48 protein-coding genes are annotated in these 48,603 nt (G+C 42.0%); 32 read left to right on the plus strand and 16 right to left on the minus strand.

The features are described 5' to 3' along the window. Positions 1-764 precede the first annotated feature (764 nt). From HQR03_RS11975 to HQR03_RS11990, 4 genes are all read right to left on the minus strand, one after another. Positions 765-1,448 carry a hypothetical protein gene (locus HQR03_RS11975; protein ID WP_244952027.1) on the minus strand — a complete coding sequence of 228 codons (684 nt, stop codon included), beginning with the start codon at positions 1,446-1,448 and terminating at the stop codon, positions 765-767. A 201-nt stretch (positions 1,449-1,649) separates the two neighbouring features. After that, positions 1,650-2,561 carry a mechanosensitive ion channel family protein gene (locus HQR03_RS11980; RefSeq protein WP_004733146.1) on the minus strand — a complete coding sequence of 304 codons (912 nt, stop codon included), beginning with the start codon at positions 2,559-2,561 and terminating at the stop codon, positions 1,650-1,652. Next, entirely contained in the window at positions 2,558-3,232 is a 675-nt protein-coding gene (locus HQR03_RS11985; protein WP_228723215.1) for an HdeD family acid-resistance protein, read from the minus strand. Before HQR03_RS11985 ends, HQR03_RS11980 begins: the two co-directional genes overlap by 4 nt. A 67-nt stretch (positions 3,233-3,299) precedes the next feature. Further along, positions 3,300-3,566 (minus strand): hypothetical protein, encoded by a 267-nt coding sequence (locus HQR03_RS11990; protein WP_173240329.1) that lies wholly within the window; start codon positions 3,564-3,566, stop codon positions 3,300-3,302. A gap of 955 nt (positions 3,567-4,521) precedes the next feature. Between HQR03_RS11990 and HQR03_RS11995 the strand changes: the two genes are divergently transcribed. Both HQR03_RS11995 and HQR03_RS12000 read left to right on the plus strand, forming a co-directional pair. Continuing rightward, positions 4,522-4,812 carry a type II toxin-antitoxin system Phd/YefM family antitoxin gene (locus tag HQR03_RS11995; RefSeq protein WP_087813576.1) on the plus strand — a complete coding sequence of 97 codons (291 nt, stop codon included), beginning with the start codon at positions 4,522-4,524 and terminating at the stop codon, positions 4,810-4,812. Then, the gene (locus HQR03_RS12000; protein WP_087813577.1) at positions 4,809-5,063 is read left to right on the plus strand and encodes a Txe/YoeB family addiction module toxin; all 255 of its coding nucleotides are present in this window, start codon (positions 4,809-4,811) and stop codon (positions 5,061-5,063) included. Before HQR03_RS11995 ends, HQR03_RS12000 begins: the two co-directional genes overlap by 4 nt. Positions 5,064-6,157: 1,094 nt before the next feature. On the opposite strand, the gene HQR03_RS12005 is transcribed toward HQR03_RS12000, so the two are convergent. The 7 genes from HQR03_RS12005 to HQR03_RS12035 form a co-directional block, all read right to left on the minus strand. Beyond that, entirely contained in the window at positions 6,158-7,159 is a 1,002-nt protein-coding gene (locus HQR03_RS12005; RefSeq protein ID WP_173240331.1) for a DNA-binding protein, read from the minus strand. Between the two features lie 259 nt (positions 7,160-7,418). Further along, on the minus strand, positions 7,419-7,583 hold the full coding sequence (locus HQR03_RS12010) for a hypothetical protein (protein ID WP_156410068.1): 165 nt from the start codon (positions 7,581-7,583) through the stop codon (positions 7,419-7,421). Between the two features lie 29 nt (positions 7,584-7,612). Next, positions 7,613-7,858 carry a BrnT family toxin gene (locus HQR03_RS14345; RefSeq protein WP_082637987.1) on the minus strand — a complete coding sequence of 82 codons (246 nt, stop codon included), beginning with the start codon at positions 7,856-7,858 and terminating at the stop codon, positions 7,613-7,615. Further along, positions 7,855-8,082 (minus strand): type II toxin-antitoxin system RelB/DinJ family antitoxin, encoded by a 228-nt coding sequence (locus tag HQR03_RS12020; protein ID WP_058368521.1) that lies wholly within the window; start codon positions 8,080-8,082, stop codon positions 7,855-7,857. The genes HQR03_RS14345 and HQR03_RS12020 overlap by 4 nt, the downstream gene beginning before the upstream one ends. Before the next feature lie 83 nt (positions 8,083-8,165). Then, the gene (locus tag HQR03_RS12025) at positions 8,166-9,122 is read right to left on the minus strand and encodes a replication initiation protein (RefSeq protein WP_058368520.1); all 957 of its coding nucleotides are present in this window, start codon (positions 9,120-9,122) and stop codon (positions 8,166-8,168) included. A gap of 326 nt (positions 9,123-9,448) precedes the next feature. Next, the gene (locus HQR03_RS12030) at positions 9,449-9,619 is read right to left on the minus strand and encodes a hypothetical protein (protein ID WP_156410067.1); all 171 of its coding nucleotides are present in this window, start codon (positions 9,617-9,619) and stop codon (positions 9,449-9,451) included. A 198-nt stretch (positions 9,620-9,817) separates the two neighbouring features. Further along, positions 9,818-10,159 carry a hypothetical protein gene (locus tag HQR03_RS12035; RefSeq protein ID WP_025652650.1) on the minus strand — a complete coding sequence of 114 codons (342 nt, stop codon included), beginning with the start codon at positions 10,157-10,159 and terminating at the stop codon, positions 9,818-9,820. A gap of 262 nt (positions 10,160-10,421) precedes the next feature. Here HQR03_RS12035 and HQR03_RS12040 point away from each other — a divergent pair, with 262 nt between their 5' ends. After that, entirely contained in the window at positions 10,422-13,070 is a 2,649-nt protein-coding gene (locus tag HQR03_RS12040) for a MobA/MobL family protein (RefSeq protein WP_102091619.1), read from the plus strand. 25 nt (positions 13,071-13,095) lie between these two features. Further along, positions 13,096-14,052 carry a hypothetical protein gene (locus HQR03_RS12045; protein ID WP_058368518.1) on the plus strand — a complete coding sequence of 319 codons (957 nt, stop codon included), beginning with the start codon at positions 13,096-13,098 and terminating at the stop codon, positions 14,050-14,052. Between the two features lie 188 nt (positions 14,053-14,240). Here the strand turns inward: HQR03_RS12045 and HQR03_RS12050 are convergent, their stop codons facing one another. Continuing rightward, positions 14,241-14,516 (minus strand): hypothetical protein, encoded by a 276-nt coding sequence (locus HQR03_RS12050; protein WP_058368517.1) that lies wholly within the window; start codon positions 14,514-14,516, stop codon positions 14,241-14,243. Between the two features lie 156 nt (positions 14,517-14,672). Beyond that, complete coding sequence (locus HQR03_RS12055) at positions 14,673-14,897, minus strand: helix-turn-helix domain-containing protein (protein WP_058368516.1); 225 nt, start codon at positions 14,895-14,897, stop codon at positions 14,673-14,675. Between the two features lie 365 nt (positions 14,898-15,262). On the opposite strand from HQR03_RS12055, the gene parA reads away from it, so the two are divergent. The 4 genes from parA to HQR03_RS12075 all read left to right on the plus strand — a co-directional run bounded on the left by parA (position 15,263) and on the right by HQR03_RS12075 (position 17,837). After that, entirely contained in the window at positions 15,263-15,901 is a 639-nt protein-coding gene (gene parA / locus HQR03_RS12060) for a ParA family partition ATPase (protein WP_173240332.1), read from the plus strand. 3 nt (positions 15,902-15,904) lie between these two features. Beyond that, positions 15,905-16,114, plus strand: a complete 210-nt coding sequence (locus tag HQR03_RS12065) for a plasmid partition protein ParG (protein WP_025652656.1) — start codon at positions 15,905-15,907, stop codon at positions 16,112-16,114. 356 nt (positions 16,115-16,470) lie between these two features. Further along, on the plus strand, positions 16,471-16,665 hold the full coding sequence (locus HQR03_RS12070) for a hypothetical protein (RefSeq protein WP_140412949.1): 195 nt from the start codon (positions 16,471-16,473) through the stop codon (positions 16,663-16,665). A gap of 245 nt (positions 16,666-16,910) precedes the next feature. Further along, positions 16,911-17,837 carry a cation diffusion facilitator family transporter gene (locus HQR03_RS12075; RefSeq protein ID WP_087813585.1) on the plus strand — a complete coding sequence of 309 codons (927 nt, stop codon included), beginning with the start codon at positions 16,911-16,913 and terminating at the stop codon, positions 17,835-17,837. A 186-nt stretch (positions 17,838-18,023) separates the two neighbouring features. Here HQR03_RS12075 and lnt read toward each other — a convergent pair whose 3' ends face one another. Then, complete coding sequence (gene lnt / locus HQR03_RS12080) at positions 18,024-19,592, minus strand: apolipoprotein N-acyltransferase (protein ID WP_173240333.1); 1,569 nt, start codon at positions 19,590-19,592, stop codon at positions 18,024-18,026. A gap of 239 nt (positions 19,593-19,831) precedes the next feature. Between lnt and HQR03_RS12085 the strand changes: the two genes are divergently transcribed. Together HQR03_RS12085 and HQR03_RS12090 are read left to right on the plus strand one after the other, a co-directional pair. After that, positions 19,832-20,482: a DUF411 domain-containing protein gene (locus tag HQR03_RS12085; protein WP_011513677.1), complete on the plus strand. Its 651-nt coding sequence runs from the start codon at positions 19,832-19,834 to the stop codon at positions 20,480-20,482. Positions 20,483-21,287: 805 nt separating this feature from the next. After that, complete coding sequence (locus HQR03_RS12090) at positions 21,288-22,010, plus strand: CHAP domain-containing protein (RefSeq protein ID WP_011513678.1); 723 nt, start codon at positions 21,288-21,290, stop codon at positions 22,008-22,010. A gap of 148 nt (positions 22,011-22,158) precedes the next feature. Here the strand turns inward: HQR03_RS12090 and cadR are convergent, their stop codons facing one another. Further along, positions 22,159-22,569, minus strand: a complete 411-nt coding sequence (gene cadR, locus HQR03_RS12095) for a Cd(II)/Pb(II)-responsive transcriptional regulator (RefSeq protein ID WP_011513679.1) — start codon at positions 22,567-22,569, stop codon at positions 22,159-22,161. A gap of 142 nt (positions 22,570-22,711) precedes the next feature. On the opposite strand from cadR, the gene HQR03_RS12100 reads away from it, so the two are divergent. The 12 genes from HQR03_RS12100 to HQR03_RS12155 all read left to right on the plus strand — a co-directional run bounded on the left by HQR03_RS12100 (position 22,712) and on the right by HQR03_RS12155 (position 37,491). Next, complete coding sequence (locus HQR03_RS12100) at positions 22,712-24,928, plus strand: heavy metal translocating P-type ATPase (protein ID WP_058368778.1); 2,217 nt, start codon at positions 22,712-22,714, stop codon at positions 24,926-24,928. Between the two features lie 121 nt (positions 24,929-25,049). Beyond that, positions 25,050-27,098, plus strand: a complete 2,049-nt coding sequence (locus tag HQR03_RS12105; protein ID WP_058368779.1) for a heme lyase CcmF/NrfE family subunit — start codon at positions 25,050-25,052, stop codon at positions 27,096-27,098. After that, positions 27,099-27,761, plus strand: coding sequence for a DsbE family thiol:disulfide interchange protein (locus tag HQR03_RS12110; RefSeq protein WP_082638013.1), 663 nt, complete (start codon positions 27,099-27,101; stop codon positions 27,759-27,761). 83 nt (positions 27,762-27,844) lie between these two features. Continuing rightward, positions 27,845-28,327, plus strand: a complete 483-nt coding sequence (locus HQR03_RS12115) for a cytochrome c-type biogenesis protein (RefSeq protein ID WP_020443538.1) — start codon at positions 27,845-27,847, stop codon at positions 28,325-28,327. Further along, positions 28,324-29,604 carry a c-type cytochrome biogenesis protein CcmI gene (gene ccmI / locus HQR03_RS12120; protein ID WP_101211261.1) on the plus strand — a complete coding sequence of 427 codons (1,281 nt, stop codon included), beginning with the start codon at positions 28,324-28,326 and terminating at the stop codon, positions 29,602-29,604. The genes HQR03_RS12115 and ccmI overlap by 4 nt, the downstream gene beginning before the upstream one ends. 141 nt (positions 29,605-29,745) lie before the next feature. After that, positions 29,746-30,453 (plus strand): signal peptidase II, encoded by a 708-nt coding sequence (gene lspA, locus HQR03_RS12125; RefSeq protein ID WP_045455808.1) that lies wholly within the window; start codon positions 29,746-29,748, stop codon positions 30,451-30,453. Positions 30,454-30,698: 245 nt separating this feature from the next. Then, complete coding sequence (locus HQR03_RS12130) at positions 30,699-31,061, plus strand: DUF3817 domain-containing protein (protein WP_087813587.1); 363 nt, start codon at positions 30,699-30,701, stop codon at positions 31,059-31,061. Between the two features lie 926 nt (positions 31,062-31,987). Beyond that, complete coding sequence (locus HQR03_RS12135; RefSeq protein ID WP_102090548.1) at positions 31,988-33,658, plus strand: phosphoethanolamine transferase; 1,671 nt, start codon at positions 31,988-31,990, stop codon at positions 33,656-33,658. A 45-nt stretch (positions 33,659-33,703) separates the two neighbouring features. Further along, the gene (locus HQR03_RS12140) at positions 33,704-34,390 is read left to right on the plus strand and encodes a response regulator transcription factor (protein WP_025645038.1); all 687 of its coding nucleotides are present in this window, start codon (positions 33,704-33,706) and stop codon (positions 34,388-34,390) included. A gap of 100 nt (positions 34,391-34,490) precedes the next feature. Beyond that, positions 34,491-35,849, plus strand: coding sequence for a sensor histidine kinase (locus HQR03_RS12145; protein WP_102090549.1), 1,359 nt, complete (start codon positions 34,491-34,493; stop codon positions 35,847-35,849). 364 nt (positions 35,850-36,213) lie between these two features. Continuing rightward, a complete protein-coding gene (locus HQR03_RS12150; protein WP_025645042.1) occupies positions 36,214-36,684 on the plus strand; it encodes a diacylglycerol kinase in 471 nt (156 codons plus the stop codon). A gap of 18 nt (positions 36,685-36,702) precedes the next feature. Continuing rightward, the gene (locus HQR03_RS12155) at positions 36,703-37,491 is read left to right on the plus strand and encodes a PAP2 family lipid A phosphatase (RefSeq protein ID WP_227674895.1); all 789 of its coding nucleotides are present in this window, start codon (positions 36,703-36,705) and stop codon (positions 37,489-37,491) included. A gap of 445 nt (positions 37,492-37,936) precedes the next feature. Here the strand turns inward: HQR03_RS12155 and HQR03_RS12160 are convergent, their stop codons facing one another. Continuing rightward, positions 37,937-39,196: a ferredoxin reductase family protein gene (locus HQR03_RS12160; protein ID WP_020444588.1), complete on the minus strand. Its 1,260-nt coding sequence runs from the start codon at positions 39,194-39,196 to the stop codon at positions 37,937-37,939. 320 nt (positions 39,197-39,516) lie between these two features. On the opposite strand from HQR03_RS12160, the gene HQR03_RS12165 reads away from it, so the two are divergent. From HQR03_RS12165 to HQR03_RS12210, 10 genes are all read left to right on the plus strand, one after another. Beyond that, positions 39,517-40,122 carry a cytochrome b/b6 domain-containing protein gene (locus HQR03_RS12165; protein ID WP_020444589.1) on the plus strand — a complete coding sequence of 202 codons (606 nt, stop codon included), beginning with the start codon at positions 39,517-39,519 and terminating at the stop codon, positions 40,120-40,122. 19 nt (positions 40,123-40,141) lie between these two features. After that, on the plus strand, positions 40,142-40,816 hold the full coding sequence (locus tag HQR03_RS12170; RefSeq protein WP_020444568.1) for a response regulator: 675 nt from the start codon (positions 40,142-40,144) through the stop codon (positions 40,814-40,816). A 64-nt stretch (positions 40,817-40,880) separates the two neighbouring features. Further along, on the plus strand, positions 40,881-42,344 hold the full coding sequence (locus HQR03_RS12175; RefSeq protein WP_011959972.1) for an ATP-binding protein: 1,464 nt from the start codon (positions 40,881-40,883) through the stop codon (positions 42,342-42,344). 99 nt (positions 42,345-42,443) lie between these two features. Then, complete coding sequence (locus HQR03_RS14455; protein WP_173240334.1) at positions 42,444-43,034, plus strand: PepSY domain-containing protein; 591 nt, start codon at positions 42,444-42,446, stop codon at positions 43,032-43,034. Then, entirely contained in the window at positions 43,027-43,341 is a 315-nt protein-coding gene (locus tag HQR03_RS12185) for a hypothetical protein (protein ID WP_109592595.1), read from the plus strand. Before HQR03_RS14455 ends, HQR03_RS12185 begins: the two co-directional genes overlap by 8 nt. Positions 43,342-43,408: 67 nt before the next feature. Continuing rightward, positions 43,409-44,479, plus strand: coding sequence for an FAD:protein FMN transferase (locus HQR03_RS12190; RefSeq protein WP_227501911.1), 1,071 nt, complete (start codon positions 43,409-43,411; stop codon positions 44,477-44,479). A gap of 63 nt (positions 44,480-44,542) precedes the next feature. Beyond that, positions 44,543-45,226 (plus strand): ferric reductase-like transmembrane domain-containing protein, encoded by a 684-nt coding sequence (locus tag HQR03_RS12195; RefSeq protein WP_011959976.1) that lies wholly within the window; start codon positions 44,543-44,545, stop codon positions 45,224-45,226. Positions 45,227-45,307: 81 nt separating this feature from the next. Further along, positions 45,308-46,009 (plus strand): VIT1/CCC1 transporter family protein, encoded by a 702-nt coding sequence (locus tag HQR03_RS12200; protein ID WP_011959977.1) that lies wholly within the window; start codon positions 45,308-45,310, stop codon positions 46,007-46,009. Positions 46,010-46,310: 301 nt separating this feature from the next. Then, positions 46,311-46,901, plus strand: a complete 591-nt coding sequence (locus HQR03_RS12205; protein WP_173240335.1) for a recombinase family protein — start codon at positions 46,311-46,313, stop codon at positions 46,899-46,901. A gap of 353 nt (positions 46,902-47,254) precedes the next feature. Further along, positions 47,255-48,265, plus strand: coding sequence for a hypothetical protein (locus HQR03_RS12210; protein ID WP_011513687.1), 1,011 nt, complete (start codon positions 47,255-47,257; stop codon positions 48,263-48,265). Positions 48,266-48,603: the final 338 nt, after the last annotated feature.

A 48,603-nucleotide genomic window follows, 5' to 3' on the forward strand; every position in this document is an offset into this window, starting at 1 on the left:
TGAGTATTTGAGTATTTGAGTATTTGAGTATTTGAGTATTTGAGTATTTGAGTATTTGAGTATTTGAGTATTTGAGTATTTGAGTATTTGAGTATTTGAGTATTTGAGTATCACATCGCTTCTTTGGCTATGATAGTTATCAGCTATATTAGTTTTGTAAGTACTAGTGTCGCCCCTGATCCATTTTCTATATAGAACACAGCAGCTTTAAGGCCATGATCAGTAGCAAACTGTATGAGCTTGTTCTTGGCACATTTGGCATTTTGCTCTTTGGTTGACGCTCTAAGTAAGATACGCTCTGATAAACATAAACACCTAAAATAGTCTGTTATAAGTAGTTCCACTACACCAGTCTATTTTAGGTGGTCTATTAATCGGTTTTTGATGCCTTTTAAATGGTTCCGCTGGGATATACCCCAAGAGAACCCACCAAGCAGACCTCTTAAGCACTGTTCAATTCAATTGTACTGCTACAATTATGGAAGTTTGTAATGTTAAATCCAGACTTAATAGAGGGTTGGCAGACAAACGTGAAAAATCCGCCAAAAACAGCGTAACCCACTGCTTTATATAGCAAAATTAGACTTTCTTTGAGCTGCGGCCACCATGATGCAAGGCAAGCAATATTATTCGCAACTGATGCGTTGTCGGCTGCTTGCCGGGGCACCTAACTTGGAGATTCAGCGGGTCGGTAAATGATGGCGGTTGGCACATCATGAGAACGAAGGTTGGTTCCGGGAATTGTTGGTGCGAATGGCGGGCGGTTATGTCCTTGCATCATCTTTCGAATCTCCTTTCTTCTGTTTATTGTTGGCTGCATTTGCGTCTGGCTTGGACTTTGAGTGCTCGATGTCGTCCAGCCGCTCGATCTTGCGTGAGTTCGCCATGATCCTTTCTGCAGCCGACCGAAGCGCTTCAGGGTCGTTGTCGCTGCTGATGTCCGAACGCATCGCAATCGTGACTTCAGCTACGGCATGCATCACCTGTTCTGCGTCATTGCCGTTCAACTGGCCATCCTCAAGTCCATCAACAAGCAGATCAAGAACGCGTCGGAACGCTTCGACAACTGGCGCGCTGCCGACAACGGCAAGCTTGTGGCTGATGACCCTGAGTTCATCAATGAGCGCAAAATCATGACGTTCACGCTCCACGATTTCAGCAACCTTTTCGATGACGCGCATATATGTGTCATGCTTTTGTTGAAAAAGAAGAACTTGCCCTTCTTTTCTTAACTCAAGCTCAGTCTGGCGATTGAGGAGCACAGCTGTCAGATAGATAGTGGCAGCTGCACCCAGGAACACTAGGATCATCTCTTGGGCAAAAGGAACGTTTTCACCAACAAAGTATAAGCCGCGGTAGGCTGCGTAACCTACGCCCACTAAAACAATGGAAATTACCAGGTAGGCGACGTCCCTGCCGCGAAAGCTCGTCTTTACCGGTGGCTTCATGGGTTGGCCTTTCTTAATCATGGCTGTCGTTGCCTAGCGAACGGGTGTCAGGGGCAGGTTCGGTCTCCTTTTCGGGCCGCAAGAGAATAGGGGTTGGTCCAGAGCCAAATACATTGAACCCATCCCGCAGACAGCGCTCGAAAATCGTTTCATCCCAGTTCGAGAAATCTCTTTCCACTTCATATGTATATTTTGGCCGTGTCATTGGGCACCAGCCGGAGCTTCGATCCGAAAGGCAGGGGCTTTTCCATCCTTGTCCTGGCCGGCATAAAGCGTCAGATGCGGATAAGGGATTTCGATGCCAAGTTCGTCGAAGCGCTGTTTTATCCTGTGCAGATATTCGCGCCGGATTGACCATTGCTCACCTGGCAAGACCTTGAGGCGAAGACGCAGGATAACCGAAGAGTCACCCAACGTTTCGACCCCAAAGACCTCTGGCTCGGCTAATATTCTCGTTGACCAGGTTGTTTCCGAAGCTAGCTCACGGGCGACACTCTCCATAACGTTCAATGCCTCCTGAAGGTTTTCGCGATAGGCGACACCGACATCGATTACGGCCATCGAATAGTCCGTTGTCTTATTTGTCAGATTGGTGATGGCTCCGTTGGGCACATAGACCACGTCACCATTGAGTTGACGCAGGCGCACATAGCGCAACGTCATCTCTTCGACTTGGCCTGCCACACCGCCAATATCCACGATATCCCCGATGCGGAGTTGCCCTTCCAGCAACAAGACCAAACCCGAAAAATAGTCTTTTATCAGGCTCTGCGCAGCAAACCCCACTGCGATGCCGCTTACCCCCGCAGTCGTCAGGATCGGTGCCACAGAAATGCCAAGGATTGAGAGGGAAATGGTCACGGCCAAGGCCCACACGACCAGCCGACTGACGAAACGGATCAGACGAAAAGATGTTTCAATGCGTTTGACCTCATCTGCAGATCTCTTGGAAGTGCGGGTTCTTTTGCTGATGCGTGTGATGGCCCGCGAAAGCACTGCGGACACGAGCCACGCCACGGTCATGACGAGCACAATCTGTGCAACTGTTTGGGAAACGGAAATAAGGCCGGATAGGAGCTCTGCCTGTGTGACCTGCAAATTCAAAAAATTCATTTATATGCACTCCCTATTATTCTGCAACGAAAGGTCGGCTGGCGCAGCGCTGCTTCTCTTTTTTTAAAGGCAGCCAGGTCCTGTGACGTGCCTGGCCGCCGTTCTCGCGTTTTAAGTGGCTGTAGTTTCGGCCCCAGCGTGTCGTCCGAAGCGCTGACTTTCCGAAGCTTCAATGCCAACAGGATCATGGTTACACCGAAGATTGCGGCATAGACGCCCAACAACCAACCGAGGGCCAGAATACTGCCTGCGGGTGTCGTGAACAAGACCCATGTGACGGCAGCGCCAAGCAAGATGGAAATGACACCGCTGAGGACGAGCAACCATTCCCCCTCGATTTCCTTACGGAGCCGAAAGGCCGCGACGATCTCCATCACGCCGGATGTGATCGACCAGAATGCAACCATCGTCCAGAGAAACACGGTTAACACGAGTGTCGCGACGAACGGGCTGACCAGGACGATAAGCCCGGTTGCGATGCCAAGGAGGCCGCTGAAGATCAACCAGCCCCAGCTTTCACCCTGACGCATGTTTTTATAGCCCGACCAAAGCCCCAGTACGCCATCCGCAAAGGAGTAGGCACCAAACACAATGGTCAGTGTTAGGACCGCTTCAGCGGGCATCAGCCATGCCAGGGCGGCAAGAATGACGGCAACGATGCCGCGCCACAGGGAAGCCTTCCAGTCGGCTTGGGAAACAAGTCTTGGAAAACCACACTCTGCGTTATGATATGGTAGCTCATGAGAAGACCTGTTTGATGTTCAACTGTTTATTTTGCAACAACATTTTAGCACGCAATAGGCCTTTGTGTGGTGAATAATTCAGGTTAGGAGTATGAGGGAGCAGAATCACCCGTTTTTCGGACCAAGTTTCCATGCCAAAATGGCAAACACTCCCTCCGGCCAATTTGACGGTGCTAAAAAGATTCGATTTGTCCCCAGGCGCATGGCTGCGGGAGACGCGCCGTGGCTTCTTGGCCGATGCTTTATCTTTCGAAATAGGCATGCTGGGGGTTCCACGTATCACTCGATGGTGCCTCAAGGGAATCATCCAACTGAGTTGTCGCTCTCCAGGAAACTGTCACCCCATGTCTTGGGAGACATCACCGCGATCGGGGGCAGGAGAAGCGGAATTTGGTTCACGCCGGATGGCATTCACCGTCAGCTCGACGAGCTACGGATCGACTTCGGCTTCTGCCAAACCATGGAGTTTAACGAGCTTTGGCCTCATGAGTACAGAGCGGTACTCGCCCAGAAGCGCTGGCGACAGCAGGTAAAGCAATGCCCTCGACAACATCGCATCCAGGACCGACGCTACCGGACTGTCGCCGGAATCCGCATCAGACCGGCGACCACGACATTCGTATCGACGACGAATACGGGTGGGTTCATTGCGAGCCCTCCTCCCTGTACCGCTGTCAGCAAAACACACTGGATCCCCGCGTTCGCGAAGATGACGACGCGTAAGTCAGCGCTATACCGGTCTGCCCCTGGTCTTGCGGCGCCGCAGTGAACCGCCCTGAGATTGTCGGAGACTCAACATCCTGAGAGAATACGACAATAAAAAAATAAAACTACGCCCTTTGATCTTTATTTAAAGGCATCACAACGCCATATAAAAATCGATTTAATGCAGTAAGGCTTGATAATAACCATTATATTGCATTCATAATTGCTTTTCTGCAAAATGGTATGAGTATATGAGTATATGAGTATATGAGTAAAATTTGTTTCTTTCGACAATATAAGGCGGCAAACGTGCCAAGAAATTTAAACTAAGATCAATATGTCAGCTTTCATATGTACGTTTTAAAAAGATACATGAAGACATATCAAATTATCCCTTTGCTTCTTACTAATATATGTACAGATATAAGTACAAATATAGTATATACTAGTATAACATTCAACCTATAATGATAGGTCATATAACCAACATAATTAAACGTGGAGTAATTATTATGGACGTTGTGAACTACACTGATTTTAGAAAGAGCTTAGCAAAGTATATCGATAAGGTAGACACTGATAAAGGCCCGATATTAATTACAAGACAAAATGCTAAACCGACGGTATTAATGAGTTTAGAAGAGTTTAACTCGTATGAGGAAACACTGCATCTTTTAAGCAGCCCTACCAATGCCAAGCGTCTCAGACGCTCTATTGCTGATGCTAAAGCTGGTCGCTTGATTGAACGTGAGATTGATGCCAAAGATATGCCACTCACTTTTGATGATGAGGTAGACGCTTGATACTATCTTGGACGGAAGACGCGTGGGAGGACTATGAGTACTGGCAAAGAACCAGTAAAGAGAAAGTCAAACAGATCGGTAAGCTGATTAAAGCCATCAAACGTGACCCATTTAAGGGTATTGGCAAACCTGAACCACTCAAACATGACCTTGCAGGCTACTGGTCTCGTCGAATTGATCAAGAGCATCGGCTGGTTTATGAAATTCAAGATGATGCGATCATTATCGTCCAGTGCCGTTATCATTACTAAGCAAAGGTATAACAGCTCAAAAAGTGCCTGATTTATAATTAGGCACTTTTTCATAGTGATAGGTAGTTAGTTAATGTCCAGAAACGTTCTTTAATTCTTGAGACATCTCAGCAATCAACTGACGCGAGTACTTAGCCACGATTTGTATTTCAGAATAGCTATGGTCAACCTTTAAGAGACTTGCGATGATTTGACGCTTCTTAGTAACGGGTCTACGGCTTCTATGTTTATTTTCTGCTTTAGCCTAAGTAATTTAAAAATGCCCTAGATATTAAAAACCTAATCTATATGACAAACAAAAAAATGCCTCTGGGAGTTGACTCCTAGAGGCATTTAGTTTTTAATGTAATTAACGGTTACAGTGTGCGTCAACACCCTGTAACGAACAAATAAGCATACGCAGTGCGTTATTTGAACAGCATTAAATGCCCGTGTAGGTGCATTTTATCCAAAATATGCTTTCATATCAACCTTATTCACTATACATTTTAAAAACTGCTTGTTCGCTCGTTACCTCCTTGTGCTGCTCTCTCTGTAATTGTTACCCGTCAAATGGGTGGCAGGCCTCGGCGACGACTGCGTTTGACAGAAGGGTAAAGCTCTCGACAGGGGGTTCTAGACATATTGAGCAACGCAATGAGTGGTTACTCGTGCATATCGTAGCGGTATATTGGGTTTAGGCCCTTGCTAGCGTATGACAGCACAGTAGCGGTTAAGAGCGTGTCTAGGCGGTGCTATCAGCCGTAATCTTAACAACCGTAGCTTGATACAGTGATACGGTCTTGATGACGCGATGGGCGATGAAGTCGGCATGACTAATCACATCAAATCCAAGGAATGCACTAAAGCGTTTGTGAGTGTTTTTATTATACTCATAACTGCTTTAGGGTGAGTGTTCCTTGAAATCTGCTCAAGGCTCCAAAATCAGCATAAATTCACTTAGGCTAACTTAAGTAGTATATAGCCCACTAGGCTATATACTATAAGAGTCCAGAGAAAAATTTAGAATAGTTAATATACAACAATCACTTATTCAGTGAGTCGATATTGTCATGGTTGATTCATAAGCTTAGTGTGAATAGAACGGGATTGACTTATTTATTGTTAATTGTCTCTCGCATCTTTTCAATCTCTGCAGTCAATGAGCTACTCTTTTCCTGTTCTGATTGATAGTTAATTGAAAGCTCATCATACTGCTCACTCAATGCAGTGTGCTCAGTACTAAGCAAAGTTCTCTCATGATTTAACGTGTCGTGTTGCTTAATCAGTAGCTGATGATCTGCTTCAATCTTAGCTTGATTTTGAGTAAGCTGCTCATTAATCCCTGATAACTTATCACGTTCAGCGATTATGGCCTTTAACTCTCCTTTCACTTCTGCTGTAAGATTCGTTATCTCGTTGCGCTCAATAACGACTGTCTTTAGCTCATCCTTAGTTGCTGTCAGTTCTGTTTGCAGACGCGCGATCTCTGCTTTATCGCTATTAGCAGTGGCTTCAAGCGTGGCCACCTTCGATATGTTGGCACTCAGCTCTTTTGATTGCTGATCAAAACTGCTACGCAGGTCACCAAGTTGGGCCTGAGCTGCCACTGTTTTAGCTCGTTCAAGTTCTAGCTGGTGCTGAGTATCGCTGAGTGTCTGTGTCAGCACATCCCGTTCAGCAGTCACTTGAGCCGCGGTGATAGCCGTTGCCTCTGCAGTTGCTGTGACCTCATCGAGCTGTTCTAACAAATCAGCCTGCTCACTCTCTAGGGTCTTAACCGCTTCTTGAGCCTCATCTGTCTCAGCTTGTGCCTTGGCCTTAATACCATCTAGAGCCTCCCGTTCTTTAACCAGACGATCATTGGCAATATCAATGGCCGTCTGCCACATATCTGCACCAAGCGTTTGTAAGCGTTCAGCAATGCTACTTGGTAGCTCAACCTGTCTTAGCTGCTCTTCTTGTTGGTTATCCTGACGCCAAAACTTCATGGCTTCACTGATGGTCGTGAATGATCCACCACCCAGCGCCTTACGCACTTCGGCTAAAGTAGGTTTGATACCTTGTTCGTGCAGTTGATCAGCAATAGCATGAATTTGCTGTGTAGTAATGGCCATAAATTATTGTCCTTAATTTTGTATGAGTAAATATGTAGCGTTTGTAGTATGTTGTATATAGTATAATACAATATACAATTTACTACAATATAAGGCTTAAAAAAACCTCAAGTAATCTTGAGGTCACAATCATTAGATTAGGGCTAACGATCAGTTAAGTACTCTTCTAGCGCATTACTATCATTTATTAATGATTAGCGCCTGTTTGCTTGGTTTTATCCTTAAATTTGGCAATAATACTGGCCTCAGTAAAGAACGCTTATGGTTTAATACTGCCACGGCTAACACCTGACCAGTCGGTGACTTCTGGAATGTCTGATAGATCAATGTCGTCATCATTAAGCGTTGCTAAATGCTCTAAATCTACTTGTTGCTTGGCCGTTAGTGGTGGTAGCTCGTCTATTTGATAGCTAACTTTGTTCACACTGGCTCCCTTTAATTTTTTTGACACGTCTAGCTGAGATAGATAATGCGTATAACCTCACCATTATCTATTTCTGTTTGCGTATGGGCTACCAATAGGACGGCGGTACCGTCTACTGTACCCAGCGCTTGCCACTGCTTTTCATCATTTTCATACCTGTCTTGCTGACGCAGGCATAAAAGGTCTAGAAAAACTCGGGCGGCTGCCTCAAATAATAAACGGTGCTTACGCTGATTGGTGTTTTTTTGTTCATCCCATTCAAATCTAATGCTTATCTGTTCTCTCTGTCAGTATGCTCTTTATAGATTAGCAATTCATCTTGACTGACAGCTGATACTTTCTGGTATTCAAAAGATAGCGGTACTTGATTGGTTTGCGCCACTTGGGTCAAGAACAATTTAATCGCTTGAGACGGCGTTAGACCATAGCTTTCAAACACGGCAAAAGCATTTTCTTTTAGCTCTTGATCGAGCCTGATATTATAATTAGTTGTCGTCATGGCATTACAAATGGCTTATCTGTGTACATATAATATAAACCATTTGTATAGACAGTACCAGATTAATCACTCTTTTTTCTTTGCTATGATTTTTGCTTAGGGAACGTATAACCTACCGCCAGCAAATGCTTTTTATGGGTCTTTAAAAAAGCTTCATCTCTTAATTGAGTGTGTAACCAGCTGATCACTTCTTGGGTACTTTTTCCTGAAGGCGCATAGCTACCAAATGGGGCATAGTTAGCCAATAGAGGCGCAAAACGGTCGATCTGTTTGACGGTTAAGGATGGTATATCTCTATTCTCATTATTCTGATTTAAGTCCTCCAGACTTTTTTTCTTGGTGGGCTTAGCTTTGACATTAAATTTTAGTCCTGTGACGGTACGACCACGTTTAACGTTTTCATAGGTGATTTTAATATCTGACTTTTCTGTTATTTCTTCAACGCTTGGGTTGATGACTCGACTTTTTAGGTTGTTAATACGTTCGTAAGATTTAGAAAGAGCTAGCTCCTCTCTAATTTCTTCAAGTGACATTGTCCACGAGCTCATTGCCTCATGTTTTTTGGCCAGATGGTATATATCTATTGAATATTCACCCTTCAGTTTAAGTACATCTTCTTTTTTATATTTAGTGAATGGATTATTTTCATCAAAAACCTTCAACATCAGTAGCACTTCATCTGTAAAACATAGAGACACATAGCCATCTTCATATATTGATCTGATGACCCACTGTACATTGACACGGCTACCGCGTTCATTTCTATAGCTAAAAAATCGCCTCATCATCGTTTCACTAGCATCTTTTAATTGAGTATAAGCAGAATCCACTTGAATGTTGCAAGCCTCTGCAAATGCTTTCGCGGTTATCTCTATAGTGTCTTTTTCAGTGGCATCTATCAAACGCACTACTGAACTAGCAAGCAACAGCAACCGTTTTTCATCAAGTGTCATTTCATAAAACGCTTGTAGAATACGATTTTGCATAACAACCCAATTTGCAGGGTATTTCTTCTCATATAAACCAACTTGGTTAGTCATATCTACGCCTTAATGCTCAAATCTATCTAATTGTAGCATAATACCTGCTGATTGTAGCTTTTAACCTAGCTGATTGTAGCATTAACCTAGCTGATTGTAGCATTAACCTAGCTGATTGTAGCTTTATAGATCTTGAAGCCCTTAATTGGTAAGGTCTGAGAGCGTCCTAAAAGTCTTTAAAAGTCTTTAAAAGTAAAAAATATGTTTTTATATTAAATAATAGGAAAAAAGCTCAAGAACTGACGGATTTGAGATGATAATATGAGCGACCAATCACTTATAAAACTTATCAGTAGCTCAGAATGCAATTGTCCATTTACTTGATGTTAATCCTCGTTCACATAGTTCGGATCAAGCTTGGATCTTTGAAAATCTTCAAAAGCATGGTCAAAGATATTTTGAATATCTTCGTCTGTCATTCTGGACAACCCTGTTTTCACATTCTCAATATCAGTCTCATTTTTTGTAGATAGTTTGTCTTCATTTTCAGTAGCCATTATCGACACATCTGTAAACACTTATCAAACCGTTGCTAAAAAGCCTAGAAACCACTCTTATATACGTTTTACGCTCTGTCCGATACGATGGTAGCTAAAGCTATTCTAAAACGCTTAAAACAGCCGATAACCGTCTCCTAACCTTTCGCTAATTAGTAGACGATCCAGCTGTACCTTCAATTAGGCGATTTCGAGTAGCTACTGTGATGATGAATAAATATCAAGCAATGAACCGTGGTCACTGTCCTGACTGTTTTTAGGTGGTGTAAAGCTGCTTGGTACCACCTCAGCTTTACTTTGTATTTTATTGGCAATTGCTTTCAAAAATTCACGGTGCTTTTTCAAACGAGCATATTTTTCATTATCGTGTGCGTCTAAAAAAATAGCTTGCAGTTCATGATTATCATCATCGTCTAATGCGTTGGCCAACCACTCCCCCAATATTTTATGTGCTTCAAGCCTGTCCTGATCAATCTCTTTTTTAAGAGCCTGTAATTGCTTAATCTTATTTGCGAATAAATCATCTGATATTACTGACATTACCTCATCCTTTTTTTAGCCAACTATGATAGAGTTGATCCTAGCAGTACATACATAGGTATGCAAGGTAGTAAAATACACAAGACCACATCTTTTCGTGGGCGCAGTAGTATTTTAACCCTCTGTTAAGAGCGAACTTAGGAGTTTATGTAAAAAAGACCCACAAGGGGTACTGTTTTTTTACATAAACTCCGTCGTTCGGCAGGGGGCGAACCCCCTACAACCCCCAAAAAATCATCTCTCAATATTGGGTTTTTTTGCTATGAATAATAAAGGATTTCATCTATCGGTTAGCGCTGTTAGTAAGGCGAAAAATCATAGCGTGGTGGCAAAGTCGGCTTATAATTCTGGCTCAAAACTGGTTGATGAACAGTCAGGAGTCGTCCACGATTACACCAGTAAAGCTAAAGACAAAATCTTAAATTTAGTGGACAGTGATGGTACTAAATACACGCAAGTTGTTGAGAAAAATGTGGTGCATACGGCGTTGTTAACGCCAACTATTGCTGGGGATCTAGCAGTGACACGTGAGGGTTTCTGGAATGATATTGAACGCATTGAGACTCGTAAAAACGCGCAATTGGGTACTGAGATTGATGTGATGTTTCCTGATGGGATCACCGCGGATCAGCGTATAGTTCTGGTCGAGCGCTACGCTCAAACCTTATCTGATCGCTATAACGTGCTTGTCGATGTGGCCATTCATCGGCCCCACAGTCACGAGAAACATGTGGGGGAGGTTGAAGTGGTTGAGCTGACCAGTCGTAACTTTCATGCCCATATTTTACTCTCAAGCCGTGAGATAGTAGCGGATGTTGAGGGTTATGCTTTATCAGCACGCAAGAATTGGTTGCAGTGGTCAACGGAGGAGCGGTTATCTAAGGGGTTAAACGGACGCGGCGATGAGCTTAAATATCAACGCACCCTTTGGGCGGATATGGCCAATGAGCTACTGCCTAAGAATAAAACCATTAGTGAGAAATCCTACCGTGAGCTGGGCATCAATCGTTTACCAAAAATGAAACTGGGTAAATCACTATATAAGGATATTCTCAAAGGCAATCGTTCAGTGATTCACGAGTACAACGAGACGATTGATGAGATCAATGCTTACATTGAAAAAAATGGTTTAGTAATTGAGTACGACGACAAGGGACGTATTGACCTAGAAAGCAATGAACAAGAGGTTAACGGCGTCACAATACATTATAAAAAGCGTAAACCCTTTGCGCGAATTGAGCTCAGTAATATCCGCTTTGTAGATCCTGCCGCTGAACTTGAACCCGCTATCCCTAAAAGTAACAGTCAGACGCATAGTGATGCGGCCAATGATCACGTACTTGATGAGCTTTTAGCAATCTCAGCCGACTTTGTGAGTCAAAAAAAGATGGTACGCAGCGCCTTATTTTCAACCATTGATGCGCTGCATGAAGAGTTAGCGCACCAGTCTAAACAGATTATTACCATTGATAAAAACATTAAGAGTACCCAGCGGTTCACCGAGGAGGTGGGACAGGATTTTAGTGACCCCCGCCAAAAAATGATTGAGCTTGCTAGGCAGATAAGCACAAAAGAGCAAAGTGAGGCACTAAAGGCGGCTTTAGCGTTGGTTGAGGAGTTTAGACAAGATGATACCCTACAAACAGGCCGCGCTGTTAGCCGTCTTGAAGAGCAGCTGTCACAGATTGATAAAACGGTGCTGAACAATAAAACGGTTTTAAAAAAGCTGATCCCGCTTAATAATGAAGTCATTGCTGACTACAAAGGGTTGAAGGCCACGCTAAAACCCTTTGCCGCAAAGCTGAATAAACTGGCGACTGGCTTTAAAGCTCTTGATGAGATTGATATTGAAAAATCCGACTTATCCTTACAGTGGGATCAAGCGTTTTCGGATCTACAAGATATAGACGTCACCAATAACATGGACACTTATCATAAGTTTGCCGCATTTGCAGATCTGGATGTTGAGCGCTTTAAATATCTTCAAAAAGAGCGTGAGGTGCTCAGTACGTTAAAAGCGGTAGAGATAAACGCGGATGCTGATACTCGTTTGACGGCATTGGCCGCTGATGTTAAAGCGTTTAAGACCACCAATAATGAAGACATCAAACAGTTAAAGCAGCAAATTAATACCAGTAAAAAGACTTATCAGCGCTTATCACCGTTTTATGAGCAGCGTATCGCCTTACTGGATCAAAGTGAGGCGGTGATCGTGCAAGATGATGATTTATACGATGAAATCATAAGTACCAAGACTACTCAGTTGAATGCAGATCGGCTTGAGGACTGGCGCAGCCGTACTATGGCGCTGCAATATCAGCTCAACAAAGCGCATGAGCAAGCAAAGCTTAAGAAAGAGGCTGAGCGCGCACGAGAGGAGGCTTTGATCAGGCGGCGAGAAACCTTAAAACAGAGGCGGCAGCAGGCATCTCTTAAGCGTCAGCGAATCAATGAGACCAAAGCATATCGAGATCGATTTGACAATTTAGTGGTACGGGTGCGTAACCGCGTTAATACCCTTGATTTTAAGGCCGTTGATGCACCGATCGAAGTGATCAACGCGGCTGAGGCGGTTGCCGCACAAGCATTTATATTCACTACTCTAAAACACACTGACAGCTTTACGACACTACAAAAAAGTTTACGAGACACCGATGCCAAAAAAATTGCAACGCAGGTGCAGAAGACAGCAACGACGCTATGGCAACAGCTTGAGCGCTTGCCTGACAATCAAGATAAGGTCGAGGTGTTAACGAAAATCAATGAGCGCTTTGAGCACGTTCCTGCTATCACCATAGATGGGGCAACGCTCACACAAACTGTGACAGATCACCTGCAAAAAACGAAGAACGCCATCCAAGCGCATGAACAAGCACAAACACGCCGCTACTCCTCACCACGCCCATTTTAGGCGGCATTATAATAATGAGTACCCCATGAATAAAGACAATAGCAATGAGCAAGACATACACGATCAACTTGTTAACCTAGTGACTTCATTGACTCCGGTCATTGGGGCCTTGCGTGAGCTGATTAAGCGAGCCGATGATGCGGTAGCGAGGCGGCTTGAGCGTTCGCTTAGCGGTATTGATAGCAAGGTGAATGAGGTGTCTTCTGCCATTGAAGAATTAGGTAGTAGCGCAAGCACGACTTCGCAGGCATTGAGTCAGTATCAAGAACTCGTGTTAAAGCAGCTACAAGCGGCAGTGACTGCTTTTACTGACAATGAGATGCCGCGTCGTTATGATGACAAAATAGCAGGCATCATCACCGATATGAAACAGCAGATTGATACGGCTGTAGAGTCGATCGTTACTGCTAAAAACGACAGCATAGAGGTACAAATCAGTACCATGCAAGCGGTGGCTGATAAACTTAGCGCAAGCGCTGACAATCTAGCCCTATTCACCAATCAGTACCAAGCTGGTCATAAGCAGATTATTGAAGATATTGAGACCTTTGAGACCACCACCAAAACGCGGATTGAGCAGGTCGAGGCTAGAGCTAGTAAAGACTTGGACAAAATTCATAAGTCCATTGAGACTATGAGTATTAAAAGGATTGCAGCCGCTGTCGCAGCGGGTACGATGGCTGTGATAATAAGTTTGGTGGCCCTGGTATTTTGGTATGTGCCAAGCTTTGATGAGATTGCAGAGATGAAATACCAGCAAGCAGAGCTACAGCGCGGCATCGATGAGCTTGAAACGGGTTGGAAACAGGCCTTTAATAATGCTCAAAGTGCGCAGTTTATTTTGGCTTGTGATGTTAATAAAGAGCAGCCTGATGCAATCAGCTGGTGCGTTAGAGCAGACAGTAAGAGTGTTTTGAGAGATGAGAGAGGCTTTGTTTATTATAAAATAGCTGGGGTGCCGCGTGCAGAGCCGACTGAGTAAAGACGTATGGTAATAGTGAGCTATATTGCCCAAAAGTGCGTCTTCTAAAACATATAAGACTGAAAAAAGGCTTGTTTGATTGTCGTTATCTTTGTCTATATTAAAAAGCCAGATAATGACACTTTATCTGGCTTTAAGGGTTATTGTTTCTTGTTAAACAAGAAGTCTGTAAATATAAGCTAAAGTGACTAGGCTGCTTGGTCAGTATGAGCTGTGACCAACTCTATAAAGGCGGTTTCAAGGGTGCTTAACGTATAATCATCAATCATAAGACCGTCATCTAGCTGTCGTTGCACCCAGACATAAATCGCTTCATCATTATAAAGGATAGCGTCAACACCAAGTAATGATGCCAGTTGTACGCCCTGCTGTATTTGTAAGCTGAATAACAGCTGAGAGGCTAAAGCTTTAGTCTGTTCACTAAACCATGTGCAGCTGTTGAGCCGCGATAAATTAGTGTTCATAGATATTCTCCTATAGATTATTGTATGTAAATAATGGATAAAATGACCTACTACAGGTCAAATTATACCTATATTTTAATCTATTGCAAGAGAAAATGACCTTCTAAAGGTCTTTTTATGCGTCTAAAGGTGATAATGTCTTATGAGCGAGGGTGTTCACTCAGGCGTTTCACTGCTGTCCTCATTTATAATTTCATATAAATCACCAACATTGATTCTAAGATACGTGCATAAAGACTCGATGACATCTAGATCAACTCGGGTGGCTTCTTCATGATACATGCGAGTAATGGTGCCACGATTGATACCAGTATCTCTTGCGACATCGGCAATTTTAAGGCGTCTTTCGCCCATAATGGTCGATAAGTGACACTTCACCATAGTGGTTTCCTCATTAACGATTGGTGGTTTTTGATTGGTGAGCGGATTATAACGAATATGAGCGGCTAAAGTATTCCTTTTAGTAGCTCAAATTGATATCCAATAGCGGCAATTTACCTAGTAGTAGGCAGTTTATTATGCTGTCTTTGATACAGGACGTCTATCATGATGGATATGCGCTAGTTAGAAAAGGCGATGCTATTTTTACTATGAAGTATTGCTATTAGTAGTGATGTGACGTACATTTTTAGTTATACTTATATACTTATATACTTATATACTTATATACTTATATACTTATATACTTATATACTTATATACTTATATACTTATATATTCAATGCATGCTACAGGGATCTGTATTTATGAAGGTAATCGCGGTATTAAATCAAAAAGGTGGCAGCGGCAAGACTACCATCGCAACGCATCTGGCTCGTGGCTTACAGTTAAAAGGCCATAGTGTTCTACTAGTAGATAGCGATCAGCAGGGCAGTGCGCGTGACTGGAGAGCGGTTGATGAAGACAATCCGGTACCAGTGATCGGGCTCGACAGACCAACACTTGATAAAGATTTAAAAAACGTCTCTGAAAAAGATTATGTGGTGATCGATGGATCGCCGCAAGCTACTAGTCTGGCTATTTCTGCTATAAAAGCGGCTGATTTTATATTGATTCCGGTGCAGCCGAGCCCCTATGATATCTGGGCGACCAGCGATTTGGTTGATTTAGTGCAGCAGCGTATTGAGATGATGGATGGCCAACTAAAGGCAGCCTTTGTTGTCTCACGCGCCATTCAAAATACCAATATTGGTAAAGAGGTTGCAACCGCGCTGCTTGATTATAATATTCCGGTATTAGAGACCAGAGTGATGCAGCGAGTTGCTTATCCTAATAGTGCTGCCCTTGGTAAGACAGTATTTGATACCGAATCGCCTAGTAGCAATGCGATACAAGAGATAACCGCATTGGTCAGTGAGGTTCAAATATTTTTTGGTGAGGAGTAAGCCATGAGTTTATCAGCAGGTCGTCCTAGTAAGAACGTTAAGGATCAATTGGCTTTATCGGATGTGACGGACAGTCCCAAAAAGACGGTACGCGTGAATTTTAATTTAGATGAAGATAAACACATTGCGCTCAAGCGGTACGCGCTTGAAAGCCGAAAAACGGTGACTGAGTTGTTGACTGAAATGATTGAGGAAAAATTGGTTGAGCGATAGGTATAAAAAATTCGTTTTTCTATACCTAAAAAAAGGATATGTATAAAAAACTCAAAAAACTATATATATCATCGAACGCTGTGTACCTTTCTAGTATCATCAGATGCTTGTTTTCTTAAGCCAGACGTAGAAGCAAGCTGCAAAAAAAATGCCCATGGCAAAACAAGCACTGTTTCCTATATCAGTACCATATAATAGAACCAAAAACGGTTAGCAGTGCTAAGGTATATTGCCCTTAATCAAAGCGTACTCAATAACGATTTAAGTTACACAAAATATAAGGGGCTTCTAGCCCCATCATTATTCTGAACCGCCCCGAGATTGTCGGAGACTCAACTTTCTGAGAGAATACGACAATGAAAAGACAAACCTACACTCCTGAGATTAAAAAACGCGCCGTTCGCATGCTGATTGAAGCATTAAACGATTACACCTCTATGTGGTCAACCATTCAAGTTATAGTACTGAAAATAGAATCTACTTTTGGAACATTGTGGTCATGTCATAAAAAGCGCACTAATGAAACCATACTAACCAACATTCAAGACTAAGCTACACATACTAAAGAGCTTGAACGTGAAAATAAGAAGCTTACGTAAGCCAGTTAGATTACAGTAAAAGCCGCTTTTTTCGCCCAAGGAGAGATAGGACATACAATCCAGTTGTGGCTCAGTTTATTGATAACAATAAGTGTGTCTACGGTATTAGAGCAATATTGACTGTGCAATATAGAAGATATGCAATAAAATTATTTTCTACCTTTAATAAAATGCAGCAACCTAAACAAGGGTAAATTATGAGTAATTCAGATAACCACAGTCACCAAGCTCCAAACCCTAAAAATATGAATAAGGCTTTCTATATTGGAATTGGTCTAAATTCTGCATTTACGCTCATCGAGTTCATAGTGGGCTACTCAACTAATTCATTAGCTTTAATCGCAGACGCTAGCCACAACTTAAGTGATGTTGCCAGTTTAATAATCTCGTTAATTGGAATGAAATTAGCACAGAAAGCATCTACTACGCTTTATACCTATGGCTACAAAAAAGCTTCTATAATGGCTTCTCTTATTAACGCCATATTGTTAGTTACAATCGTTATAGGTATTGCGTATGAGGCCTTGGGTCGATTTGATACCATACCGGAAGTTGCAGGAAAAGTTATTATTATTACAGCTCTAATAGGTGTATTTATAAATACTGTTTCTGCTTTTGCATTCTACAAAGGTCAAAAAGACGATATTAATGTTAAAGGTGCTTTCTTGCATCTAATGGTAGATGCATTGGTCTCTGTAGGTGTCGTTATCTCGGGCATTATTATTTACTATACAAGTTGGAATATCGTTGATCCTCTAGTTAGCTTGATTATTTCAGTCGTGATACTGTTATCGACTTGGGGTCTACTAAAAGAGAGTATCAAGCTTGCTATTGACGGAGTACCTCAAAATGTTGATCTCAGTAAAATCACTGCTATCTTAGAGAGCTATAAATTTATTCAAAACTTTCATCATCTGCACATCTGGGCCTTGAGTACCACTGAGAATGCTCTGACAGTTCATATCGTACCGAAGAGCGATGTGACATTAGAAGAGACTCTTATTATGAAAGAAAATATTAAGGAAGATTTGGCGCATCAGAATATACAACATGCAACTATTGAATTTGGTATTAAGGCAGATGACAATCAAAAATCGCGTGCATTAAATGAAAGTATCAACTAAAAGATGATAGACCGTATATAGCTATCTCTTTTTAAGTATGAGGCGCGTGCTTTATGTCGACATAATTTTTTCAATCAGTTCTTATGTGATCAATAGTTTAAAACTTTTATATTTACGTGCGTTAGGACGTTACCTAGAAAAAATAAAAAACTTACGCTGATTAAATTATTATAATTAAGTTTACTATTACCCTCGTCCTCTAAGTGTGGTTAGACCTTTGCCAAAATAGCTTAGTAGTAATAACAGAGTTATTATTATCAAGATAGGATAATTTCCCATAAGCATAAAGGGAGTGTTACCAACCCGTGCCTGTATCTCACCACGTAGTACAGTACGCTCAAACTGCGGTGCGCGTTCTACAATACGACCTTTATGGTTAATGATAGCGGTAACACCAGTATTGGTCGCTCGAATAAACCAGCGCCCGTTCTCAAGCGCGCGCATTTGTACCATTTGCAAATGTTGCAATGGTCCTGCTGAAGTGCCAAACCAGGCATCGTTAGAGACCGTCAACAAAAAGTCAGTATCGATGGCATTTTTACGCGTGGTATCTGGATAAGCTACCTCATAACAGATAGCCGTCCCTATATTGTGTCCACGCACCTGTAGCGGTGACTGCTGATCACTACCGCGACTATAGCTCTTAATATCCTGACTACCGGCCAAACTTGGGAAAATATCGAGCACGCCTTCAAATGGAATATACTCTCCAAAAGGCACCAGACGCTGCTTCTTGTATAGGCCTTCCGCTTCTACACCTCGAGCAATCACGCTATTGTAAAATGGGGAATACTTATCCGTACTGGCATTGAATGCCGCTTTATCCTTATAAGGGATACCAGTTATCCATGTCGTATTGGTCGCATTAGCCATTTCTATCATTTCACTAATAAAGCCCGCAGCCTCATCCTGAAACATCGGAATAGATGATTCAGGCCACACCACAACATCACGTCCCCACTCAGTGCGCGTTAACTTCGCATAAATCTTTAGCGTTTCTACTTGATATTGAGTCAGCCACTTTATATCTTGTGAAATATTACCTTGAATCAATGACACTGACAGATCAGGTGTGCCCTTAGGTTTTGTCCATTGCGGATTGACCAGCCATAATGATGTGCTAATGGCCAATAACAGTACAGAAACGACGGCATAACTACTGCGCCGAAGCAGTAGCTCTACTAAACTTGCAGCCAATAGTATGGCAACAAAAGAGACGGCAAAAACACCAGCAACGGGTGCTAAGGACGATAACCAATACTCTTCAGTAAACGCATAACCAACAAACAGCCACGGAAAGCCTGTGAATAACCAAGTTTTTAACCATTCTTGTAGCACCCAAAGAGCAGCAAATGAAAAGGGTTGTTTGCCTACCATACGGTTAAAGGCTAGTGCTAAAAATCCATGAAACAGTCCCATACCGAGACCCATCAATCCAATCATAATCAATGCGAGCCACGTTGGAGTATCGCTATAATCATGGATAGCTGTATAGAGCCAAAAGCCGCCGACGCACCATAGCCCCATACCGTAAGCTTCACCGATAATAAAAGCGCGACGACCACTCATATTTGGCACCAACAGCGCATATAAAATCGCTGGTGACACTATTGCTAGCGGCCAGAACCCATAAGGCGATAATGCAAATAAAAAAATAGCCCCTGCAAGCCATGCTGCTACTAGCGTAAGCCATAGCGGTAATTGATTTAAGTGAGTACTCAAACGCTTTTGTAGACTAATAGTAGACAGGTGCATCGCAAATTATCCAAAATTATGAGCCTTGAATTTTTAATCAAAATCCAAAACTCAGATAGACCCGTTAATACTACAGGCAGCATTTCAAAATAAAAACTGCTTATGATACCAGTCCGCACTGCTCAATGTATAAATTTACGTACCCCGTTTGATGGGTTATTATGCTACATTACCAAACGATATGAAGTGTTACTTGACCTTCTATAGCTCACAATATCTACAGTACATGAGAGAGCACTATGACCCCCTTAAAAATAAAATCCAGTCTTATATTCAATCGTCATCTGTCTAAGGGGTTGCGTGGTACGCTGGTGTTACTTGCCGCCTCATCACTATTTGCTTGTAGCCAACCGAGTAGTGGCGTATCTGATGCAAACACAACATCAGTAACAACCGAAAATGCAACAGCTATCACTTTAAAGGAAGATGAACCAAACGCTAAAAGTGCTCACATGATGACAAGGTCAGTAAGTAAACCAGACCTACTAAAAAACGTCTCAGCTACGGTCTATAAAGATGCCAATTGCGGCTGCTGTAAAGAATGGATAAGTCATGCAGAAGATAATGGTCTAAGTGCAACCGCGCAAGATGTTGCGGACTTAGCCGTATTTAAAGAGCGCTACAGCGTTCCAACTGAGATGCGTTCTTGCCATACTGTAGTCACTACTGATGATTACGTCTTTGAAGGTCATGTACCTGCTAAGTATATGGCGCAGTTCTTAGAAAATCCGCCAGTACAAGCTATGGGTCTTGCCGTACCTGGCATGCCTGTTGGTAGCCCAGGTATGGAGTATCAAAATAAATTCATGCCCTATCAGGTTATGCAGCTCAATAAAGACGGGACGACCCAAGTTTATGCTGATATTGAATCGGTAGAGCAGCAATTATAGTGTGTTAGCAGTTAAGAATACTTTGATTATAGTGTTAGCGTTAAAAGTAAATGAGGCAGGTATAAGACTGTTCTATTGCTTATAAAATGATTCTTCATCAAAAAAATCATTAGCTATTGCGACTTTAAAAGCAAAAATAACTTTGAATTTGTAACTTTTGATGACAATGTAAGCGGATTTATCGGTTATTAACCCTTAAAATAGATAAATAATTAAGGGTTAATACAAGAATATACAGGATGTATCGAAACAATTACGTAATATTACATAAGCCAGTAGGGAATTAACATCTATATCTATATTAATATTATAAATTATTATATTATCTTAATAATTAGTTAGACCCTATATAGGGTAATTACTTCATCCAATAAAAAAACGTCTGAGGGTTAAATCTATAATTTAGATTTAACCCTCAGACGTTTTTTTGCTTATAAAACAGTAGAAATTGTTGTCAATTTAGTCAGCTATATTCTGTATATGTTACACAAACTTACATTGTAAAATGTGGAATATTAGCAATTTTTTCAACATCAAAAAAGTATTTTTGGGGTTTTTAAGGGTGATGACAGGCTAAACAGCCTATGCTAAAGTCGGCTTTGTGTTTTGGCCAGCAGCTTGATTTGCAACAGCTTCGTAAGACTTCAATGATGTGCTGTGATCGCCAATAATCATTTTTTATATGAATAATATGCAGCAGAAGTATCAGTCACTATGACGTATATATACTTGAGTTGTTGAAATTTAATTGACTGCGCTGTTGTTGATAACAGACCATTTTGAATTAACCGTAGGTATTAGATTTATGAAACAGGCTTTATTGATTTTGTCAGTACTGGGTATGGGCATAGCACAAACGAGTGGTGCTGCTATCACAATCTCTCAAACAAATAATACCATCACCAATACTTCTGTGGCATCAAACTACGGTTCATCAAAAAACATCTATAGCACTAGCAGTGGTGCTTATGTTTCTAGTAATGACGAAATCAGTCAAGCTATTAGCAACCTAAGTGCGCAGGCTAAGCAAAAAGAGAGTCGGCTTTCATCATTAAACAGCCGCTTATACGCTGAAAAACAACAGCAGCAAGTCAATACAGTTCCTGATAGCAATTCAGCCCCCGCTATCGCTGCTGCTCGTGCTTCACGAGTGGCTCTATCTGGTAGCTCTGGATACTGTGCCCGTTACGTACGTAAAGCACTACAATCAGCAGGTTATGAGTTCACCCCCAATCCTTCAGCCTATCAGTACGCCACTCGTGGCACGCTTGATAAAGCAGGTTTTAGCAAAATCAGTAATGATATGCCAACCCAAGTAGGTGATGTTATTGTCTATGATCGCTCATCAAAGCGTCCACATGGCCATATCCAAATCTTTGATGGCGAAAACTGGATTTCTGATTTCCGTCAGAACAGCATCAGCCCATACAGTGGTGTCTATGCTTATACCACATGGCGTGATTCAAAATACGTGGATGACGCATCCGCATCAGATCGAAATATCTACCTTGCTATGAATGATAAATAAGACCTGATAAGTCAGCACAACATAGTTATTATTTCCTCCAACCCCAGTAGTGATCTTAATATCATTGCTGGGTTTTTTTGTGCTTAACATCAGGGTGTATTTAACCTTTCATGATTTGATCAGTCAGAAATGAACACTACTAATATCATTACTCATGACAAGAATTATCGGCAAGAGCCTTTAATATCCCACATGATACCGCTGGTGCACTACTTGCACATTTCTGGCGCAAAACAGTCAAGTGCTGCTTTAAGTGCATCAGTTCTTCCATTCGTATTTCTACAGCATAAATTTGCTTATCTAGTAAGGAGCTCACATCACCACAGTCTTTATCAGGTTCCTCCCAAAACTCAAGTAAGATTCGTACTTCGTCTAGAGCCATGTCAAGCGTACGGCAGTGTAGGATAAATTGTAGACGCTCAATGTGCTCTTCATTATATAAACGATAATTCCCTGCGCTGCGAGAAGGCTCAGGTAATAAGTGCTCCTTTTCGTAATAGCGAATGGTTTCCACTGTGGCACCTGTGCGTTTAGCGAGCTCACCAATTTTGATTGTCATAATAACCTCTATGATTTAAATGATTAAAGTGGCTGTAAAGACTGGCGCTAGAGAAATTGAATTTACAAAACTGTAGATAGACAACCTTGACTCTAAAGCCACTAGAGGGTTCATAATACCATTATTCAAAGGGTAAATTATTATGAAATATCATATTGAAGGTATGGACTGTGCCAGTTGCATCGGCAAGATTGAAACAGCTTTGAAACGTATGCCTGGGGTTTCTGATGTTGAGCTAAATTTTGCTACAGAAACGCTAGAGCTAAGCTTGGCCCCTGATGCGCCGACTCAGGCTAGTGATATTGAAAAAACCATCAAAAGCCTAGGGTTCGGTATATCTGCCAATACTGGTCAACAAACTGTATCGGCTATTGATATTGACAGCGACAATCAGATGGCTCCGCAGGATAAGCGGTGGTGGCAAACTCAAAAAGGCAAACAGGTTGTTGGTCTCGGTATTTTGATGGGCAGCGCTTATGCACTGTCACTACTGTTCCCCGCTTATGGGATATGGGTGTTTGCCATCGCTGTGATTGTAGGCGTTTTTCCATTTGCACGCAAAGCCTTAGCACTGGCTAAAACAGGTTCATTCTTTTCAATTGAAACGCTGATGTCCGTCGCCGTGCTTGGCGCACTTATCATTGGTGAAGCTGAAGAGGCCGCAGCGGTTGTCTTTTTGTTCTCAATCGGTGAACTGTTTGAGAGTATCGCTGCTGATCGCGCTCGCGCTGGCATCAGAGCCTTATCATCGCTGGTTCCGAAAAGTGCGATTTTACTTGATGCTCAAGGTGGGCAGCGTAACGTTCCAGCGACTTCACTACAAGTGAATGACCTTGTGCTGGTGCGTCCTGGAGATAGGGTATCTGCTGATGGTTCCATTGTTCAAGGTGCGTCCAGCCTTGATGATTCGCCCGTGACGGGAGAGTCTGTTCCTGTTGCCAAGACGATGGGTGACAATGTATTTGCAGGGTCAATTAACATCGATGGTGTGCTCCAAGTGCGCGTAGAAAAGACAGCCGCCGATAACACTATTTCGCGCATTATTGATTTGGTAGAGCAAGCGCAAGCTTCCAAAGCACCCACTGCCCGTTTTATTGAGAAATTCAGTCGTTACTATACACCGGCTGTGATGGCTATTGCCGCCCTAATTATCATCGTCCCACCGTTAACCATGGGCGGAGATTGGTCAACTTGGTTATATCGAGGTCTAGCCTTATTATTGATCGCTTGTCCTTGTGCTCTTGTGCTCTCAACACCAGCTGCTATCGCCTCTGGTCTAGCGGTCGGTGCGCGCCGCGGCTTGCTGATCAAGGGCGGTAGTGCTTTAGAAACCATCGGCCAAGTGAAGACAGTCGCTTTTGACAAGACAGGCACTTTAACTGAAGGCAAACCACGCGTGACCGATGTTGTTGACATTACACAAGAGTATTCAAGTGTTCAAGGTCAGGATTCTCAGGATCAGGGTTCTCAAGGTAAAGATAAGGTATTGGCGCTCTTTGCCAGTGTGGAGACAGGTTCTAGTCACCCGCTTGCTGAAGCTATTGTCAGTCATGCCAAAGCCGCCAAAGTTGTCATACCTGTGGCTTCTAAAGCTTCTGCTACTGCGGGTAAAGCGGTACACGCAACTATCGCTGGGCGCGCGCTAGCTATCGGTTCGCCTGTTTATGCCGCAGATGAGGCATCAATTTCAGCCGAGCAACAGGCACAAATCGAGGCGCTGCAAAATGAGGGCAAGACCGTCTCAGTTCTTTTCGATGAGCAAAGTCGAGAAGTGCTTGGATTGGTCGCACTAAGAGACGAGTTACGAGACGACGCTCATGAAGGTGTGGCTCAACTTAAAGCGATGGGTGTGCGCTCCGTCATGCTAACAGGCGACAACCGCTTAACCGCTCAAGCACTTGCCAGTAATTTAGACGTGGAATGGGAAGCTGAGCTGTTGCCTGAGGACAAACTGCGCTTGCTTAACGAGATGAAGAATAACAGAAAAATAGCGATGGTGGGTGATGGTATTAACGATGCGCCAGCACTAGCAACCGCTGATGTTGGCATCGCGATGGGTGGTGGTACCGATGTGGCCATTGAGACGGCCGATATCGCATTATTAAAAAGTCGTGTTACAGACATGGCCCATCTGATTGCACTTTCGCGTGCCACCATGCGCAACATTCATCAGAACGTCATTTTCGCTTTAGGTCTCAAAGGCGTCTTTCTGATCACGACCGTATTCGGCATTACTGGACTATGGATTGCGGTTCTAGCTGATGCTGGAGCAACAGTGCTCGTTACTCTCAATGCGTTACGTTTACTGCGCTTTAAAGGCGCGCCTCCACTGGTAACTCCGCCTAAAGTAGTTAAATAAAACCCTTCGAAATCAATTAAAAACTAGAGATAGCAGCAGATTTCGGGGGTGGGTTCTAATAATAAAAATTCCACCGCTACAGTAAACTGCAACCGCATTAGAGTAAATAAGGTTAGACCGTATGTTGATTACAGAATTGGGCTATTTTGCCTTGCTTACCGCTTTTGTATTGGCGTTATTGCAGGTAATTCTGCCAACTATTGGTGTTATTCGTAACCAAGTTGCTTGGCAACGACTAGCCCCTAGCTTAGCTTGGGCACAGTTTGCCGCCATGATAACGTCATTTGGCGCTTTGATAGCAGGTTTTTATTATAATGATTTTAGCCTCAGTTACGTCGCGCAGCATTCCAATACGCTGTTGCCTTGGTACTATAAGTTATCGGCGACATGGGGCGGACACGAGGGCTCTTTGCTGCTATGGATGACCATCATGGCCACATGGTGTGCACTGGTATCATACTTTAGTCGCGGCTTGCCGTTATCAATGCGTGCGCGGGTATTAGTTATTTTGGCCGGTGTACAGTTAATGATGCTAACAATGCTGATATTTACCTCGTCACCGTTTGAGCGTACCTTACCCAATCTAGCGGTCGATGGCGCTGATTTAAATCCTGTCCTACAAGATTTCGGTCTGATTATTCATCCGCCCATGTTATATATGGGCTATGTGGGTATGGTAGTGCCTTTTGCATTTTGTATGGCGGCATTGTGGGAAGGGCGTTTAGATGCTGCTTGGACACGCTGGTCACGTCCATGGGCGCTGGCGGCTTGGGGATTTTTGACCATTGGTATTGCACTGGGCTCGTGGTGGGCCTACTACGAGCTTGGCTGGGGCGGTTGGTGGTTTTGGGATCCGGTAGAGAACGCCTCGTTTATGCCTTGGCTTGTCGGCTTAGCATTGCTGCATTCATTAGCAGTCACTGAAAAGCGCGGGGTGTTTAAAGCATGGACCATCATGCTGGCTATTTTCGCCTTTGCCTTAAGCTTGCTTGGCACGTTCCTGGTACGCTCTGGAGTCCTTACCTCAGTGCATTCGTTTGCCGCTGATCCGACGCGTGGTTTGGTTATCTTAGCTATTCTTGGCATTATCATCGGTAGTGGTCTATTGATGTTTGCCGTTCGCGGTTGGCGTTTAACCGTTGAAAGTCAATATCAGCTGATTTCACGTGAGTCCTTTTTAGTGATCAACAACGCCATCATTTTGATTGCAACCTTAGTGGTGTTGCTCGGCACCCTCTATCCTATTATCGCTGATGCCTTTGGTTTAGGACAAGTGTCCGTCGGCCCTCCTTATTTTAATGCATTATTTGTACCTTTAACGTGGCTGTTATTAATAGCTATGGGTATGGGCTCAAATATTCGCTGGAAAAAAGACACCCGTCCACTACTGGGTATAGGCATGGTCATCGCCGTTAGTAGCTTAGTATTAGCCGCCATTATTACTTACTTTGTTAATCCATCGTCTATGCTTAATATTGGTGTGACTTTAGCCGTTAGCTTTTGGGTACTGCTATGGATGGCAGTTGATTTTAAAGATAAAACTAAGAATGCGCCTAATCTTTTTAACGGTTTGCGGCAGTTGCGTCTGAGCTATTGGGGTCAACAGACTGCTCATATTGGCGTATTGGTTGCTGTCATTGGCATAGCCTTTACTAGTAGCTTGAGTATTGAGCGTGACGTAGCAATGGGTATTGGCGATACAGTCAATGTTCAAGGTTACGATTTTGAAGTAACTGAATTTTTTGAAATAAAGGGGAGTAACTTTGATGCAACGCAAGCTGAGGTTGTAGTGACTAAGAATGGCCAAGAAGTGGCAACGCTATATCCTGAAAAACGTACGTATATTATCAGCACTATGCCAACAACTGAGGCCGCTATTGACCCCAATCTTATGCGCGATGTTTATGTCGCACTGGGCGAACCTATTGCCGATGGTAGTAACCAATGGGCATTAAGGATTTATGTAAAACCATTAATTCGCTGGATTTGGTTAGGGGCAATTATCATGGCTCTAGGTGGATTAATTAGCATGCTTGATAAACGATACCGCATCAAAAAAGTTAAAGCTCCATTGCTAGTTACTGGTGATCTGGCTACTGATGGAGTCAATGAGGTAGCTATTGAACAGGCAATCTCAGCATCGACGATGTCGACACTAAAGGAGAAATAAATGACTATGTCGAATAATACTCCTGAGCAAAAAGATAGCCAAAACAGTAAGCAGCGTAACCCAAAGACAATGAAAAAAAAGCAGACGAAGCTATGGTTCTTAATTCCGCTTATCCTCTTTTTTGGTTTGGTAGTTATATTGTACATGCGCTTAGGTAAACCAACAGACATTGTGACCAATACCGCTCTTGAGCGTCCGGTTCCTACCTTTGAGCTGCCGTTATTAGCAGATACTACCCGTACTATCACCAATGATAATTTGCCGGATAAGCCGTTTTTACTTAATGTTTGGGGCTCATGGTGCCCAACTTGCGTTATTGAGCATCCGTTTTTAATGCAACTAGAAGAGCGCGGCGTTGATATCGTTGGTGTGAATTATAAGGATGAGATTGGTAATGCGCTCAGTTACTTAAACCGAGGCGGTGATCCATTTTCTATGTCTATTCAGGATTCATTGGGTCAGTTTGCTCTAGACTTAGGCATAACTGGTGCGCCCGAAACCTTTGTTGTGGATGGAGATGGCATCATTCGTCAGCATATTGTTGGTGAGGTTAATGAAGCCAATTGGCAACAGCGTGTTAAGCCGTGCCTGACCGTACTTAATGAGGCTAATAAGAACAACGATAGTCCTGATCTCATTCAGGTTGAGGAGATGTGCAAATGAACGTTATTCGAATAAGAGCTCCTCAACTAAAACCCAATATAGTTTTAAAACTAGCAAGCTTAATACTAGCGTGTCTGCTTAACATGACGGCAAACGCAGCTATTGACGTATACGATTTTGACTCACCACAGCAAGAAGCTCAGTATCGTGGATTAATAGAAGAGTTTCGCTGCCCAAAATGCCAAAATCAAAACCTTGCAGCCTCTGATGCACCGATTGCACAGGATCTAAAGCAAAAAGTCTATGATTTAATTAAAGATAGACGTAGTGATGCTGAAATACGCGTCTATATGCAAGAGCGCTACGGTGACTTTATTAGCTACAAGCCGCCTATGCGACCATCAACATGGATCCTATGGTTTTTTCCACCACTATTATTGCTCGTCTTAATTATTGGTTGGTTTTGGCAAAGTAAGCGTCGCCAAGTTGTTGCCCGTGGTCAAAGCGGCGTCACAGTGAACAGTACTGCTGCCTTGACCTCTACGGAAAAGGCTGAGCTTGATCGTCTATTATCGCAAGCTGAGAGTGTCGACCACGACATTACTAGCCTAGAGGACAAAAAATGACTCTATTTTCTACTTTTGGCTTATTTGTAACTCTAAGCTTGCTGATTGCTCTTATATTTGCGCTGATTGCTATTATGCCATGGCTACGAGCACCGCGTTTGCAGTCCAAACCAATAGACAATCAACTGCTAGATATTAATGTTGCAGTATTTCGCGAACGTTTAGCTGAGCTACAAACAGATAAAGACAGCGGTACTATTAATAATAGCCATTATCAAAATCAAAAGCTGGAGCTTGAGCGTCAGCTATTAGATGCGCAGCGTCAGATAACACCTATGGTCACCCCTGATGTCAAAAGCCGTTTAATTGTCGCAGCTTGGATCCCAATATTGGCTGCAATGGCGTATTTACTAATAGGCAATCGTACGCCCGTGTTTGATTTGTGGACAGCTGAGGACAAAGTAGGACAAGTGGCTGACGACCTATTGACAGCTAAAATTGACAAGCCGCCATCATGGGCGTTTGAAGATGGTCGTCAACTGATTAGCGCCATGCAAACCAATGTTCATCGTAATGCTGATGATCCTAATCGCTGGATGCGCCTATCCGAGCTTTTCTTATCTATGGAGGCAACTGATTCTGCGCTGGAAGCCTTATCTCGTGCCTATCGTTTAGCTCCTGAAAATGAAGAAATCGCCACCACTTATGCTCAGACTAGCTTTTTCGTTAATGAAGGTCAGTTAGACGCCAATATTCGCCGTGTATTACAAGCTATATTAGCTAAGAATCCACAGCATGAACGGGCTCAAATGCTCATGGCAATGGGTGAGACTCGTAGTAGTAACTTTGCCCAAGCGCAAGGTTGGATTAAACGCTTACAAGGCAGCATTGTGGCCAAACCAGGTGATCATACTAAAGCTTTAGCAAGCTTAGATGAGTTAAGCAACTACGTTAGCACGCAAGAAAAGCAAGCGCTAGAAGGTATTGACGTGACAGTGAAAATTAACGCTAATTTATTACCGTTAGTGAAAGCTGATGATGTGTTGTTTGTTGCGATACGTGACGTTAAAGGAGGTCCACCGTTTGCCGCCAAACGTTTACCCATTAGTATTATCAAGCAAGGTGAGGCTAGTATCCGCTTAAGCAATCTTGATGCGATGATGCCAGATCGTACGTTAAATTCAGCTCGTAGTGACAAAACTCAGTTAGCAGTCGTTGCTCGTATTAGTCATAGCGGTAATGCCATAGCAGAGTCAGGCGACTTATCGGGTAATCCTATAGTGATTAGCGCTGAACAGACTCAGGTTAATGTTGAAATCAATCAACAGATTCCCTAATAAAAAATTATTACCGTAAGTTTCATAACACCAGAGCGGTAAGTGGAGCCGTTTATAAAAGTGGCGCGATTAATAGTCGTATACCAAAAACATATACGTTTAACATTGTTCATTGTATAAACACAGATAAAGAAAACAACTATGACTGAATCTACCGACAGATTAGATAGTACTAAATTGAATAGCGTTGAATCGGCTAGTACTAATATTGCTGACAATAAAGTACCTATAGCTGTGAGTAGTACTCATCAATCGATTGACTCTAAAACCATGAATCATACGCCTAAAGCTATGTACGTGACTTCAGGCAACTCGATAACACCTAAAGGTAAGTTGGATAAAATGCCAAAAATGGTTGCCAATGGCAGTCGCGCTTTTATCTGGTATTTGTTGGCGATAATGGTGTTAATACTTGATCAATGGACTAAGTGGTTGGCCCAAACCAAATTAGCGTTCAATGACCCCGTACCGGTCATTGAACCATTTCTCAACTGGACACTCGCTTATAACTATGGGGCAGCATTTAGCTTTTTAGCCGACGCTGGCGGTTGGCAGAAATGGTTTTTCTCAGGCTTAGCTTTTGTAATGGCTATCTTTTTAACGATTTATTTAATCAAAGCGCCACGTACAGCCAAGCTATTGTCTATGGGGTTGGCCTTAGTGCTTGGCGGTGCGATTGGCAACTTAATCGATCGTTTAAGAATTGGCAAAGTGGTTGACTTTATCCATGTGCATTATGCTGATGTCTGGAATTATCCTATTTTCAATGTTGCAGATATAGGTGTCTGTGTCGGTGTCGCATTGATTATAATTGACATGATATTTTTAGAAAGTAAGCGTAATAAATAAGCACATTGATGCCGATTATCACAAACAAAATGAACTAGCGTCGTAGTCACTCTATACGGAAAAATACTTTTTATACTTGAGTATGTTTATAAAATGTGAACTGGAAGGTAATGTATGACTGGTATAGGTACTCACTCATTTTAGGTCTTAAAACCCAATACTTAAAAGCTCTGCGTAGAGCCATTATTATAGAGACATTGAATAATCCATAAATTCTTTATTGATAATAACAAAAGGAAAATATAGTGTCACAGGCTCAGCCAACTATTGAAAAAATTCACAGCCTTAGAAAAAAACAAGAGACCGCGTTAAAAAGTCTTACCCTTATAGGCTACCTAGAAGGCACCTCTTTCTTATTATTGCTCTTCATCGCCATGCCACTAAAATATATGCTGGATATTCCAGAAGGTGTGAAATACATCGGTATGGCACACGGTATTTTGTTTATTACCTATATCATAATACTTATAGGCTCAGCTATCAAAATGAAAATGCCTCTTTGGGCAATACCTGCGGGCGTACTCGGCTCACTCTTACCTTTTGGCCCATTTATATTCGATCATTTACTAAAAAATAACTTACAGAAAAGTGTAAGTAAAGAAGCCTAGAACAAGCTCTGCTACAAATGATACAAATGATACAAATGATACAAACGTATATTATTACTCAAGATTATTTTTCCTAACTAAATTACAAGCCGCCATCACTCATCATGGCGACAAATGAATAATATTGAGCAGAAATTAATCACAATAAAACTTTGATTCAGACCCAGTATGAATAGTCTTACACTCTAGTTACTTTTCCAACTTATCTTACATACTATCGACAAACCCGTCTTGTTTAAAAGCTAAACAGGTTTTGTCATCCGCGATGGATTTCCTGTTATCGTAGGGTATGCCTCAAAGGTACTACCTAATTAGGTTCACTTATCAACTAATAGACCACTTAAAATAGACTGATATGATGGAACTACTTTTGACAGACTACTTTAGGTGATTGTGTTTACTAAACCATATCTGAAGGCTTTCACCGAAAAGTAAGACGATAAGCGTGCTGAAAAAGAGTCTATACAGCCCGCTTTAGATTATGGCCATTCTCACTAAATATGATCATAAATACTCAAATACTCAAATACTCAAATACTCAAATACTCAAATACTCAAATACTCAAATACTCAAAATACTCAAAATACTCAAAATACTCAAAATACTCAAAATACTCAAAATACTCAAAATACTCAAAATATTGTCAAAAATAGCTTGAACTAAAACGCCCCGACTATATCGAAGGTTGATTTACTTGAGTCAGGCATCGCTGCCTGACAGGGTTAAAAGATCATAATAACGTTTTTCAAACTCACTCTTCTTAGGTGATGTGGTTAATAATGGGGTTTTGATCCTACATACCTGAAAAATTTCAATAGTAGCACTAAAACACAAACTCCTATTCAATCCCCTTAACGTCTTCTTAACAGGCTACTTGCTATCGTAAGGAATCATACTCCTTACGATCCTGTTGAGAATCCCGTTTATGTTACCCTCTCAAGCACTTAGCACTATTAGTAATCAAGCTAATACGAAAAAAAGCTTTGCAAGCAAAATTTTTGATCGCAAGATTAATCTTAGCTTTCTGATTATCATTGTCGTGCTTTATTTAATAGCTACTGCCAATATTGGCTTTTTTACGCAAGTGTTAAGTGTTTATCCACTTAGCACAAACATTGGCTTTATAGTGTCTCTCTCAGGCTTATTATTTAGCTTGATGTGGCTAATCGTTCAGTTGCTATGCTATCGACCCATTGCCAAACCAGTGCTGATTGCTTTAGTGCTGATAGCAGCTGTGTGCGGGTATTTTACCGATGCTTACGGCACCATATTTGATACTAATATGCTAATTAATAGCTTACAGACTGATCAAGCAGAAGCGATGGAACTGATGTCGCTAAGCTTTTTTATTCGGCTGCTAATATTAGGTGTTGTACCTGCTGTTATTATTAGCAAATTAAAAATAAAACCTACTTCCTTACGACGCTCGATACTACAAAAGACAGCTACTTTGATAGCGGCTATTGCCTTAGTAGGCGTTTGCTTATTGCCCTTTGGTGATCAATACGCCACCTTTTTTCGTCAGCATAAAATGGTGCGTAGTTATACCAATCCTATTACTCCTATTTATTCAGTCATCAAACTCGGTACTGATTATATTGATGAGCTACGCCGTCCTGATACGATGATACTGCACGCAACTGATGCCAAACGTAACGCTGCTAATGGTAGTACAGCAAAACCAAAACTCATGGTATTTGTCGTTGGTGAAACAGTGCGCGCTGACCATATTAGCTTAAATGGTTATAAGCGCGATACGATGCCACTACTTGCCAAGCAATCTAATATTTATAGCTTCAAAAATGCCACCTCTTGCGGTACTTCTACAGCTTACTCAGTGCCTTGTATGTTCAGTTATGCTAATCGTTCAGACTATAATCCGGATGAAGCAGACTATAATGAAAACGTGCTAGATACGCTCAATAAACAAGGCGTAAACGTTATTTGGCGCGATAATAATTCAAGCTCTAAAGGCGTGGCGGATCGAGTGACTTTTGAAGACTACAAAACGAGCGATATCAATCCAAATTGCGATGATGAATGTCGCGATATCGGTATGCTTGATGGTTTTGATAAGCTTGTAAAAACAGGCGCTTCTGCTAAAGATACACTGATTTTATTACATCAAATGGGCAATCATGGTCCCGCTTACTACAAGCGTTATCCTAAGGCTTTTGAAGAATATAAACCCGTCTGTATGACCAATGAGCTATCCAAGTGCGATGACCAATCAGTTATTAACGGCTATGACAATGCGATTCGTTATACCGATTACTTCTTGAATAACGTGATTGATACGCTAAAAACTTACGAGCCCGATTATGATGTGGTAATGGTATATATTAGCGATCATGGTGAGAGTTTAGGTGAGAATAATATCTACTTGCACGGCCTGCCTTACTCTATAGCACCCGCTGCGCAAAAGCAGGTGCCTGTCATTATTTGGTCGCCTACTAATAATAGTATTGATAAAAACAGCCTTATGCTTGATAAGCCAGTATCACACGATTTTATTACCCCAACTTTACTTAAATTTTTCGGTATTACCACCGACGAGATGCTATCAAAACCTACTTTTTTCCAGTATACCCATTAAATTATTTTTTATCCGCCTCACGCTTTTTATAGAGTAGTAGCCATTATGTATAAAATACTTATTATTGAAGACAATCCCGATATCGTCGCCAACATTTACGCTTTTTTTGAGACTAAAGGCTTTGAGTTAGACAATGCTCATAATGGCATTAGTGGCTTAACGCTAGCTTCAAATAATCGTTATGACGTTATCTTACTAGATGTGATGTTGCCTGGCATGGATGGCACCAAATTGTGCAAGGCGCTTCGAGAGGAATTGCATAATAAAACACCTGTGCTCATGCTGACGGCACGTGATACGATTCTGGATAAAGTCACAGGTTTTGATAGTGGCGCTGATGATTATTTGGTCAAGCCTTTTTCGCTCGTCGAATTAGAATCCCGTATTAAAGCTTTGATTCGTCGGCATCAAGACGATCATTTTCAACATAATATTACCGTTGGCAAACTGTCTTTAAATACCGATGAGCACACGGTTACTCGTGAGGGTAAATCACTCAAGCTCACGCCAACAGGGTTTAAAATACTGAATACCCTGATGAGCGCCGCACCTCGAGTCGTCAATAAGAATGAGCTTGAGGAAAAATTATGGGGTGAAGATATACCTCACAGCGATGCTTTACGTACGCATATGCATAGTGTGCGCGCTCAAGTTGATAAACCGTTTATTGAGCCGATGATCATGACCATAGCGGGCGTTGGCTATCAGATTATCAACCCTGATAAAGTCTAAAATTTCACAATACGATTTACAGATTAGAGTCTATTATAAGCAGTCATATCTATATTTTTTCTTACGCTATCTATTGCCTTACACTAAATAAGCGTCTGCCATGTTCACTATAGACTCAATCGCCAATAAGTTTCGAATCTCCTATTTTGTATTCGCTTTATTGCTTTGCACGGCTTTCGTCAGCATTTTTATGTATGCTGAGATGCGAATTGAACAGGACTTAGTGAAAGGGCGACTTTTACAGCAGCTACAAATCAGTCAAGAAAAATGTGGTGAACAGGCTGTTTATACAGCAAATCCGGGTATTAAAATTTATCGTTATGATAGTGCGCCTGAGAATTTAAAAACAATAGCCAACGGAACCGTTCAAGAAATGCGAGTAACCGTAAATAATAAAGCGGGTAAAACTGAAACTAATCTGCATTTTTTTGCTTATCCACAAAATGAGCAAAACTATATTTTGACCTACTTAGAAGGGTCTGAAATGGCGATGGAGAATTATCCTGTTTTAGCAATCTTTGAGAATCTAGAAGATATATTTGCTGATGCACTAAAAATTGCGGTCCTTTTGAGCTTACTAATCGCTGCGCTATTCTCTTATTTATCCTCTAAGCAAATCATCAAGCCTTTATTAGATCTAAAAAAAGCGGTAGAGACCGATCATCAAAATTTAACCGAATTAACCCACCTACCCTCAGAAGTTGGGGTGTTAGCACGAGCGATTGATGAGAAAAATAATAACCTTGAGCAGTATCTAAAGCGTGAGCAATTATTCACAGGCGATGTCAGCCATGAATTGCGTACCCCTTTAACCATAATAATGGGCGCATCCGAGGTATTAGCCTCCCAATTAGCGCACGACAGCTATTTAAGCGAATTTACCAACCGTATCAACACGACTGCAAAGGAGACCACTGAGATTATCAGCGCCTTATTACTACTCTCTCGTGCCCCTGAAAAACTGGATGCCCCGCAAACCTCTATTAATAGTATTGCTATAAATGAGGCGCAGCGCTTAAACTATCTACTCAAATATAAGTCAGTCACTTGTACAATAATCGCTGAACAAGTGTATTTTACAAACGTGCGTCCTGAACTGCTAAAAATGGCGCTAGGTAACCTCATTAAAAATGCCTTTCAATACACAGATGATGGCGAAGTCATCATAACTATCGATAGTGACAAAATAGTCGTTACTGATACGGGTCTTGGTATTCCTGAGAGTATGATGCCGCTGCTGTATGAGCGCTTTGAGCGTTTAGAGCATAGCAAAACGGATGGCAAAACGGATGGCAAAACGGATGACAATTCGAGCACAGATAAGGCATTTAGTAATAAGGTTGAAGGGTCGGGCTTAGGACTTAGTATCGTGCAGCGTATTATGACGCATATGGATTGGGAATTAACCCATCAAGCCAATAAAACTGGGGGCAGCAGCTTTAGTATTTATTATCGTTAAGGCTATCGAACGATAAGCCCAATTATATAGCTTTAGTCAAAGCAGTAGCCGACACCTCAATAGCACAGGTGTTAGTTACTGCTTTTTGGTTTGTCCAGTATTTAGGTATTAAGCTTAGTAAAGACGCTATATCAAAAGTCTAAAACCCGCAATTGCCCTACTTAAGCAACGGTATAAATTTAATTTCAGGGTTTTATCTTAACGCTTTCTTAACGATACCAATCTTATAATGATACCTAAGTGCTAACCAGTGCCCTCCTACACTGGGATCATTACAACAAGAATTATATCGGTGATTGCACTTTTTATTTTATTCCCAAAGCTTGCCATACCCTCTAACTTTAATGACTATTAAGCAATCAACATGAGTACTCGCAAACCTACTATTCTCGATAATGAAGCCGCAGATTTTGATTATAAACTTAAAGAAACAACTGGCTCTCTACTGGTAGCTGATAGCTTTGCGAGTGAAGTTAAAGGTAAAAAGGGGCTGTCTCGTATTTTAAAAGCGACGGGCTACTCGATAGATGGTTTTAAAGCGGCTTATAAATATGAAGCGGCCTTTAGGCAAGTTATTTGGCTTAACTTTTTACTACTTATCGTTTTAATATTTATGCCTTTTGCTATCTATATAAAAATGCTGCTGTTAATAGTTTCGTTTCTATCGCTTATCGTCGAGCTATTCAATACAGGTATCGAAGCCTGCGTTGACCATACTTCTACAGAACAACATCCGCTCGCTAAAATAGCTAAAGATGTCGGTTCTGCTGCCCAGTTTTTGGCGTTATTGCTATTGTTTGTTTTATGGCTGATGGCATTATTTAACGTCTTATAGCGAATAGCACTTGAGGTTTTGCAAATTAATATATTGAAAGGTATTTCAATGGCATTGGAAAATAACTCATCTGATTGGATGTGGCTTAAGCTGCTTTGCTTAACGATCATTACAGCGTTAATCTTTGAACATAGCCAGTTTGATATTCACATCAGCGAGCTTTTTTATACTAATGGGCAATGGCTTATACAAAAGGGCGCACAGCCTTATGCTTTCATCTTTTATGATGCTCCTAAAGCATTATTGATTTTGCTAGCCCTCTACTTAATCACTGTGTTAATTATTAAATACAGACAGCCTTCGAATAATGTTTCTATCATCAAGAATAGAAGTATCAATCAATTTATGGTTCCCTTTTCAGTACGTGAAATAAGCTACCTACTGATTATTCTTATCGTCGTACCTTCTACTGTTGCCCTATTAAAGAGTGTCACTCATGTCAGTTGCCCCAATCATTTAACGCTGTTTGGTGGGGACTTACCTTATCTGAATATTTGGCAAAACATAACCGCTAAAACCGATTCCAAATGCTTCCCAGCCGCCCATGCCAGTGCAGGGTTCTCTTTATATGGCCTGGCTTTTTTACCTAGTCTACACAAATATCGCTATAGGATATTTACAGTAGTGACTGTTTTAGGCTGGACGATGGGGCTGTATAAAATGAGTTTTGGCGATCACTTTTTTAGCCATACGCTGGTATCAATGCTGCTGTCACTGACAACAACTTGTACATTTGCCAGCTTCTTATTCAAAAAAGCAACCATTTATGAAGGCAGAAACATTGAGTCTAATACTTTGATAAGTTGATAACTACATTTATTATTAACACCTATAATCACACGTCATAATACTTAAGCTATGCATAAAATATTAGATGGTTCTATTTAGGGTATACCCATAAGGAACCAATTAGGTACTTTCACTGATTCGGTTCCCTAGTGAGGACTTGAATATTCGGTTGTACGCTATTGTTATCATCACTCCTAGTTATTTATAGTAGCTCCGTGTACACAGTAGTGTCCTTTTTAACATGAAATGGCGGTATATCCATTTCATGTTAAGTCACTGTAGACCATTAAGTATAAGACGGCCTTTAAACCACCAGGCTCCTGATCAACGTTCGATGACTTAAATTAATCTGTATACCATTGTCGTTCGCCTACTTAGCACTAGCACCGATGACTTTATGACTTGAGCCAGCGTGCCATTTGTCTTATTGGGTTTGTGTTAAGCACGGCAAATTGTACGTGTTCTAGCGAAAATCAAAAAACTCATAATGAATATTTTTGGCAGGAATACCATTTTCTTTCATTAACTCTTGTACTTTTCCTAAAAGCCCTTTTGGACCGCAAAAACTAATCTGAATCTGCTTTGGATTAACTTCACTGGCGACTTGCCGAATGGTTTCAGCCATGGCATTACTGCCACTTGGGTTGGCTACGAAATCTACTCCAGACTGTTCTGTCATCTCCTGCATACGCTCAACACTTGGAAAAACACGCGCAGGATCGAAGCAATATATCAGAGTGGCACGTTCAAAATGACCGATAGTTTTATCCTCTTGCCAAGAAATAAAGGGAGAGATTCCTACTCCGGCACCAATCCAGATTTCACGCTCTGCATTTGATATACGTTTAAAATTACCATGAGGCGCATAAATATCAGCCAACATACCCACTTTGGCTTGTTCATTTAGCTTTTTTGTATAATCACCCAATGCTCGAATCACAAAATGGATGTGTCCAGTATCAGAAGGTGCGTTAGCTATGGTAAAAGGATGCGGCTCGTGCAAACCTGGTTCTTTAAGAGAGATAAAGGCAAATTGACCAGCCTTAAATTGAAACCCTTTACGGACTGGCTCAAACTCCAAGTGTACCGCCGCTTTGCCCTGGGATATAGCGACTAACTTATACTCTCCGGCTTTGGCAATGAATGGGTACAATATCATCTTGTACAATGCTGCAATCACGCCTACAGAACAAAGTAGTGCTAACCAAATACCTGCTGGACTAGTCAGTGTGATGGGAGACTCAAAGCTCAGCCAATGTAGTATAACGATTAAAAAAAGTGGGCCTGAGAACTTATGCAACCAACGCCAGTTGCCATACGGGATTTTGCGATTCAGCGCCAGTAGTATAATCAGACCTAACGCGACAAGGCTGAGTTGACGCATCAAACGCGTCCAATATTTGGACAACTCCAAAATGGGCGCAAGATCCCAAGCGTCTAGCTTGGCTTTGAAGACAAAATGATAGACAGCGAAAATAAGTGCCCATATAGCAATCCACTTATGCGCTTCATAAACCCTGTCCAGACCGCCAAAGAGCCTTTCAATACCGTGCCAACGGCTAGCGAGTATGCATGAGCTTGCCATGCACGCTAAAGCCGAAGCACCCATTATCAAACTGACTGTTGCTGATGTGATCCACGTTTCAGAGGAAATTTGCATGAGTACAGTGATTGAAGTGATCAGTACGACACTACCGATCACTTGCCATGACTTTAAAGCCATAAGAATCTCCCGAAAAATTATTTTATTGCCGTTAAGAAAGCTTGATTTAACAAGTAGGTATTTATTGAGAAGTATGGCTAATAATACAGCCTGATTCTTAAATAATTCTTAAGTGGTGTATATGGCACGACGTAGGCTACCGGTTCGCTGCACAATGATTTACCTGTTTTAACGTCCTAAGCTCACCTTAAGATTTGTTTGTTGTAATAGCGATAAGGCAGATGATGTGATATCTCGTCTGCTTACGATATCTTGCTGATTTTCAGTGTTTAGCAGCGGGTGTTGTCAATAAACAAACAAATGATTAAGGAGTGACAACCATGAGCCAAAAAGACATCATTAATTGGGACGACTCTTCTGCACATGTACCGAACATGCCTAAAGCGAGGCAAGTAAAAGTTTGGGACCTATTAGTAAGAGTGACTCATTGGACAGTCGCAGCTGGTATTATTGCTAATCTGTTTTTTACCGAAGATGGTGGTGAGTGGCATGAGTATGTCGGCTATACCGTTTTGGGACTGGTGGTCATACGTTTACTTTGGGGTCTGGTTGGCACGCGCTATGCACGCTTTACTGGCTTTTTCCCCACACCAAAACGACTCAAACGGCATGTATCAGATTTAAGCGTTCGACGCGTTGATGAGCAGAATCTTGGTCATAACCCCTTGGCCGCACTGATGATGTTATCGTTATGGGCTGTGACTATAGGGTTAGGACTAACCGGTTATCTGATGGAAGCAGGGCTGTTTGGTGATAAAGAGGTGCTTGAAGAGATTCATGAGTTATTAGCAAACAGCTTATATCTACTGGTTCCTCTACATATCATCGCAGCGATTGCCATGAGTTACTGGCAACGCCAAAACCTCATTAAATCAATGATAACGGGCAAAAAAACGGTGACAGACAAGCCGACTACTATGAAATAAGTCAAGCGATGGAGCACTTATGGCACGCATATTATTGATAGAAGACGACAGCACCATCGCTGATGGAATTGTCCTTGGCTTAAAAAGTCATGGCATGATGGTGGATTGGTTTGGTGATGCCAAGCAAGGTGAGATGGCGCTGCAAGATGGCATGTTTGATGCGGTACTGCTGGATTTGACCTTGCCAAAAGGTGATGGCATGACCGTCCTAAAAAACTGGCGGGAAAAACACATAGATACGCCAGTATTGATTATCACCGCTCGCGATGCGATTGCCAATCGTGTGGCAGGACTCAATGCCGGCGCTGATGATTATTTGGTGAAGCCATTTGCATTAGATGAGGTGATTGCCCGTCTACAAGCATTGATGAGACGCAGCCAAGGTCGGTGTCAACCTGAAGTCCGTTATGGCGAAGTGGCCTATCAGCCTCAGAATCAGCAAGTCTCTTATCAAGGCAAAATGGTAGAATTAACCATCAAAGAAGTGGCAATCTTAGAGCAAATGCTGACCCACCCTAAGCAAATCCACAGCCGCGCAAGCTTAGAAGACAAGCTATATGGGTGGCAACAAGATATCGAAAGCAATGCCATTGAAGTACACATTCATCATTTACGTAAAAAACTGGGCAATGATTTTATCTTGACCAAACGCGGTATTGGCTACTATCTCAATCCAGTCCATAACCACCATTAACCACCGTTAGGCATTCAACGGTCTGTTTTTGGTGCCTCCACTTTGTCTGCTACTTGGTGAGCCTATGAAAAGTATTCAGCAACGGCTATTAACATCGCTACTGATTGGTTTACCTTTGCTGTGGGTGCTTACCTCAAGCTTTATTGCGTGGAAGCTTTGGCACGAAATCAATGAGATGAATGACACCCAAATCACTCAAGTTGCCCGTTATTTAATAGGGGTCGCCCCCAAAGAAGAGGACGATAAAGACCATCATAGGCAAAGGGATGATAACAAAAAGCACACGCCCAAAATCTATGCGTTAAAAAGTAAGCAGCTATCAGGTGATCTTGGTGAGGCTGAGGATGACTATATGGGCTTTGCCATTTGGGATAAAAAAGGCCGTCTATTAATGGCTGATGAAAATGGTCAATCATTTGCTTTTTTGCCAGACCAGCATGGGTTTTTAGAAGAGCATGATTCTGCCTATCAGCGCCTCAACCCTTTTAGTAAGCGCTGGCGTTTATTTTACGTCCATGATGATCATGACTATGAAGGTCGGGTCATTGCCGTCGGACAGAACCTCAAATCTCGCCGAGAGATGATTACTGATGCCATGTCCGTGCAAGTGCTGCCGATGTTGATTGGGCTATTTGCATTTATGGGTTTGGTGGTGTGGCTGATCCGGCGGGGGTTTATGCCGTTAACTCAGATTAGTAGTGCGCTTGAACAGCGTCAACCGCAAGATGATAGCCCCATCACAGCGGACGTGCCCAAAGAGATCCAACCGTTAGTGAGCGCCTTAAATGTCTTGTTTGTAAAAGTCGCGGATACCCTAGCACGTGAGCAGCGCTTTACCGCCGATGCCTCACATGAGCTTAGAAGCCCGCTTGCGGCGTTAAAGCTACAAGCTGATTTGTTACAGCAGCAGATATTGCAGTTATCTGGCGTAGAAGACGATAATCAGCTGTTCTATCATGCCCAAAACATTAGCAATGGCATTGAGCGGGCCACTCATTTGGTCGATCAACTGCTGATTTTAGCCAAAATAGAACCGCAACAACAATTACCTCCTGAGCAATTAGAAAGTCCGGATTGGTTGATGCTAACGGATATTGTACTCAGTGATGTCAATCGGCTGGCTCGTGAAAAGCACATGCAATTAAAACGCACTGTGAACTGTGACAATCCTGCTGATATTCTACCCATCCTTATCAATCCAATTTTATTCAAACTGCTCATCCGTAACCTGTTGGACAATGCCATTCGCTATTGTCCCGAGGGCGCTTTGATTGAACTTCAGCTCGACACCAATGCTATTAGAGTGGTCGATAATGGCAGTGGCGTCGAGCCAGAACAACTGACGCGCTTAAGCGAGCGCTTTTATCGCCCAGCAGGTCAAAGCCAATTAGGTAGCGGTCTTGGGCTATCCATTGCCAATCGAATAGCAGAGCTGCACGGTCTGACGTTAGAGTTTGCTAACCGCTCTCAACCAGAAACTGGCTTTATCGTCACGATAAGACATAAAAAAGCGATATCAAGCATCTGATAAAACGATAAAAATTAATCGGCGTGGGCTTAAGGTTGAGTTAATATTTACCCCGTATGCTAGTTGTATTCCCTAATAATATAGACGGAGTACAATCTTATGAGCCTACCTCTATTAAAACCCTTATTATTGACTGTTGGTGCAACCTCATTAGTGTTTTTTGGTAGCGTTATCGCCTTATCTGTCCAGTCGCCCAGCGCTGATGACGCACTATCAGCTGCGAATGCCATGAGTCAAAATACTGACATTACCTCTATATCCTCTGATTTATCGTCCTTTAAAGCCGTGGCAAACCCTCTCACGCAATCCCCATTTGCCAATCCATCACCTCTGGCGGCACTCACAGCCACGCAAGCAACTGCGCTTGCGCAGCAAGACGCGCCCAATTCAGTATTGCAGGCTTCACCCGAGCTCGTCAATTATAACGGCACCGTCGCTTATGAGGTGCTATTAGACAGCGGCGCTACTTATATTGATGCCAGTGTCGGCACTGTACTGAATCCGGTTGCGACCAATGACTATCGTGCTGAGAGATTTGACGATGACGATTATGAAGATAAGCACCACGATGATGATAAACGTAAAGAGGATAAACATCGCAAAGCACACGATAAAAAATACTATAAAGAGAATGATCGCCTAATCGCCATGAGCTATCAGCAACATGATGAGGAGGAATACGATGACTAATACCAAATCACATTCGACACCAGCCGTCAAAAAAATGGCTAAAAAAGCAGATCCTTTTGCCGCTCTTAAAAGCAGCATTATGATGGTCTCGATTGCAGGTACTATGGCAGGATGGCTGGTACTACTCAATCAAGAACAAAAAACTGCCCCTGTGAGCACTGCCATTATAAGCACTGCTGTTGCTGAGTCTGATGAAAGGGCAGTCACGCCAACGCCCATCGCTGATATCAATCAATTGCGACAGGTCAATGCAGTCGCACCTGTTGAGGTAATAAGGGTTGTCGCTCGTACGCGATCTTCTCAATAAATAAGAAAAACCACAGATTATTTAGTTTGAATGTTTAGTCAAGGGAGGGCTTTGAATGCACACAAATATGTCCAATCAAACAACACCGCAACTGGCAACGATTAAACTGTTTGCCATGGGTTGTCACATTCAAATTAGCTTAAATACCACAAGACTGAGCGCGCAACCTTCACAAATGAGAATAGACCAACAAGTCGCTTTTTTGACAAACGATATTCAGCAGCGCTTAGCTGACTGGGAACATATCTTCAGTCGTTTTGATGACAGCAGTGAGCTTATGAGACTGAATAACCGTGGCGACCAATGGTCTGAGGTGAGTTCAGAATTATTTGAGGTGTTGCAGCGTGCCATTCACTTTGTCTCAAAGACTCAAGGCTTAGTAACACCAACGTTATTGCACCCTCTATGGGACGCAGGCTATAAGCATTCATTTGAGACCTTGCCCAAAATGTCTGTGCCATCATTACCTGTTACTAGCGTAAGCACCCCTACAAACGTGCAAGACACGACAAGTGCTAACCATGCCAATCAGCAGATAGAAGGTATTCAGCTTCGCCAGTTAGCTGACAGACAACATCAAGTATATCTGCCAGCTGGCATGGCACTGGATTTGAATGGATATGTCAAAGGGTGGTGCGCCATGCAGTTGGCGGAAAATATTAGCCGAGTTCATGACTGGCATATTCCCTGCTTAGTCGATATGGGTGGGGATATCGCGATTGGTGTTCCAAAAAACCCAACAGATAAACCGGTGTCTTGGGGAGTGGCTGTTGCCAAGCCGTATTTTGCCAATAGTGAGCACGTTCACAATGATGAAGATGTGGCGATCCTCAAGCTCAGCTCTGGGGCTGTCGCCACATCTGGGCAAGATTATCGTCGCTGGTTGCACGACGGCCGCTGGCAACATCATTTGATCCATCCGCATGACTTGCGTCCAGTAACAAGTGACGTCCTAACTGCAACGGTACTGGCGAAAGATGCGATGACGGCGGAGGTATACGCCAAATACTGCGTGCTTCTTGGTGTTAAAGCAGCCGTGGCGTGGCTCAACAAACACCATATTGCGGCGTTGTTAATAGATAGGGATAACAAAGTGATGGTGACTTCTGCCATGCGTCCAAACCTGCTTGCTAGTTAATTTATCACGCGACATGCGCTAGATATCAATACATTAAGTAAAGCCATTCATAGGAGCATAGTCATGCATACAGACCATCCTACCAGCAGTCATACTGCTTCCAATACTAATGTTCTCACTCAGGCTCTATGGGTTGGCTTAACGTTAAGCATTGCTATCGGAGTTGGTGGTTATGCGTCGTTAACTTGGGGAGAGACGGTATCTCAGCTACTGACCAGCACAGATAAACACTTTTGGTATTTATCACGGGCAAGCGGTGTTATCGCTTATACGTTATTTTGGTTGGCAGTCATTTTTGGCTTGTTGTTAAGCACTCGTTTAGGCAAGCGCTTTAATGCAGCGCGGGTATTTGTCTTACATCAGTATCTAAGCCTGATTGCCGTAGGCTTTGCCGCGTTTCATGCTGGTATCTTATTAGCAGATAATTTCTTAAATCTGAACTTATGGCAGGTGCTAATGCCTTTTGGTTTTCAGACTGAGCGTGTGGGCGTGGCCTTGGGGCAGTTGGGGTTTTGGTTCTTATTTATCTGTGCGTTTAGTTTTTATATTAAGCAGTATATTGGTCAATCAGCATGGCGCTGGCTACACTTTTTGACCTTTATGGCGTATATGTTCATCAGTATTCATGTGTTTATGGTGGGCTCAGACAGTCGCGCGCTGCCTTTGTTATTATTTTATGCCGGCAGTCAAACAATAGTCTTTTTACTAATAACCTATCGAATAATCGCTTTAAAGCAAGCAAGGTAACTATGTGGAAATTGGTGTGTCATTATAGGCTACACTGACATATTCTAATTTATGTCTAAATCGTTTGAGGGTATCTATGCTATGCATCATTCTATTCACGACGAAGCTCATCTAAGCAATCGCAATCATTGGCTTAGGGCAGCAGTACTTGGTGCCAATGATGGACTGATTTCAACCGCGAGTCTATTAGTCGGTGTCGCTGCAGCAAGTGCAAATAGTCAAACACTGCTATTGACAGGGATGGCCGCGTTAACCGCAGGTGCTCTATCGATGGCAGCTGGTGAGTATATTTCAGTATCGTCTCAAGCTGATACCGAAAAAGCGGATCTGGATAAAGAGTTGCATGAACTGACTCATAATGCTGAGCGCGAGCTATTTGAGCTCACCAAAATTTATGAGAAACGTGGACTGGATCATGTCTTAGCGCATCAAGTTGCCATAGCTTTGACTGAGCATGATGCACTAGAGGCGCATGCCCGAGATGAGATTGGTTTGACAGATCTGAGTCAAGCTAAGCCGATTCATGCGTCAGTTGCTTCTGGATTGTCATTCATTGCGGGCGCCATATTACCGATTATTGGTATTTTACTTTTGCCAGCACAAACACTGGTTTGGTCACTCGCGACTTTAACGATAGTAGGCTTAGCGCTACTTGGCATAATATCAGCGCGCTTGGGCGGTGCCCCTGTTATTCCTGCTACGTCTAGAGTTGTGATATGGGGTGTGCTCGCTATGGTCGCAACATCATTGATTGGTCGGTTGTTTGGGGTGGCAGCATTATAGGGGCCTCATAAAACTGGTCAGTAAATAAGGGTATACCCCAAGGAAACCAGTTATTTTACCTTTCAAACCTATTAACAGACTACTTAAAGCAGACTGTTAGCATGGAACCATCTATAACAGACTTTTGAATTATAAGACTGGCTGCTGTGCTTTTTTCCTATCATTAGCCTATACCTAAAGCATAAAAGCTTTAAATGATAATCTATCTATCATTAGACTTTTTTGTATTATTAAATGATAGTAATATCTTGCTATTATTAATGAACATTAATTATTAAGTCTAAGTAATAGAGGTGGCGTTATGACCGTTCGTATTTATGTGAGAGCCAGCACTAAGGATCAAGACGCTACCAGAGCATTAGCTGAGTTAGTAGCTTTCAGTACAAGTTATGATGATAACTATATTGAATATGTTGAGCATTTCAGTGGTACGAAGCTCGATAGACCAGCTTTAGCCAAGCTGCTAAAGGATGCTGAAAAAGGCGATATTCTACTAGTTGAAAGCGTGGATAGATTAAGCCGGCTATCTCAAGATGATTTTGCAACTCTAAAGCAGCGTATCAAAGACAAAGGCTTACGATTGGTGGTGGCTGATCTACCAACCACGTATACGGTGAGTGGTGGCATGACAGGTGATATCCTAACAGTGATTAACCATATGTTGATCGACTTATTAGCAACGATGGCAAAACTTGATAACGACAAGCGTAGAGAGCGTATTAAGCAGGGACTGGCTAACAGTGGCTATAAGCCCACTGGTAAGAAGCCTAATACAACGAAACACAATCGTATTAGAGAATTAGACAGTCAAGCCAATATGACAAAAGAGGAAATCGCTAAGGCGGTTGGTGTTGGGGTAGCTACCGTTTATCGTGTATTAAAGCAGGACTAATAGCTGAGGTATTTTAAATATAGCTCATCATTATTATTATGAGTGCTATATTTTATTTTCGTTCATAAATAGCTGATATATAAGGTTTTACACGCGAGGTAAGAAATATTTATTTATAGAGACACCAACTTTTTTACTATGTGGACGTGTTAAAACACAGTATCTTATGGTTGGGATGTTTGCCGCATAGGCTTTAAGCTCACTAATGATAAAGCTAGAAAAACTGGGCAGAAATACTTTAGAATAGTAAACATTTTACCAGTCCTCTTGTATGAATCAATCTTACTACGAGAGAAGTAACATAAGGTCGCTTATAACCTTATTTTCTTCATTTTAAGAGATTAAGGTGCTCTATGTCAGACCCAAATAGAGAAGAGTTTAAAGGCACAGCCTGGCATAAAAAAGATAATGGCTTATTTGTGCCAGAAACTTATAGCCTTGATGAAAAAGCCGAGGTCACAAAGAAGACACTAAGGGAGCAGGTTAAATGGGTGCTGGACAACATAAGCCTTGTTTTATTGTTGCCATCTTTTTTAGGAGCTTTATGGCAGATCTTAGAATTATCAAGTATAAATGTTGCTTATATTAGGTTTTTTTCTGTCACTCAAATACCAGTTGACGGCATACTTATACTGTTTTTAATCGTTCTGATAATTGTTATGGGGAAGGCAGTAATAGGTTTGTTAAAAAGTGCTTTTGAAAACAAAGTCAAAGGGCTTGAAGATGAAGAATTTGTTAAAAAGCTTAGAAAAAACTTAAATTTTCACATAAAAAAGATGCTTATCGTCATACCTATAATGCTAGTTCTTATTATTTATTTAATTAGTGAGCTATTTGCAGGTATGTTCCCCACATCCCCTATTGTTACCATTTTACTTGTAAGTTTTTTTATTTCGGGCTTTATGTTTTATGTACTTGACGCTGTTATGCTGATTGGATTGAAGTACGCTCAAGATGGTATTAATTCGGATAATATTAAAGACCGTATGGGCACCCTTGTAGATAAATATAGAAAGCCTATTTACTGGTCAATATTAGCAGGCATAGCAATAGCCATCTTTATTTGTTATCTGTTAATCAAAGCATTTAGTGCAAGCTTTATATTGCCTGCTGATTTATATAACACTAAAACCTTAGAGGCAGTAATATATAACGATTTTAAAACCAAGAACTACGAGATAGAGTATTTTAATGACAAATACATCTTTGTTAAATTATGTGCCATCAAGGAATGCAATCATAGATTAGATAAAGAGATCATTATATATCCTACCGAAAAGGTCTTATTTAAAACTACCTATGGCAAAGTATGGACTGGATATTTTACAACCTACAAACCTGTTAATAGCCCAGATACTCCTTAATTGGGCTGTTCAATTTAAATATGTAAAGCAAACCACGCTCTATGCAAGGATGTCTACCTTGATAATTAAGCTATTATAAATATCATCGTTGCGATGATGATTCGACTATAAGAGAATCGGCTGATATACCATAGCTTGAAAAGTAATCGATATTTTTCTTGACTCTATCTAGGCTAACAGAATACCTAAAACATTCCGTATCAAAGGATACTGATGCTCAAAATAATTTTGAGTATTTGAGTATTTGAGTATTTGAGTATTTGAGTATTTGAGTATTTGAGTATTTGAGTATTTGAGTATTTGAGTATTTGAGTATTTGAGTATTTGAGTATTTGAGT

Origin of the sequence: Psychrobacter okhotskensis (assembly GCF_013248965.1) — a bacterium.
Classification (GTDB): domain Bacteria; phylum Pseudomonadota; class Gammaproteobacteria; order Pseudomonadales; family Moraxellaceae; genus Psychrobacter; species Psychrobacter okhotskensis.

What these genes read in the sequence shown, in the direction of transcription:
- HQR03_RS11995 (WP_087813576.1), top strand. Translation starts at nt 4,522, where the DNA reads ATGGACGTTGTGAACTACACTGATTTTAGAAAGAGCTTAGCAAAGTAT.
- HQR03_RS12165 (WP_020444589.1), top strand. Translation starts at nt 39,517, where the DNA reads ATGAGCCAAAAAGACATCATTAATTGGGACGACTCTTCTGCACATGTA.
- HQR03_RS12045 (WP_058368518.1), top strand. Translation starts at nt 13,096, where the DNA reads ATGAATAAAGACAATAGCAATGAGCAAGACATACACGATCAACTTGTT.
- HQR03_RS12115 (WP_020443538.1), top strand. Translation starts at nt 27,845, where the DNA reads ATGACGGCAAACGCAGCTATTGACGTATACGATTTTGACTCACCACAG.
- HQR03_RS14455 (WP_173240334.1), top strand. Translation starts at nt 42,444, where the DNA reads ATGAGCCTACCTCTATTAAAACCCTTATTATTGACTGTTGGTGCAACC.
- HQR03_RS12100 (WP_058368778.1), top strand. Translation starts at nt 22,712, where the DNA reads ATGAAATATCATATTGAAGGTATGGACTGTGCCAGTTGCATCGGCAAG.
- HQR03_RS12185 (WP_109592595.1), top strand. Translation starts at nt 43,027, where the DNA reads ATGACTAATACCAAATCACATTCGACACCAGCCGTCAAAAAAATGGCT.
- HQR03_RS12110 (WP_082638013.1), top strand. Translation starts at nt 27,099, where the DNA reads ATGACTATGTCGAATAATACTCCTGAGCAAAAAGATAGCCAAAACAGT.
- lnt (WP_173240333.1), bottom strand. Translation starts at nt 19,592, where the DNA reads ATGCACCTGTCTACTATTAGTCTACAAAAGCGTTTGAGTACTCACTTA.
- HQR03_RS11990 (WP_173240329.1), bottom strand. Translation starts at nt 3,566, where the DNA reads ATGCCTATTTCGAAAGATAAAGCATCGGCCAAGAAGCCACGGCGCGTC.
- HQR03_RS12205 (WP_173240335.1), top strand. Translation starts at nt 46,311, where the DNA reads ATGACCGTTCGTATTTATGTGAGAGCCAGCACTAAGGATCAAGACGCT.
- HQR03_RS12135 (WP_102090548.1), top strand. Translation starts at nt 31,988, where the DNA reads ATGTTACCCTCTCAAGCACTTAGCACTATTAGTAATCAAGCTAATACG.
- HQR03_RS12055 (WP_058368516.1), bottom strand. Translation starts at nt 14,897, where the DNA reads ATGGTGAAGTGTCACTTATCGACCATTATGGGCGAAAGACGCCTTAAA.
- HQR03_RS12150 (WP_025645042.1), top strand. Translation starts at nt 36,214, where the DNA reads ATGAGTACTCGCAAACCTACTATTCTCGATAATGAAGCCGCAGATTTT.
- HQR03_RS12210 (WP_011513687.1), top strand. Translation starts at nt 47,255, where the DNA reads ATGTCAGACCCAAATAGAGAAGAGTTTAAAGGCACAGCCTGGCATAAA.
- HQR03_RS12200 (WP_011959977.1), top strand. Translation starts at nt 45,308, where the DNA reads ATGCATCATTCTATTCACGACGAAGCTCATCTAAGCAATCGCAATCAT.
- HQR03_RS12105 (WP_058368779.1), top strand. Translation starts at nt 25,050, where the DNA reads ATGTTGATTACAGAATTGGGCTATTTTGCCTTGCTTACCGCTTTTGTA.
- HQR03_RS12035 (WP_025652650.1), bottom strand. Translation starts at nt 10,159, where the DNA reads ATGTCAGTAATATCAGATGATTTATTCGCAAATAAGATTAAGCAATTA.
- HQR03_RS12075 (WP_087813585.1), top strand. Translation starts at nt 16,911, where the DNA reads ATGAGTAATTCAGATAACCACAGTCACCAAGCTCCAAACCCTAAAAAT.
- HQR03_RS12050 (WP_058368517.1), bottom strand. Translation starts at nt 14,516, where the DNA reads ATGAACACTAATTTATCGCGGCTCAACAGCTGCACATGGTTTAGTGAA.
- HQR03_RS12030 (WP_156410067.1), bottom strand. Translation starts at nt 9,619, where the DNA reads ATGGCTACTGAAAATGAAGACAAACTATCTACAAAAAATGAGACTGAT.
- HQR03_RS12190 (WP_227501911.1), top strand. Translation starts at nt 43,409, where the DNA reads ATGTCCAATCAAACAACACCGCAACTGGCAACGATTAAACTGTTTGCC.
- HQR03_RS12195 (WP_011959976.1), top strand. Translation starts at nt 44,543, where the DNA reads ATGCATACAGACCATCCTACCAGCAGTCATACTGCTTCCAATACTAAT.
- lspA (WP_045455808.1), top strand. Translation starts at nt 29,746, where the DNA reads ATGACTGAATCTACCGACAGATTAGATAGTACTAAATTGAATAGCGTT.
- HQR03_RS12085 (WP_011513677.1), top strand. Translation starts at nt 19,832, where the DNA reads ATGACCCCCTTAAAAATAAAATCCAGTCTTATATTCAATCGTCATCTG.
- HQR03_RS12065 (WP_025652656.1), top strand. Translation starts at nt 15,905, where the DNA reads ATGAGTTTATCAGCAGGTCGTCCTAGTAAGAACGTTAAGGATCAATTG.
- cadR (WP_011513679.1), bottom strand. Translation starts at nt 22,569, where the DNA reads ATGACAATCAAAATTGGTGAGCTCGCTAAACGCACAGGTGCCACAGTG.
- HQR03_RS12145 (WP_102090549.1), top strand. Translation starts at nt 34,491, where the DNA reads ATGTTCACTATAGACTCAATCGCCAATAAGTTTCGAATCTCCTATTTT.
- HQR03_RS12160 (WP_020444588.1), bottom strand. Translation starts at nt 39,196, where the DNA reads ATGGCTTTAAAGTCATGGCAAGTGATCGGTAGTGTCGTACTGATCACT.
- HQR03_RS12175 (WP_011959972.1), top strand. Translation starts at nt 40,881, where the DNA reads ATGAAAAGTATTCAGCAACGGCTATTAACATCGCTACTGATTGGTTTA.
- HQR03_RS12170 (WP_020444568.1), top strand. Translation starts at nt 40,142, where the DNA reads ATGGCACGCATATTATTGATAGAAGACGACAGCACCATCGCTGATGGA.
- parA (WP_173240332.1), top strand. Translation starts at nt 15,263, where the DNA reads ATGAAGGTAATCGCGGTATTAAATCAAAAAGGTGGCAGCGGCAAGACT.
- HQR03_RS12040 (WP_102091619.1), top strand. Translation starts at nt 10,422, where the DNA reads ATGAATAATAAAGGATTTCATCTATCGGTTAGCGCTGTTAGTAAGGCG.
- HQR03_RS11980 (WP_004733146.1), bottom strand. Translation starts at nt 2,561, where the DNA reads ATGAATTTTTTGAATTTGCAGGTCACACAGGCAGAGCTCCTATCCGGC.
- HQR03_RS12070 (WP_140412949.1), top strand. Translation starts at nt 16,471, where the DNA reads ATGAAAAGACAAACCTACACTCCTGAGATTAAAAAACGCGCCGTTCGC.
- HQR03_RS12005 (WP_173240331.1), bottom strand. Translation starts at nt 7,159, where the DNA reads ATGGCCATTACTACACAGCAAATTCATGCTATTGCTGATCAACTGCAC.
- HQR03_RS12025 (WP_058368520.1), bottom strand. Translation starts at nt 9,122, where the DNA reads ATGACTAACCAAGTTGGTTTATATGAGAAGAAATACCCTGCAAATTGG.
- ccmI (WP_101211261.1), top strand. Translation starts at nt 28,324, where the DNA reads ATGACTCTATTTTCTACTTTTGGCTTATTTGTAACTCTAAGCTTGCTG.
- HQR03_RS12020 (WP_058368521.1), bottom strand. Translation starts at nt 8,082, where the DNA reads ATGACGACAACTAATTATAATATCAGGCTCGATCAAGAGCTAAAAGAA.
- HQR03_RS12140 (WP_025645038.1), top strand. Translation starts at nt 33,704, where the DNA reads ATGTATAAAATACTTATTATTGAAGACAATCCCGATATCGTCGCCAAC.
- HQR03_RS11975 (WP_244952027.1), bottom strand. Translation starts at nt 1,448, where the DNA reads ATGAAGCCACCGGTAAAGACGAGCTTTCGCGGCAGGGACGTCGCCTAC.
- HQR03_RS12090 (WP_011513678.1), top strand. Translation starts at nt 21,288, where the DNA reads ATGAAACAGGCTTTATTGATTTTGTCAGTACTGGGTATGGGCATAGCA.